This is a genomic window from Photobacterium sp. SKA34, assembly GCF_000153325.1.
Classification (GTDB): Bacteria; Pseudomonadota; Gammaproteobacteria; order Enterobacterales; family Vibrionaceae; genus Photobacterium.
In genome coordinates this window covers 780860-835166 of the sequence record NZ_CH724142.1, presented here as the reverse complement: position 1 = coordinate 835166, position 54307 = coordinate 780860, and the positions used below count along the sequence as shown (strand labels likewise).

At 39.9% G+C, this 54307-nt stretch carries 47 protein-coding genes and 1 pseudogene (1 of these 48 only partly in view); 28 read left to right on the top strand and 20 right to left on the bottom strand.

The window, feature by feature from the left end; genetic code table 11:
* Positions 1–71 precede the first annotated feature (71 nt).
* The gene (locus SKA34_RS12760) at positions 72–302 is read right to left on the bottom strand and encodes a hypothetical protein (protein ID WP_006645949.1); all 231 of its coding nucleotides are present in this window, start codon (positions 300–302) and stop codon (positions 72–74) included.
* Positions 303–421: 119 nt separating this feature from the next.
* On the opposite strand from SKA34_RS12760, the gene cmoM reads away from it, so the two are divergent.
* From cmoM to SKA34_RS12715, 9 genes are all read left to right on the top strand, one after another.
* Positions 422–1255 carry a tRNA uridine 5-oxyacetic acid(34) methyltransferase CmoM gene (gene cmoM / locus SKA34_RS12755; protein WP_006645948.1) on the top strand — a complete coding sequence of 278 codons (834 nt, stop codon included), beginning with the start codon at positions 422–424 and terminating at the stop codon, positions 1253–1255.
* Positions 1252–2574, top strand: a complete 1323-nt coding sequence (gene mukF / locus SKA34_RS12750) for a chromosome partition protein MukF (protein WP_006645946.1) — start codon at positions 1252–1254, stop codon at positions 2572–2574. The genes cmoM and mukF overlap by 4 nt, the downstream gene beginning before the upstream one ends.
* Positions 2555–3298: a chromosome partition protein MukE gene (gene mukE / locus SKA34_RS12745; RefSeq protein WP_006645945.1), complete on the top strand. Its 744-nt coding sequence runs from the start codon at positions 2555–2557 to the stop codon at positions 3296–3298. Before mukF ends, mukE begins: the two co-directional genes overlap by 20 nt.
* Entirely contained in the window at positions 3298–7761 is a 4464-nt protein-coding gene (gene mukB / locus SKA34_RS12740) for a chromosome partition protein MukB (RefSeq protein WP_006645944.1), read from the top strand. Before mukE ends, mukB begins: the two co-directional genes overlap by 1 nt.
* Positions 7762–7991: 230 nt before the next feature.
* Positions 7992–8162, top strand: a complete 171-nt coding sequence (locus SKA34_RS12735; protein WP_005367160.1) for a periplasmic nitrate reductase, NapE protein — start codon at positions 7992–7994, stop codon at positions 8160–8162.
* A gap of 39 nt (positions 8163–8201) precedes the next feature.
* Entirely contained in the window at positions 8202–9386 is a 1185-nt protein-coding gene (gene torC / locus SKA34_RS12730) for a pentaheme c-type cytochrome TorC (protein WP_006645943.1), read from the top strand.
* 71 nt (positions 9387–9457) lie between these two features.
* Entirely contained in the window at positions 9458–11938 is a 2481-nt protein-coding gene (gene torA, locus SKA34_RS12725; protein WP_006645942.1) for a trimethylamine-N-oxide reductase TorA, read from the top strand.
* Between the two features lie 133 nt (positions 11939–12071).
* The gene (locus SKA34_RS12720; RefSeq protein ID WP_006645941.1) at positions 12072–12524 is read left to right on the top strand and encodes a group II truncated hemoglobin; all 453 of its coding nucleotides are present in this window, start codon (positions 12072–12074) and stop codon (positions 12522–12524) included.
* A gap of 143 nt (positions 12525–12667) precedes the next feature.
* Positions 12668–13447, top strand: a complete 780-nt coding sequence (locus SKA34_RS12715) for a TSUP family transporter (RefSeq protein WP_006645940.1) — start codon at positions 12668–12670, stop codon at positions 13445–13447.
* A 204-nt stretch (positions 13448–13651) separates the two neighbouring features.
* On the opposite strand, the gene SKA34_RS22615 is transcribed toward SKA34_RS12715, so the two are convergent.
* From SKA34_RS22615 to SKA34_RS12700, 3 genes are read right to left on the bottom strand one after another with little or no spacing between them, the layout of a single operon-like run.
* Positions 13652–14449: an alpha/beta fold hydrolase gene (locus SKA34_RS22615; protein WP_006645939.1), complete on the bottom strand. Its 798-nt coding sequence runs from the start codon at positions 14447–14449 to the stop codon at positions 13652–13654.
* Between the two features lies 1 nt (position 14450).
* A complete protein-coding gene (locus tag SKA34_RS12705) occupies positions 14451–15284 on the bottom strand; it encodes a sugar phosphate isomerase/epimerase (RefSeq protein ID WP_006645938.1) in 834 nt (277 codons plus the stop codon).
* Positions 15281–16354 (bottom strand): Gfo/Idh/MocA family protein, encoded by a 1074-nt coding sequence (locus tag SKA34_RS12700; protein ID WP_006645937.1) that lies wholly within the window; start codon positions 16352–16354, stop codon positions 15281–15283. The genes SKA34_RS12705 and SKA34_RS12700 overlap by 4 nt, the downstream gene beginning before the upstream one ends.
* Positions 16355–16465: 111 nt before the next feature.
* On the opposite strand from SKA34_RS12700, the gene SKA34_RS12695 reads away from it, so the two are divergent.
* Positions 16466–18178 carry an SgrR family transcriptional regulator gene (locus SKA34_RS12695; protein ID WP_006645936.1) on the top strand — a complete coding sequence of 571 codons (1713 nt, stop codon included), beginning with the start codon at positions 16466–16468 and terminating at the stop codon, positions 18176–18178.
* A 66-nt stretch (positions 18179–18244) separates the two neighbouring features.
* Here SKA34_RS12695 and SKA34_RS12690 read toward each other — a convergent pair whose 3' ends face one another.
* Complete coding sequence (locus SKA34_RS12690; protein ID WP_006645935.1) at positions 18245–19081, bottom strand: LysR family transcriptional regulator; 837 nt, start codon at positions 19079–19081, stop codon at positions 18245–18247.
* A 243-nt stretch (positions 19082–19324) separates the two neighbouring features.
* Here SKA34_RS12690 and SKA34_RS12685 point away from each other — a divergent pair, with 243 nt between their 5' ends.
* Both SKA34_RS12685 and SKA34_RS12680 read left to right on the top strand, forming a co-directional pair.
* Positions 19325–20356: a nitronate monooxygenase family protein gene (locus tag SKA34_RS12685; RefSeq protein ID WP_006645934.1), complete on the top strand. Its 1032-nt coding sequence runs from the start codon at positions 19325–19327 to the stop codon at positions 20354–20356.
* Positions 20357–20780: 424 nt separating this feature from the next.
* Positions 20781–21146, top strand: coding sequence for a hypothetical protein (locus SKA34_RS12680; protein ID WP_006645933.1), 366 nt, complete (start codon positions 20781–20783; stop codon positions 21144–21146).
* Between the two features lie 87 nt (positions 21147–21233).
* Here the strand turns inward: SKA34_RS12680 and SKA34_RS12675 are convergent, their stop codons facing one another.
* From SKA34_RS12675 to cyoA, 8 genes are read right to left on the bottom strand one after another with little or no spacing between them, the layout of a single operon-like run.
* Positions 21234–21731 (bottom strand): hypothetical protein, encoded by a 498-nt coding sequence (locus SKA34_RS12675; protein WP_006645932.1) that lies wholly within the window; start codon positions 21729–21731, stop codon positions 21234–21236.
* A 14-nt stretch (positions 21732–21745) separates the two neighbouring features.
* On the bottom strand, positions 21746–22258 hold the full coding sequence (locus SKA34_RS12670) for a copper chaperone PCu(A)C (RefSeq protein WP_006645931.1): 513 nt from the start codon (positions 22256–22258) through the stop codon (positions 21746–21748).
* Between the two features lie 17 nt (positions 22259–22275).
* Positions 22276–22896, bottom strand: a complete 621-nt coding sequence (locus SKA34_RS12665) for an SCO family protein (RefSeq protein WP_006645930.1) — start codon at positions 22894–22896, stop codon at positions 22276–22278.
* Positions 22896–23813 (bottom strand): heme o synthase, encoded by a 918-nt coding sequence (cyoE, locus tag SKA34_RS12660; protein WP_006645929.1) that lies wholly within the window; start codon positions 23811–23813, stop codon positions 22896–22898. The genes SKA34_RS12665 and cyoE overlap by 1 nt, the downstream gene beginning before the upstream one ends.
* 12 nt (positions 23814–23825) lie before the next feature.
* The gene (gene cyoD / locus SKA34_RS12655) at positions 23826–24164 is read right to left on the bottom strand and encodes a cytochrome o ubiquinol oxidase subunit IV (protein WP_006645928.1); all 339 of its coding nucleotides are present in this window, start codon (positions 24162–24164) and stop codon (positions 23826–23828) included.
* Entirely contained in the window at positions 24164–24808 is a 645-nt protein-coding gene (gene cyoC, locus SKA34_RS12650) for a cytochrome o ubiquinol oxidase subunit III (RefSeq protein ID WP_006645927.1), read from the bottom strand. The genes cyoD and cyoC overlap by 1 nt, the downstream gene beginning before the upstream one ends.
* Before the next feature lie 15 nt (positions 24809–24823).
* Positions 24824–26875: a cytochrome o ubiquinol oxidase subunit I gene (gene cyoB / locus SKA34_RS12645; RefSeq protein ID WP_232284280.1), complete on the bottom strand. Its 2052-nt coding sequence runs from the start codon at positions 26873–26875 to the stop codon at positions 24824–24826.
* Positions 26876–26903: 28 nt separating this feature from the next.
* The gene (gene cyoA, locus SKA34_RS12640; protein WP_006645925.1) at positions 26904–27791 is read right to left on the bottom strand and encodes a ubiquinol oxidase subunit II; all 888 of its coding nucleotides are present in this window, start codon (positions 27789–27791) and stop codon (positions 26904–26906) included.
* A gap of 845 nt (positions 27792–28636) precedes the next feature.
* Between cyoA and SKA34_RS12635 the strand changes: the two genes are divergently transcribed.
* Complete coding sequence (locus tag SKA34_RS12635; RefSeq protein ID WP_006645924.1) at positions 28637–29677, top strand: DUF1214 domain-containing protein; 1041 nt, start codon at positions 28637–28639, stop codon at positions 29675–29677.
* Positions 29678–29745: 68 nt separating this feature from the next.
* Here SKA34_RS12635 and SKA34_RS12630 read toward each other — a convergent pair whose 3' ends face one another.
* Complete coding sequence (locus SKA34_RS12630) at positions 29746–30249, bottom strand: MarR family winged helix-turn-helix transcriptional regulator (RefSeq protein WP_006645923.1); 504 nt, start codon at positions 30247–30249, stop codon at positions 29746–29748.
* A 307-nt stretch (positions 30250–30556) separates the two neighbouring features.
* Between SKA34_RS12630 and SKA34_RS12625 the strand changes: the two genes are divergently transcribed.
* From SKA34_RS12625 to SKA34_RS12575, 11 genes are all read left to right on the top strand, one after another.
* Complete coding sequence (locus SKA34_RS12625) at positions 30557–31810, top strand: imelysin family protein (RefSeq protein WP_006645922.1); 1254 nt, start codon at positions 30557–30559, stop codon at positions 31808–31810.
* Positions 31811–31898: 88 nt separating this feature from the next.
* Positions 31899–33335, top strand: a complete 1437-nt coding sequence (locus SKA34_RS12620) for a di-heme oxidoredictase family protein (protein ID WP_006645921.1) — start codon at positions 31899–31901, stop codon at positions 33333–33335.
* A gap of 15 nt (positions 33336–33350) precedes the next feature.
* The gene (locus tag SKA34_RS12615) at positions 33351–34448 is read left to right on the top strand and encodes an imelysin family protein (RefSeq protein WP_006645920.1); all 1098 of its coding nucleotides are present in this window, start codon (positions 33351–33353) and stop codon (positions 34446–34448) included.
* Positions 34429–35550 (top strand): DUF1513 domain-containing protein, encoded by a 1122-nt coding sequence (locus SKA34_RS12610; RefSeq protein WP_006645919.1) that lies wholly within the window; start codon positions 34429–34431, stop codon positions 35548–35550. Before SKA34_RS12615 ends, SKA34_RS12610 begins: the two co-directional genes overlap by 20 nt.
* Positions 35551–35765: 215 nt before the next feature.
* Positions 35766–37505, top strand: coding sequence for a murein L,D-transpeptidase (locus tag SKA34_RS12605; protein ID WP_006645918.1), 1740 nt, complete (start codon positions 35766–35768; stop codon positions 37503–37505).
* Between the two features lie 169 nt (positions 37506–37674).
* Entirely contained in the window at positions 37675–38223 is a 549-nt protein-coding gene (locus SKA34_RS12600) for a YcbK family protein (protein WP_198138491.1), read from the top strand.
* An 86-nt stretch (positions 38224–38309) separates the two neighbouring features.
* The gene (locus SKA34_RS12595; protein ID WP_006645916.1) at positions 38310–38963 is read left to right on the top strand and encodes an MBL fold metallo-hydrolase; all 654 of its coding nucleotides are present in this window, start codon (positions 38310–38312) and stop codon (positions 38961–38963) included.
* Positions 38964–39309: 346 nt separating this feature from the next.
* Complete coding sequence (gene uhpT, locus SKA34_RS12590; protein WP_006645915.1) at positions 39310–40704, top strand: hexose-6-phosphate:phosphate antiporter; 1395 nt, start codon at positions 39310–39312, stop codon at positions 40702–40704.
* A gap of 171 nt (positions 40705–40875) precedes the next feature.
* The gene (gene uhpA, locus SKA34_RS12585; protein ID WP_006645914.1) at positions 40876–41484 is read left to right on the top strand and encodes a transcriptional regulator UhpA; all 609 of its coding nucleotides are present in this window, start codon (positions 40876–40878) and stop codon (positions 41482–41484) included.
* Complete coding sequence (gene uhpB / locus SKA34_RS12580) at positions 41484–43055, top strand: signal transduction histidine-protein kinase/phosphatase UhpB (protein WP_006645913.1); 1572 nt, start codon at positions 41484–41486, stop codon at positions 43053–43055. The genes uhpA and uhpB overlap by 1 nt, the downstream gene beginning before the upstream one ends.
* A gap of 30 nt (positions 43056–43085) precedes the next feature.
* Positions 43086–44378 (top strand): MFS transporter, encoded by a 1293-nt coding sequence (locus SKA34_RS12575; RefSeq protein ID WP_006645912.1) that lies wholly within the window; start codon positions 43086–43088, stop codon positions 44376–44378.
* Here SKA34_RS12575 and SKA34_RS12570 read toward each other — a convergent pair.
* Entirely contained in the window at positions 44368–45036 is a 669-nt protein-coding gene (locus SKA34_RS12570) for a DUF2982 domain-containing protein (protein WP_006645911.1), read from the bottom strand. The genes SKA34_RS12575 and SKA34_RS12570 overlap by 11 nt on opposite strands.
* Before the next feature lie 296 nt (positions 45037–45332).
* On the opposite strand from SKA34_RS12570, the gene SKA34_RS12565 reads away from it, so the two are divergent.
* Positions 45333–45719 (top strand): hypothetical protein, encoded by a 387-nt coding sequence (locus SKA34_RS12565; protein ID WP_006645910.1) that lies wholly within the window; start codon positions 45333–45335, stop codon positions 45717–45719.
* Between the two features lie 277 nt (positions 45720–45996).
* A pseudogene (locus SKA34_RS12560) lies at positions 45997–46301 on the top strand (hypothetical protein).
* 107 nt (positions 46302–46408) lie between these two features.
* Here SKA34_RS12560 and SKA34_RS12555 read toward each other — a convergent pair.
* The 3 genes from SKA34_RS12555 to SKA34_RS12545 all read right to left on the bottom strand — a co-directional run bounded on the left by SKA34_RS12555 (position 46409) and on the right by SKA34_RS12545 (position 49865).
* On the bottom strand, positions 46409–47599 hold the full coding sequence (locus tag SKA34_RS12555) for an amino acid aminotransferase (protein ID WP_006645907.1): 1191 nt from the start codon (positions 47597–47599) through the stop codon (positions 46409–46411).
* 106 nt (positions 47600–47705) lie between these two features.
* Positions 47706–48461 carry an enoyl-CoA hydratase/isomerase family protein gene (locus SKA34_RS12550; RefSeq protein ID WP_006645906.1) on the bottom strand — a complete coding sequence of 252 codons (756 nt, stop codon included), beginning with the start codon at positions 48459–48461 and terminating at the stop codon, positions 47706–47708.
* Positions 48462–48563: 102 nt separating this feature from the next.
* Positions 48564–49865, bottom strand: a complete 1302-nt coding sequence (locus SKA34_RS12545) for a GGDEF domain-containing protein (protein WP_006645905.1) — start codon at positions 49863–49865, stop codon at positions 48564–48566.
* Positions 49866–50032: 167 nt separating this feature from the next.
* Between SKA34_RS12545 and SKA34_RS12540 the strand changes: the two genes are divergently transcribed.
* Complete coding sequence (locus tag SKA34_RS12540; protein ID WP_006645904.1) at positions 50033–50236, top strand: hypothetical protein; 204 nt, start codon at positions 50033–50035, stop codon at positions 50234–50236.
* Positions 50237–50692: 456 nt separating this feature from the next.
* Here SKA34_RS12540 and asnS read toward each other — a convergent pair whose 3' ends face one another.
* Together asnS and queE are read right to left on the bottom strand one after the other, a co-directional pair.
* A complete protein-coding gene (asnS, locus tag SKA34_RS12530; RefSeq protein ID WP_006645903.1) occupies positions 50693–52093 on the bottom strand; it encodes an asparagine--tRNA ligase in 1401 nt (466 codons plus the stop codon).
* A gap of 275 nt (positions 52094–52368) precedes the next feature.
* The gene (gene queE, locus SKA34_RS12525) at positions 52369–53037 is read right to left on the bottom strand and encodes a 7-carboxy-7-deazaguanine synthase QueE (protein ID WP_006645902.1); all 669 of its coding nucleotides are present in this window, start codon (positions 53035–53037) and stop codon (positions 52369–52371) included.
* 272 nt (positions 53038–53309) lie between these two features.
* On the opposite strand from queE, the gene SKA34_RS12520 reads away from it, so the two are divergent.
* Positions 53310–54307, top strand: partial view of an ROK family protein gene (locus tag SKA34_RS12520; protein ID WP_006645901.1) — the 5' portion only. The gene runs 217 nt beyond the window's last position; 998 of the gene's 1215 nt are visible here — the first part of the coding sequence; its start codon is at positions 53310–53312; the stop codon falls past the right edge of the window.

The window sequence follows — 54307 nt, the reverse complement described above, 5'->3', positions numbered from 1 at the left end:
TTTCAGAGGTAATGGGAAACGTTTTATCGATCACATGGCTATTTCCGAGCACCATAACAAAATCGACAGGTTTAGATGAGCCCGACAAAAGCGGGGTACTGTTGCTCTAATGGACGCAATAAGCTCGTAGAGACGGGCTGAAAAGAGACGGCAAAAAGCCCCAAAAAAGAGAATGCAATAATTCCCGAAGCCAGTTTTTTCTTACGTGTAAACCATAGAACCAGTAATCCAATAACCCCAATGATCAGCAGTGCAGGGAGGGGCATAAGGAGTGTTGCGATTAATTTTTTTAATTCAAACATGAAATGTAGTCCGAAATTTCAGCAGTTGAGCTTGAAAAAGCATCACAAGCCTTTATTCCTTTACTGCTTGTGAGAAAATAAGCCACTTTTTAGATTCGCTATCATAACGTAAAGCAGCCGTGATCAAAGACCGAAATTTTGATGATTTAGCGCAAAAGTTCGCTGAAAACATATATGGCACAGCAAAAGGGCAAATTCGACAAACTGTCGTTTGGCAAGATATTGAACAAATTCTTACCTCGCTTAGCAGTGTATCACCTCTTACTGTATTAGATGCAGGGGGAGGTATTGGACAATTGTCACAAAAAATTGCATCGCTTGGACATCAAGTAACGTTATGTGATCTTTCTAGCGAAATGTTGACATTAGCTCAACAAGAAATTGCTAAAAACGGTTTGCTTGAGCAATATCGTTTAGTGCATTGTCCTGTGCAGGAAATTGGTGAGTTCATACCTGAACCTGTCGATTTAATTTTATTTCATGCAGTAATGGAATGGTTAGCTGAACCAATCGAGGTACTTACTGGTCTATTACACAATGTGAAACCTGGCGGTGCAATTTCCGTAATGTTTTATAACTACAACGGTCTACTGTTTAAAAACTTAATTTGTGGCAACTTGACTCATATTGAGCAAGGAATGCCACATCGCAAGCGCTTTAAATTGCAGCCGCAGCAAGGGATAAAACCAGAAGAGGTTTATCAGTGCCTAACCGATGCAGGGTTTGAAATCATAGGTAAAACAGGGGTTCGTACCTTCCATGATTATATTCAAACCCATATGGTTGGTGACTACAGTTTTGAACAGGTTCTTGAGATGGAGCAGAAGCTTTGCCGTCAAGAGCCGTTTTTGTCGTTGGGGCGTTATATTCATGTGTATGCCCGTAAGCCTTTTGCTGAAGAAACGCACATAACAACGACAAACTCTAATAACAGCAATAAGGACAAGGGATGAGTGAAGTTACCCAGACGGTTCCTGAGTTGGTTAACTGGGTAAAGCAAAATGATTTTGCTTTAAACCTACCAACAGAACGGCTGGCGTTCTTGTTAGCCATTGCCGTTTTAAGCGGTGATCGCTTTGATGAAGAATTAGGGGAAGGAGAACTGGTTGACGCATTTCGCATAGTAAGTGATATGTTCGGCCAATCCAAAGAAACCCTGGCATTTCGCGCCAACAACGCCATTAATGAATTGGTAAGACAGCGATTAATTTCACGCTTTACTAGTGAAGTAACTGATGGCGCTAGTATTTATCGTTTAAGCCCATTAGCGTTGGGCATTAGTGATTATTACGTTCGCCAACGAGAGTTTTCAACACTCAAGCTATCTATCCAGTTAGCAATGGTGGCAGATGAAATAAATAAAGCAGCAACGGCGGCACAAGAAGACGGTGATGAGAAACACTGGCGTCAAAATGTACATGCCGTATTGAAATACTCAGTAGCTGAAATATTCGATCGAATCGATTTAAACCAGCGCACCATGGATGAGCAACAACAGCAAGTCAAAGTCGATATTGCTGAATTGCTAAATCAAGATTGGCGCGCGGCAATCAGTAGTTGTGAGCAGTTACTTGATGAAACGTCAGCGACGCTAAAAGAGCTTCAAGATACACTACAAGCGGCAGGCGATCAGCTACAAACGCAGTTACTTACGATTCAAGAATCTACACAAGGTCGTGATGATTTAGATTATGTTGATGGGATGGTTTATATCCTACAAGCAAAACTGGATCGCATTATCAGTTGGGGTCAGCAAGCGATTGACTTATGGATTGGCTACGATCGCCATGTACATAAGTTTATTCGTACCGCGATAGATATGGACAAGAACCGTGCATTTAGTCAGCGTTTACGCCAGTCGGTTACTGATTATTTTGATGCGCCATGGTTATTGACCTATGCAGATGCTGAACGTTTATTAGACATGCGTGATGAAGCATTAGTGCTTCGTGACGATGAAGTAACAGGTATTGTTCCTGCTGAGATGGAATTTGAAGAGCTCGACTTAGTTAATGATATATTGGCAGAAAAAGTTGCAGCAATGCTAAAAGCGCATAAAGCGACAGGCGCACCCATCAACCTAAGCTCACTGCTCAAAGATTATTTGGCTCAACACCCATTTGCCCAGCATTTTGATTTGGCAAGAATCGTGATTGATCAAGCAGTAAGAATGGGATACTCAGAGGCTGACTTCAATGCAATTCAGCCGGATTGGGAAGCAATTAACGAATACGGAGCCAAGGTACAAGCTCATGTCATTGACAAATATTGAAGAATTCATGCCGGAAAATTTAGCAAAAGCAATTGCTAATCCACTTTTCCCAGCACTGGATAACGCGCTCCGTTCAGGTCGCCATATTTCTAGTGAAGATTTAGATAACCATGCCTTTTTGATCGAATTTGAACAAGAACTTGGCATGTTTTACAAGCGTTATAATGCAGAATTAGTCCGTGCGGCAGAAGGCTTTTTATACCTTCGTCCACGTTCAACTTCATTGATTGGTCGTTCTGTATTATCAGAAATCGACATGCTGGTAGGTAAAGTGTTGTGTTTCCTTTACCTAAGCCCAGAGCGTTTAGCGCACGAAGGTATTTTTACCAACCAAGAGTTGTTTGACGAGTTAGTGACATTAGCAGATGAACAAAAGCTAATGAAATTAGTGACTAACCGCGCAACAGGTTCAGATCTTGATCGTGAAAAACTGTTCGATAAAGTGAAAACATCATTGCGTCGTTTACGTCGTATAGGGATGCTAATTCCAATTGGTGATCACGGTAAATTCCGTATTAGTGAAGCGGTATTCCGTTTTGGTGCCGATGTACGAACGGGTGATGATATGCGTGAAGCGCAGCTACGCTTGATCCGTGACGGTGAAGCTGTCGTGCATCATCAAGAACCAAGCCAATCAAGTTTGCTCGACGATATCGAACAAGACAGTCAAGAATCACTTGAAAATGCAGATGCACAACAAGTGGAACAGGAGAGTAGTATTTAATGGAACGCGGTAAGTATCAATCGCTCACCATGGTCAACTGGAACGGCTTCTTTGCGCGTACATTTGACATTGATAATTTGGTGACAACGCTTTCAGGTGGTAACGGTGCGGGTAAGTCAACAACCATGGCTGCTTTCATTACCACACTCATTCCTGATCAAAGCCTACTTCACTTCCGAAATACGACGGAAGCGGGAAGCTCAAATGCCTCACGCGATAAAGGCCTTCACGGTAAATTGAAGCCGGGTGCCTGTTATGCTGCGCTTGATGTGGTTAACTCGAAGAAGCAACGCATTATCTTTGCTGTAAAATTACAGCAAGTCGCGGGTCGTGATAAGAAAGTCGATATTAAACCTTTCTTAATTCAAGGCTTGCCTTCGGGCATTAAACCGACTGATGTGTTAATTGAAACGCTATCTGAAAACCAAGCTCGTGTTCGGCAGCTTAATGATGTAAAAGACATTGTTTCACAATATGAAGGCGTCCAATTTAAAACATTTAACTCGGTAACTGATTACCACGTTCAAATGTTTGAAATGGGTGTGTTACCGAAGAAATTACGTAACAGCCAAGATCGTTCTAAGTTCTACCGCTTAATTGAAGCATCGCTATACGGTGGTATTTCAAGTGCAATCACACGTTCATTACGTGATTACCTATTACCGCACAACACCGGTGTTAAAAAAGCCTTCCAAGATATGGAAGCGGCACTGCGTGAAAACCGTTCGACATTAGAAGCGATTAAACTGACTCAGCGTGACCGTGACTTGTTTAAGCATTTGATCTCAGAAGCAACGAACTATGTTGCTGCCGATTATATGCGTCATGCTAACGAGCGTCAGAAGAAGCTAGAGCAAACATTGAGCTTACGTGGTGAGCTAATGGGCTCACGCCAAACCTTAATCGATCAGCAGTCTACGTTTAATAATATGACTGCAGAGCTGGATGAATTGACCGAGCAAGAAGGCGCGTTAGAGCAAGATCATCAAGCAGCATCTGATCACCTACAGCTAGTACAAACAGCAGTACGTCAAGCTGAGAAAATCGAGCGTTATAAAGAAGATCTTGAAGAGCTAACAGAGCGTCTTGAAGAGCAGGTAATGGTGGTTGAAGAAGCGGCAGAGCAACTTGCGATAGCCGAAGAACAATCACAGCTAACGGAAGAAGAAGTTGATAGCTTAAAAACCCAGTTAGCGGATTATCAGCAAGCATTAGATATGCAGCAAACCCGTGCATTGCAGTATCAACAAGCGGTACAAGCATTAGAAAAAGCACGTGATTTGTCTGGTGATCATCAAATGCTGCCAGATCAAGCGCCTCCATACCTTACTCAACTTAAGCAGCAACAAGATACCCAAACAACAGCATTATTAGCCCTTAAACACAAACTGGATATGTCGTCAGCGGCGGCGCAACAGTTTGATAAAGGCTTAGCAATCATTACCACCATTGCAGGTGCCGTTGATCGCGCAAATGCAAGTAACAAAGCCCGTGAATTGATTGATCATGGTCGTCAACTACGTGCGATTTCAGATCGTGGTGAGCAGCTAAAAGCGCAATACCGTGATTTAGAGCGTAGTGTTCGTAGCCAACGCCAAGCGCTTGAGTTAGCGGAAGCATATACAAAGAAATTCGCTACCACATTAGATAGCGAATTAGCGTTAGTTGAAGAACAAGCGCGCCATGAAGCAACGCTTGAGAGCTTAGATCAAGATCAAGCAACGCTGGTTGAACAACGTAACGACATGCGCCATGACGAGCAACGTTTAGTTTCTCGTATTGCTACATTAGAATCTCAAGCTCCAACATGGATTGCAGCTTCTGATGCGCTAGAGAAATTATCAGAGCAAGCGAATGCCGAGCTTTCAAGTAGCCAAGCGGTAATGGATGCAATGCAACTAACGTTGGATAACGAGCGTGAAGCTTCGCGTCTACGTGATGAATTAGCCGCTCGTAAAAAGCAACTTGATACTGATATTGAGCGTTTAGCACAGCCAGGTGGTAGTGATGATTCACGTTTACGTGGGTTAGCCGATACCCTTGGCGGTACGCTATTATCTGAAGTTTATGACGATATTACTATTGATGATGCGCCATATTTCAGTGCGATGTACGGTCCAGCGCGTCACGCGATTATTGTCCCTGATCTTAACGGTATTAAAGAAAAATTAGTTTCGCTAGATGATTGCCCAGATGATCTTTACATCATTGAAGGTGATGCTGATTCATTTGATGACAGTGGCTTTGATGTTAATGAACTAGAAGATGCGGTTTGCGTTCACTTAAACGATCGTCAACTGCGTTATTCTCGTTTCCCAGAAATGCCATTATTTGGTCGTGCAGCGCGTGAACAACGTTTAGAGTTCTTACGTGATGAGAAAGATCAAGTTGTAGAAGATCTCGCTAAAGCATCGTTTGATTCACAAAAACTTCAGCGTTTATATCAGAGCTTTAATAGCTTTGTTGCAACGCATATGTCTGTAGCATTTAACCCAGATCCTGAAGCAGAATTAAAGCAAGCCCGTGATCAACGTAACCAGATCGCACGTCAGCTATCTGAATCACAAGCGCAAGAACAACAGCAGCGTAGCCAGTTAGTAGCCGCTCGTGAAGGCCTTGCATTACTGGGTAAATTAAACCCAGTGGTAACATTGCTTGAAGATGATACGCTAAGCGCTCGTTTTGAAGAAGTTGAACAACAACTTTCACAAATGGATGAAGCACGTAACTACCTTGACCGTCATGGAAAAGCGTTAGCCGAACTTGAAATGTTAGTGTCTGCACTGGATGCTGATCCAGAGCAATTCGATGCACTACAAGCTAATTACGAAGCGGCGGATCAGAAGCTACAAGAGCTGAAGACTCTGATCTTCGCCGTGGCTGATTTAGCTGAACGTCGTCATTATTTTAGCTATGCCGATGCGGTAGAGTTACTAAGTAAGAGTTCAGAGTTAAACGAGCAGCTTAAAGCGAAACTCGCAACCGCAGAACAAGCTCGTGGTCTTAGCCGTGAAAGCTTAAAGCAAGCACGCGCACAAGCGAACCAGTACAACCAGTTAATGGCGTCACTGAAGAGTTCACACCAAGCAAAGATGGAAACGGTTCAAGAGTTTGAACGTGAACTGCAAGAGCTAGGAGTGCGTGCGGATGTTGAAGCAGAAGAACGTGCGCGTATTCGTCGTGATGAACTCAATGATCGTTTACACAGTTCTCGTAGCCGTCGTAGCCAGTTAGAAAAATCAACCACTTCTATCGAACTTGAAATGAAGTCGTTAGTGAAGCGTTTGCGTAAAGTGGGTAAAGAATATCAAGATTTCCGTAAGTTAGTGGTTAACGCTAAAGCGGGTTGGTGTGCAGTATTACGTTTAGCGCGTGAAAGCGATGTTGAACGCCGTTTACATCGCCGTGAAATGGCGTATATGTCGGCTGATGAACTACGATCACTATCGGATAAAGCATTAGGTTCACTGCGTCTGGCGGTTGCTGATAACGAAGACTTACGTGATGCATTACGTGCGTCAGAAGATGTGACTCGTCCAGAACGTAAAGTTCTCTTCTACATCGCGGTATACCAGCATCTACGTGAGCGTATTCGTCACGATATTATTCGTACCGACGATCCGGTTGAAGCTATCGAAGAAATGGAAGCAGAGCTCGGTCGCTTAACTGAAGAGCTAACAGCTCGTGAACAACGTTTAGCGATCAGCTCTGATTCTGTAGCGAACATTATTCGTAAAACAATCCAGCGTGAGCAAAACCGTATTCGTATGTTAAACCAAGGCTTACAAAGTATTGGTTTTGGTCAGGTTCATGGGGTGCGTCTAAACGTTAAAGTACGTGATACGCACGAATCATTACTTGCAGGACTGGTTGAGAATAAAGATCAACATAACGATCTATTCGGTAATAACCGTTTATCATTCTCTGAAGCAATTGCGAAGTTGTTCCAACGTTTGAATCCACATATCGATATGGGTCAACGTTCGCCGCAGATCTTGGGCGAAGAATTGTTAGATTACCGTAATTACCTTGAGTTAAGCATTGAAGTTAACCGTGGTACGGACGGTTGGCTACAAGCGGAATCTGGCGCGCTATCAACGGGTGAAGCGATTGGTACAGGTCAGGCAATTCTGTTGATGGTTGTTCAGAGTTGGGAAGAAGAATCTCGCCGCTTACGTGGTAAAGATATTATCCCTTGTCGACTCTTGTTCTTGGATGAAGCGGCACGACTTGATGGTAAATCAATCGCAACATTGTTTGAGTTATGTGAACGCTTAGACATGCAGTTACTGATTGCGGCACCTGAAAATATCAGTCCTGAAAAGGGTACAACCTACAAACTGGTACGTAAGATTTTCAAAGATCGTGAACACGTACACGTGGTGGGTTTACGTGGCTTTGGTAATACACCAAAGATGGCAGATCCAATCCAAACAGTATTAGATATTGACACGGTAGAGTAATTCTCCGTTAAATATTGTAAAAAAGGCCAGCAGAGATGCTGGCCTTTTTTTATAAATAAAGTAATGGGTTAGAGCAAAACTCAGGAATTATTAGTTAAGCAAAAATGTGATCCCAGTGGTTTTTTAATAACCTTATTAATTAAAGGTATAACTATTGTCTATAATTCACCTACAGCACTGGAAAGTCTTATTAGGAATAACAAGGCTTACTAATAAGTGAGAGAGAAATAATGTTAAGTGAAGAAATGGATGATAAAGAGAAAGGTCGTTATGAATGGCGAACATTTCTATTCATCGTTGTTTTACTGTTTCCTATTTTATCTGTCATGTTTGTTAGCGGATATGGTTTTTTTATTTGGGCGCTGCAAGTGTTCTTCCTTGGCCCCCCAGGCCATGGTTAAGCACTCGTCAACATTAAATAAAAAACGGGTAGGTAAATAATGAAGTCGTCCTTAAAAAAAGTTTGGATAACACTGTGGCGGCCTGCAACCAAAATAAGCCTTGGCGTACTCGCATTAGGTGGTTTTATTGCAGGGGTTATATTTTGGGGGGGATTTAATACCGCCCTTGAAATGACCAACACAGAAAAATTTTGTATCAGTTGCCACTCCATGAGTGACACCGTTTATCCTGAGCTGCAAGAAACCGTGCACTGGTCAAATCACTCAGGTGTCCGCGCTACTTGCCCTGATTGTCATGTTCCCCATAATTGGACGGATAAAATTGCTCGAAAAATGCAGGCGAGTAAAGAAGTCTTTGGAGCTATTGCTGGCACCATTGATACTCCTGCAAAGTTTGAAGCAAAAAGGCTGGAATTAGCCCAGCATGAATGGAAACGCTTTGCTGCGAATGGATCGTTGGAATGTAAAAGTTGCCACAATTATGACAGCATGAAATGGGATGAAATGTCACCACGTGCGCAGGTACAAATGAAACAGGCCGCAGCGAAAGACCAAAGCTGTCTTGATTGCCACAAAGGTATTGCTCACCATCTTCCTGCTGATATGGCCTCATCTGGTGGGATTGTGTCTGAATTGTCCGCCGCATCCCATAGTACTGATTATTCAAAAGATGACACATACTACAGCGTACAGTTTTTACCCCTTTATGAAGATGAAGCTAAAACTAAAGACGGGGGTTCTTTAGAGCCTGCATCTGCGGTTAAAGTGGTGGCGATTAAAAACGACATGCTGCAAATTGAACTAAGCGGTTGGCGTAAAGTAAAAGGCTTTGGTCGGGTTATTAATCAAGATTTCGGGATGAATATACCAACAGCTGCACTAAGTAAAAATGCCGCGCAAAGCGCTGATATTGTAAAAGGTTTCGAGCAAAAAGAAGATGACGTCACAGGGCTAAAATGGCAACAAGTAACCGCAACACTGTGGGTTGAGAAAAAGAACTTTGTTAGTGATATCAGTACTGTTTGGACTGCCGCAAAATCGGCATACAACACCAACTGTAGCGTATGTCATACCCAGCCAGCAGAAAACCATTTTGACGCAAATACTTGGCCTGGCATGTTTAACGGTATGCTTGCATTTGTGAATTTTGATACTGATAGCGAAGCTATTGTATTGAAATATTTACAAAACCATTCGTCAGATTTTTCTAAAGCTGAACATTAATCAAACTAAAGGTTGCTAAACATACATCATGTTCAGCAACCTTTTTACGTTTTAATCGTGAGGAATTTTTTATGTCACTGAGTAGACGTAAATTTTTGCAAGGTTTAGCAACTACGAGTGCCGCTTCTGTTATTGGTCCTGGATTGTTGATGCAAGCGGCTAAGGCTGCTGAAGAAGTCACAAAATCAACAGAGCCACCGGGTATTTGGAAAGTGACAGGTTCACATTGGGGAGCATTTAGAGCGCGTATTTATAATGGTCAAGTCGCAGAAATTAAGCCCTTTGAATTAGATAAGCACCCAACAGATATGTTAAACGGAATTAAAGGGATAATTTATAGCCCTTCAAGAATTCGTTATCCTATGGTGCGGTTAGACTGGCTTAAGAAAAACAAATACAGTGGCGAAACACGAGGTAACAATCGCTTTGTTCGAGTAACGTGGGATGAAGCGCTAGATCTCTTCTATCAAGAATTACAACGTATCCAAAAAGATTATGGCCCTTGGGCACTTCATGCGGGACAAACAGGCTGGCGTGAAACAGGGCAGTTCCAAAGTTGTACATCACACATGCAACGTGCAGTGGGTATGCATGGTAATTTTATTAAAAAAGTGGGAGATTACTCAACGGGAGCTGGACAAACTATCTTACCTTATGTACTTGGCTCTACCGAGGTATATGCTCAAGCAACGACATGGACAACTATATTAAAAGAGACCAAAACCTTAATCTGGTGGTCTAACGATCCGATTAAAAATAGCCAAGTTGGTTGGCAGTGTGAAACGCACGACTCTTATGGATATTATGCCCAGTTAAAAGACAAAGTCGCAAAGGGCGAGATCACCATGATATCAGTCGATCCTGTGGTGTCGAAAAGCCAAAAATATTTCGGCTGTGAACACCAATACGTTAATCCCCAAACCGATGTTCCTTTCATGTTAGGTATTGCTCATACCTTGTACAAAGAAAACCTATACGATAAACAATTTTTAGAAATTTATACCTTAGGATTTGATGAATTTTTGCCGTATTTACTTGGCACAGGTCAAGATAAAATCGAGAAAACCCCTGAATGGGCAGAAAAGATTTGTGGCGTTAAAGCCGATGATATTCGTAAATTTGCTCGTCGCTTAGTAAAAGATCGCACCATGATAATGTTTGGCTGGGCTGTACAGCGCCAGCAACATGGTGAACAGCCGTATTGGATGGGAGCGGTATTGGCATCCATGCTTGGGCAAATTGGTTTACCTGGAGGTGGGGTGTCTTATTCTCATTTCTATAGTGGCGTTGGGTTACCATTTAGTACCGCAGCGGGGCCGGGTGGTTTTCCACGAAATGTCGATGAAGGGCAAGAGCCCATCTGGAATAATAATGACTTCAAAGGCTATAGCGCAGTAATTCCAGTTGCTCGGTGGATTGATTCGATTATGGAGCCGGGGAAAAAGATAAAATATAACGGCAGTAATGTAGTATTACCCGATATTAAAATGATGGTATTTAGTGGTTGTAACCCATGGAATCACCATCAACAACGTAACCGAATGAAAGAAGCGTTCAGAAAGCTACAAACAGTTGTGAATATTGATTATACATGGACACCAACCTGTCGTTTCTCCGATATCGTATTACCGGCATGTACACAGTTTGAACGTAATGATCTTGACCAATACGGTACATACTCAACTGCTGGTGTGTTGGCGATGCATAAATTGGTTGATCCCTTATACCAATCAAAAACAGATTTTCAAATTTTCACCGAACTTACCGAACGATTTGGTAAAAGTAAGCAATATACTCGTGGCATGACAGAAATGCAGTGGATACAAGATCTCTATAATGATTGTCGTGATGCAAATAAAGATAAAAACCCGATGCCAGAATTTAATGAGTTTTGGAAAAATGGCATCGTCGAATTTAAAACCGACCAGACCTATGTGAGCCACGAAGCGTTCCGAAATGATCCTGAAATCAATTCACTGGGTACACCGTCAGGGTTTATTGAAATTTATAGCCGAAAAATAGCACGCTATAACTATGAACATTGCCAAGGCCACCCAATGTGGTTTGAAAAAGAAGAGCGCTCTCATGGTGGACCGAAATCGGAGCAATTTCCATTCTGGCTGCAATCTTGCCATCCAAATAAACGCTTACACTCACAAATGTGTGATTCTGAAAAGTACCGTAATACCTATGCTGTAAAAGATCATGAACCCGTTTATATCAACCCTGAAGATGCTAAGAAAAAAGGTATTAAAGACGGTGATATTGTTCGAGTCTTTAACGATCGCGGCCAGTTATTAGCAGGGGCGGTATTATCGGAGGATTACCCAACAGGCGTAATAAGGATTTACGAAGGAGCATGGTTTGGGCCGTTGAATAACGACATTGGTGCGATTGATACTTATGGCGATCCTAATACGGTCACCATTGATATTCCATCCTCAGAGCTAGCGCAAGCAACAAGTGCCAATACCGTTGTTGTCGATATTGAAAAATTCACTGGCAAAGTACCGCCTGTGACTTCATTTAGTGGGCCAATTTATGTGAGTTAAGCCGCTATAACTGCAGCAGTAAATCAACGATTGTTGTGACATCCAGCAAACAATAAAGAGTCAGTAACATGGCTCTTTATTGTTTTTAGATATAATAAAATAAACAAAAGCAGTAAAAGACAGTGAGTCGAGATTGGATAGTTCAGAATACCCAGAGCAAGATGATTTTTCAGGTGTAAAGAAAGCAAAAGCGCCAGTATATGGGGTGGGAGATAGCACCTTACAAGCGGCTGGTGGTGAGCTGGGGGTAAAACAATTAGTGGATGCCTTTTATTACTACATGGATACCTTACCCGTTGCTGCCAAAGTACGTGCTATGCATAGTCCTGACTTAACGGAATCTAAAGCTAAACTAACTACATTTTTAGTCGGCTGGATGGGTGGCCCTTCTCGATACGCAGAAATGTATGGCTCAATCAATATACCGGGTGCGCACCGTCATTTAGATATTGGTTTAGCAGAAAAAGATGCATGGCTATTGTGTATGCAAAAAGCGTTAGATGATCAGCCGTATGAGGAAACCTTTAAACGCTATATGATGGTGCAGCTTTCTTTTCCCGCAGAAATGTGTAGAAACCGTAAATAACCTAAAGGTTTCCAATTTTAAATACATATCACAAGCAACCTATTCCAATGTGGAATAGGTTATTATCTTGTTTTTCGCTATTGCATTTTTATTCATAACGTTATTATCAAGTTACTTAATAAAAGGTAACGATGAGACGGGAAATGGAATTAACGTTAGAGATATTTGTAATATTGTTTTTTGTTGCTGGATTAGCTGGTTTTATAGATGCCATCGCAGGGGGCGGGGGGCTATTAACCGTACCGGCACTACTTTCAGTAGGTATCCCACCGGCGCAAGTATTGGCTACCAACAAATTACAAAGTTCATTTGGTAGTTTTTCAGCATCTTTGTACTTTGTCCGTAATGGATTAGTAAAACTTAAAGACATGCGTTTAGCCATTGCCTGTACCTTTACAGGCTCAGCGATTGGCGCGTTGTTGGTTCAACATATTGATGCAGGTATATTAACCAGTCTTATTCCTCTTTTATTAATATTTGTATCACTGTATTTTCTTTTTAGCCCTAATATTGGTAAACCGCAGGGCGATCCAAAACTATCAGAAGCGATGTTTGCTTTTGCCGTGGGTACATCTATTGGCTTTTATGATGGTTTTTTTGGCCCAGGAACTGGATCATTATTTACCATTTGTTTTATTGCGATTGCCAAGTTTGGCCTAGTTGAGGCAACAGCGAGAACCAAAATATTAAACTTCACTTCTAATATCGCTGCGCTTACATTTTTTATTATCGCGGGGCTGCCTATTTGGAAACTGGGTTTAATTATGGCAATAGGTGGCTTTATCGGTGCGCGCTTAGGGGCACACATTGTTATTAATAAAGGACAAAAGTTTATTCGCCCTATGGTTATTATCATGTCGATGATAATGGCGATCAAATTGCTTTGGGAACAACACCCACAATGGTTTCAATTTGCTTTATAACAACTGAATATTAAAAATTTTGGCGATAAATGATATTAAAAGGACACGTTAGTTTGGCTAGGTCTGCATTCAAAACAACATTTATCGCCAATTCCTCTTTTATAATTCAAATAACAGTAAAGTTCTTTTAAGTTAGTGATACTCTGTTACATCTTTCCCTGTTTAGAGACTAAATACCTAACATTGCTAGAGTAAGTACCGAGATTACTTTTCTACGATATTTAAAAACACTCTTTTGCAATCATTAATATATTGTTGCTTATCTTTTGATTTATTGCATATTTGAATTACTTCACATCGCTCAAAATGTTGTGACATTGATTTCGCTTTATCAATAGGGTGTAAATAATCATTTTCTGTAAATAGTGACGTCACATTTATTTTATTTAAATTAATTATTGAGGGAGTAGCATTAGGCTCACAAGTTGTAATTTTCCGTAGTATAGAAATTAAGTTTGAAGCGGGTTGATCAAACAAGTTTCTTAGAGAATTAGCATTATCAGAAGATTGTAATAATACTTTTTGATAAGCTTCAGAATTGAGATAATGCTCTAGACCTTTTTGACAACCATAAACTTCAACAAAGTCGGCCACAGCTTTAAATGGTTCTAAGTTTATAGGGCTTGCTTTAAGTTCCCATGCTGGACGAATAAGAATAAGCTCTTTGACCATTTTAGGGTAACGTGAAGCAAATTGAAGCGCGATCGCTGCCCCCATTGAAATACCAGAAAAATAAGCGATATTTATATCAAGGTGCCTCATTAACGCCTTTAAATCGCTAGTAAATGTGGTGATTGACAATTCATTTATCGGACCAATATCTGAGTGCCCATGATCGCGACATTCTAAGGTAATACAGCGTTGATCAATGTTTGGAAAAATCTCCTTAGTTTGAAAATAGTCGCCAGTTAATCCATGTTGGACAATTAGAGGAACCCCCTTACCACCACTATCAAAATAAGAAAGTTGTACTCCATTGTGAATAAATGTTTTACGCTCCATGCTATTGTCCTGCCTGTATTACTTTTTCTCGGAGGAAGTCATAAACAAACTGGCCATCTTGCTCACTGAACCCATGAGCAATCAGCTCTCCTTGAAAGCCAGAATTAATAAGCATCCGAATGTAAAAATCATAATCTAATATGCCTTTACCTGTTACTCCAAAGCTACCATCAGCGTTACGATCTTTCGCATGAGCTTGAATTATATAAGGCTCGAGTAAATTGAAGCTTTCTTCAATAATATGATGTTGCTCTGCTAAGGTTACTTGTTCAAATAAATTAGCAGGATCAAAAATTATACGGATACGATCACTTTCTAATTGTTCGATTAATCGTTTAGCCTTAGTTGCTGAATTAATTACATTTGATAATTCAGGCTCTATACCTAGATATATGTCGTATTTCTCAGCTATCTGAATAGCTTTTCGCATTTCAGAAACTAATTCGTCCCAAGCCTGTTGTGAATTATTGTCGGGATGGCCATGCCATTGGTTTGTTTGACAACGGGTTCCTGTACACAATGTGATCAGGTTACACCCAATTAAATTAGCTACTCTGGCTAAATTAAGCAGTGATGTTAATCCATTATCTTTAACCTGTTTTGATTGATGAATCATATTATAAGTGGCAGATAAAGAGCTTATCTCTACCTTTGTAGCCAAAGAACTTATCATTAATTCTTCTATAACATTATCTGTTACTTCAAGGGGGAGAGATGAAAGTTTTGAGCAAACCATATTATAAGCAACTGATTCGTAGCCTGCTTTATGAACTTTTAATAAAACTTCTGTAGGGCTTATACCTGAATATGTTTTCGCAAATACACCAATTTTCATGATTCCAGTCCACCTTTCATATCTGCCAGGTAAACTTTTTCACCTGTCTCAACCGATTTAGCGATTGCTACCATGCCACGAATAGATTCTAGGCCGTCATCAATTGTTGCTCCGAGCATTGGAGCACCATTTAAAATTGTGTCTGCAAACGCTTCTACTTGGCGTCTATAAAAGTGACCATCAGCCCCTAGAGGACGATAAGTTGTAGCAGTGGCTTCATCAAAAATATCGACTTCCGATGTTTGGAAGTACCATGGATTTTGAGTTTTCGCTTGGATACTGCCATTCTCTCCATATACATGAAATCCTTCATGCCAGTCCATTCGAACTGAAACCGTTAAATCTAAATGTCCGAGTGTACCATTGGCAAATTCTGTTTCGACAAACCAACAACGCAAACCAGCATCGTCTTTGTAACGTGCGCGGACAGAAATTATATCGCCTGCTAAAAATCGAGCCGTATCGATTAAGTGGGAGCCATGAGCCAACATGTAATAAGTTTGCAAGTTAGCCTTAGGGTTACCTTCCGGTCTTAAAGATTCACCGCTAAACACTATTTTGGGTTGTACTGCATCTGTTACGGTATAACGATGAGTTGAATCGCAATACCAAGCTTTGAGTGCGGTTAATTTGCCCATTTTTTCATTAATGAATTTACGCGCTTGTTGAATTCCAATATCAAAGCGTTTCATGTGAGCGACTTGTACCAGTTTACCGCTTTTTTCCTCTGCCTCTTTTAACGCTAACCCTTCTTCAATTGTTACACCTAAGGGCTTTTCGCAGAGCACATGTTTACCCGCTTCCAAAGCTTTAATTGATGCGGGTACATGAAACGCATCTGATGTCGCAATAATCACGGCATCTAGTTCAGGATCTGCCAACATATCATCGTAGTTTGCGTACGCTTTTTTCGCGCCATGTGTCACCGCCATGCGTTCTCGTAGTTCATCTACAACATCACATATTGCGTATAGTTCAGCATTTTTTGCTTTTGTACAGCTCTCAAAATGGGCAGCTTGTGCGATAGCACCACAACCTAAAACACCGATATTTAGTGTCTTCTTACTCATTTCTTGCTCCCTAAAAATGTAGATAAATAGATAAGTTGGTTTGCGAGGACAGAATGCGTTAGAAAATAATGATATAAAATTGTTTTATTTCATTATTTTGTTTCATCTTTTATGTCTACTCAAAACCTTGAAAATAAGTATTTATCGTTAGTAAGCGTGTTAGGCGTGCATACTCAATCCATTACATTACAAGAAGTTGCAGATATCCTATATTGTTCAAAGCGGCATGCGCGAAATATTGTTTTACAAATGCAGGAGCAAGGTTGGATATGCTGGGAATCAAGTGCAGGAAGAAGCAAACGTTCTCAACTGCGATTATTAATGGATCATGATGAATTTAATGAAGAATGTTTAAAAAGACTAGTAGATAAAGGGCAGATCCAAGAAGCTATCTCCTTAGTTAAAGATGATGAAATTAAACTGCAGTCGTTCTTTTCTCGCCGCTTTGGACATAGCGTAGAAAAAGATCAACATATACTCCGAGTGCCATATTATCGAACCTTACCCAACCTTTACCCAGGAACAGCCTTAAGGCGTTCTGAAGTACATTTAATCCATCAAATATTTAATGGATTAACTCGATATAATGAGGAAAAAGAGGAAGTGGAAGGCGACATTTCCTTTTATTGGAAACAAAAAGATTCTTTAACATGGCAATTTTATTTACGCCAGTCAGTATATTTTCATAACGGCAAACTGCTCGATTCAATGGATGTGGTTAATTCATTATTACGATGCATACGACGCCAACCTGCATTTTCAAATATCAAATCAGTCAAAGCGGTTGATGACCGCTCTATTATTATTCAGTTGTACAAGCCGTGTTTAAATTTACCACTTTTATTGGCAGATCCTAGCGCTATGATTCTGCCAAGAAATCATCAAGCAATGAAAGATTTTTATAAATACCCTGTAGGAACAGGTGCCTACAAAGTGGCTGTTAATGATCATCATCGATTACATTTAATTGCCTATGAGCGGTATTTTGGTTATCGAGCGCTGTTAGATGAAATTGAAATTATTACTCTTCCAGCTAAGCGTGAAGATAAACCAAATATAGTGATGGATTACTTTGAACTTACAGCAAACACTGAGCAAACGGCTTGGGTTGATAACGATGTAAGAAGCCCTAGAGATGAGCAGTTAGTCGAAAATGTAGTAGAGCAAGGCGCATATTTTATCTTGTTTGATCATCGAAATAGTTCGTTTAAAGATCAGTCTGTAAGGGCTTGGTTTGAACAGCAATTACAACCGTGCAATTTATTATTGGGTTTACCCATTGAAGAGCGGAAGTATTGGATGATTGCACAGAGCTTCCTGCCTAAATATTGGCACACTGTTGTGTATAACGAAATTACTCCACCGCCAGAGCAATATTTTAAACTTGGTTATCCCAAGAATAATCATGAGCATTATCAGTTTGCTCTTACTATCAAAGACATTCTTGCTGTACAGGGAGTGATAATTGAATTAGTAGCACTTGATTATGATGAGTGGGAATCGGGAACGGTTGAAATTGATATATGGCTTGGCTCTGTGATGTTTACGGAACCGAAGGCGTGGAACTGTATTAAATGGTTATTAAATACTCCTGTCATACGTGCTTCAATAATGGGCAATGATATTGAAAAGTTGAAAGCACTCGAGGACTCTTGGCATAGCTCTTCATATCAATCGAACGACCTTATTGCTCAAGTATTGAAAGAGATGTGGATTCGACCTTTATTTCATCATTGGTTGAGGTTGCGTTGTTCGCCAAGTGCACAAGGTGTCAAGTTAAACAGTTTAGGCTGGTTTGATTTTAAATCGATATGGCTTGGCTAAAATGTATGACTAAAATAGATCGATGAACTGAGTAAAAATTTATATTCGTAAACCAACAATAATAATTTAGGTAAAGAGATCTGCGATTGTATCGACAAGGTTTTTTACTCGAGTTAACTTATAACTATTTTGACGATAAATCAGAGAAATAGGGCGGATAAGTTCTGTAAGTTCCTTAAACTGAAAACAGAACTTTTCCTCAATCTTTAGTGTTTTTATAATGGAGTCAGGTACAAGGGCAGGAGCAACACCAGCCAAGCCTAGCTGTGCTGCTGCGGTATAAGAATCCATTTCCATTAACGGTATAATGCCTAATTTTTGTAATACTGCGGCTTGAGAAATATTCGCAGGGTTTTTTAAATCATTCACCAAAATGGCTTTTGGTAAGGTCGTTAGTGGTTGGTTAAAAACTAATTTGAAGGGTTCGTCCATTAAGTGTTGAGCAATGAAACTGTATTGTGAAGGTAAATGCCCCGCACAAAAGCCAATGGATGCCTTACCGGATTGTACGTTTTCGACAATCACAGGGGTATGGTGAGTGGTAATTGAAATGTATTTATCGTGCTGGAAATATTGCCCCATCGCTTGTGATAAATAACCCGCGACTAAGGTTTCAGAGCAATCAATCGTAATAATGCTTTGATCGTCTTGGTTCTGATGTTCAAAAATCAACCCTCGAATTTCATTAAAACTCGGCCCTACATTGTTAATCAGCGCATGGGCGTCAGGGGTTAGCTTAATTAACCGTCCCGCAGGTATGATCAGCTTAGTGCCTAATGTCGCTTCTAGCTTGGCAATCCGTTTGCTCACGGCTGACTGGCTGATATATAAACGGCTTCCCGTACGGCTCATGGTGCCTTCTTCTGCTAGCACTAATAAGGTTTCAATACCTTCGAGTAACATAGTTCATTCCATTGATGAAAAAGAGGAATTAATCATACGTGATTATAGGAGAAGAGGCGAGATGCTTACTCGTTGCCGCTAACTCATGATTGCCCCGAAGTTTGCTAGAGTCCTCACATACTCCTATCACGATTACTAATGGTTGGCCGTTCAAAGTAGCTTAGTTCACATATTGTTAAACTTTTCGTTTGCAACTGTTAACATTGATGCTACTAAGCTCATATTGGAAAGCAAGGATCAATAATGACCTCTAAGTTAAACCAGTTACTCGGAACTAAGCTAAACATCATTCAAGCGCCAATGGCAGGTGTACAAAACTGGGAGTTAGCTGTCGCAGTTTCCGAAGCTGGTGGACTCGGTTCTATTCCATGTGGAATGCTAACTCCTGAGAAAGTAGTGGAAGAAATTGAGCAATTTAAAGCACATAGTGATAAACGTTATAACCTAAACTTTTTTTGCCACGAAATGGAGCCAATAGATCAAGATTCACTAAAAAATTGGCAATCGCTATTACAGGGCTACTACAGGGACTTAGAAGTTGAAAGTCCTAATGGTTTACAGGGTTTGCGTTACCCTTTTGATTCCAAAATGGCTGATTGTATAGAGCCATTTAAACCACCAGTTCTAAGTTTTCATTTCGGCTTGCCCTCACAGGAACTTATCGAACGAATCAAGTCTTGGGGTACTGTGATACTTTCGTCTGCTACTACGCTAGAAGAGGCGATCTGGTTAGAGAAGCATGGTGCAGATATCATCATTGCACAAGGTGTAGAAGCTGGCGGTCATAGAGCAATGTTTTTAACCAATGACTTGAATAGTCAAATGCCTACAGTAGAACTGTTACTTGCTTTGCAATCACATGTATCTGTACCTATTGTTGCCGCAGGAGGTATTGGGTCTAAGGATGACATACGAAAGTTAGTTGAACTTGGAAGTAGTGGTGTTCAAGTAGGTACAGCCTTTTTGCTTTGCAATGAAGTTAAGACGACTAAAGTACATAGGGCTTCGCTCAAATCTAACAAACAAATTACCGCAATCACTAACGTATTCTCTGGTCGACCAGCAAGAGGAATACGCAACAAAGTAATGATCGAACTCGATTATATTTCAAAAGAAGCTCCGAAATTCCCATATGCTTCAATAGCGATGGCACCACTAAGAGCAAAGGCTGAATCACAATTGTCTTGTGATTTTACCCCCTTATGGTCTGGTACAAACAGGAATGCATGTGAAGAAGTCTCTGCATCGGATTTAATGAAAACGTTAACCAGTTAGCATCGTAATGTGTAGTGGCTAAGTAAATTTGGCCGCTACAGTAGAAGCTTTGCTATACCTCAAGTAATCCGTTATATACTAATTTAGCGATCCATATAACACGAAACTATCCATAAATAAGTTAACTCTAGCTTCAATAAAAAACCAAACAATCGATCGGTTTTTTATTAATTTGATGCTGCTAAGCTGCGTAGCAATGAGCTTTAGTGTCTTATTCTTAAATGCATTTTGCTGATTATTGTTAAATGAAACCGCCATGAAGATGGATATTGAATGTTTATAAATGATGAATTTAGATATTCGTCGAATAACATTGTGTATCTTGTTTCATTCCAAGGTATTACGTTGCGAGTAAAAATAGACCTATATAGTATTTTCATCATTATTTGATCGGATGAATAACTGAAAAATTTAGGAGTATTACATGTCAGAGATGCAAGAAGAGGTGGTGGTTAATCCAACCATGACAGCAAAAGATGAAGCCGCAAAAACAAACGCATTAATTGCCTATGGCTTGATGATTCTTGGCTTATTTACTGGGATTTTCTGGTTCGTTGGTGCAGTTTGGGCAATGGTGAAAAAGAGTGATGCAAAAGGGACTATCTTTGCCGATCACTACAGCAATATTACAACAACGTTCTGGTGGGGGTTAGGCTTATCTATTATTTGCGGCGTACTAACATTAGTTGTTGTAGGCTATTTCTTCGCTATTGCAGTCTGGATTTGGTCTATATTCCGCGTGGTGAAAGGTTTAGCGAAACTGACCTCTAATAAAGGGTATAACGGCTAACGTTAATACTTAGTTGCGTGACGAATAAAAAATGCCCTGTACTTGATAAATCAAGAAATAGGGCATTGATATTGATTATGTTTATGGTTAGTTACTAATCACTTGACGTGTCGTTACTAAGCAAAAGTTCGAGAACTGCTCTGTAAGAAACGCTTCTTTACCTTTGATTTTTTTACTCTTTAGCACATAAGTATGTTCATTCAGTTTTCCTTCGAAATCCCATTTGCTAAAAGCTTCATGGCGAGCGTCAGCACAAGAAGTTTGCAAAATATAGCTTTCAGTAACTGAAGTATCACATCCACCTTCGATATTTTTCACACCATGAAAAGTTACATGGCTTTGACGATCACGATAGGTGGTTACAGCCAGTGCATTGAAAAGATGCACATCATCAGACTTACTCACGTAAGGCAGCATTCTATGAGGATTCTCTTTTAACGTGGCTGTTGCCAAATCCCTTAGTTCAGAAGAGCAGGGGATAGCTTGGCTCTCAAGAATACTGTCCATTGATGTTTTCGCTTGAGCGATATTAAACAAGCTTGGTAAAGCGATCAGCGAACCTAGCACACAAGCAAATAACTTCATATTTATACCCCGAATCAATACTTGGTCATCGGCATAACAGTGAGTTGCACGTCAAAACTTTCACCGTTGTCGGCAACTAAAGTCACTTTGATTTCTTGTCCCGGCTCAAATGCTTCTTTAACACCCATAAACATTAGGTGGTAATCTTTTGGCTTTAGTTCAACAGAACCATTTGCAGGGATCTCAAGGGAATCAACTTTACGCATTGCCATCTGACTATCACGCATAAACATACGGTGGATCTCTGTGTGTTTTGCTATAGATGATTTTGCCTCTACAAGACGAATAGGCTTATCGGTATCGTTGGTGATCTTCATATAACCAGCGCTAACCTTTACCCCGGGAATGGTTGCTTTAGCACGAGCATTTTCAATCGTCAGTACGTCATTAATGTTTTGTACTTCATGGTATGTTTTCGTGTCAGCGGCAGTTGCATCATGGCCACTGTGATCGTGTGTAATGTGGTCATTAGCAGAAGCTTGGAATGCAGCTAGTACTAATGCAATTGATAATACGGTCTTTTTCATAAAATTCCCTATAAATTTTAGTTATTAGCAAGGGTGTTGCTATGAGCACGGTCAATACCTGCAGCTAGCTCAATAGGTGTTGTTGTATGGCTCATTGCATCAACCAACTTTCCTTCTGGATTAATAATATAGAAACGAGAAGCGTGGTCTACGGTGTAGCTAAGTTCAGAAGATTCCATATCAACTAAATCAAAGTAAACACCATACTGTTCTGTTAAGGCGTCTATTTCTTGTTTTGTCCCTGTTAAACCTTTGATGCGTTTATCAAAATGCTTAGCAAACTTGTCAAGAGAGTCAAGGTTATCTCGACCAGGATCAACACTAATAAAAATACCTTGTACGTTTGCATATTCTTCAGGTGGTAACATTGAAAAAGCTGTCGACATTACGCCCATAGAAGAAGGGCAGACTTCAGCGCAGTTTAAGAATCCAAAATAAAGAACGACAGTTTGACCTTTAAATTGGTCAAGGCTGACGGTGCCATCAAGGCTATTTAGTTGAAATTCACCGCCAAGATCTTTAAGCGCTTTTTGTTTTTCTCCAATCGGGGTTGTGCTGTTATTTATGTAAAGCGCGAAAATGCCAGTGAGGGCAAGTGCTCCAAGAAGGAGCACAATTTTTACAGGGTTTTTCGTCATTAACTTCGCTCCAGCAGAGTAGAAACTACTGTATTACTAGCTTGATAATTTTTTGATAGGTCTCCCGCCGAAAAGTCGAGAGAAATAAGTAAACAAAACACCATGATGTTAGCGATTGAGCAAAGTAACATTTGTTTGCCCCATTGCGCATCTGGCACTTTTTGGTAGCCCACTTTGGCAATATACAACCAGTGAAGACTGACTAAACCAACACCTAGTGCATACCAGCTACCCGCATAACCTAGGTAGTTAAGTGCTAAAGCAGCAACAGCAAACGCAATGATGTAAGCAATGATGTGTAAACGAGCACGTGCTATTCCCACTTCTACAGGTAGAACTGGAATGGATGCTGCTTTGTAATCATCAAATCGGTAAATAGCAATGGCATAGGAATGAGGAAGCTGCCAGATACAGAAAGTAATGAATAAGATCGCAGCGCCAGCATCAAAGTGACCTGTTACTGCGCAATAACCGATAACCGGAGGACATGCACCAGAAAGTCCGCCTATCAGTGTGCCGTAAACGGATTTACGCTTGTAGTAAAGACTATATAAACCGACATAGACAACGAATCCAAGCACACCAAATTGCAATGCAATCGTTGTTGTAAATTGGCTAAGTAGGTAGAAGCCAGACAAACCTAATACCGTGGCCCAGATAAGTGCGTGAGATACAGGTATAACATTTTTAACGAGTTCTCTTTCGCAGGTACGTTTCATTAAGCGATCGATATCTTTATCGATCACGTTGTTGAAAACGCAGCCTGATGCAACGATTAGGCTAGTACCCATACACACAGCAAGGAGTAATAGCCAATCGATATTGCCTTGAGAAGCGAGAAGCACACCACCGATGGCGGCAACTAAGTTGCCGCCGATAATACCGGGTTTGGTGATTTTTAGATAAGGTCTATACATCCTGAAACCCTATTAGTGACCCATCAGCATGTTGTGATTTAGGTGTTCCATAATCCACAACGAACCAATGAGGATAATTGCGACAATTACCACAACAAAAACGGCGGAAGAGGTATTCCACATCTGCTTTGATGAGGCATTCATATGTAAAAAGTAAACAAGTTGAACAAAAATTTGCGCGACTGCGAAAACCATGATTACGCCGATAATTAGCGGCTTAGAGCCGATTCCAGCCATCACCATAGCAAAAGGCACTACAGTTAGAATGATGGATAGAATCAAGCCATTTAAATACTCTTTTACGCTACCGTGAGCCTGTCCACCTTGGCCGTGCTCAGATGAATTAGCCATTACAATACCCCCATCAAGTAAACAACGCTGAATACACAGATCCAAATAACATCTAGGAAGTGCCAGAATAAGCTCAGACAAGCTAGACGAGTTTTATTATCTTCAGAAAAACCATCACGCTTGAAATGGACGAATAGAACAGTCATCCAAATCAGGCCAGCAAATACGTGAAGTCCGTGCGTTGCAACAAGTGCATAGAAAGATGACCAGTATGCACTGCTGTGGAAAGTGGCACCTTCATTACTGAAATGCCAGAACTCATAAAGCTCCATTACTAAGAAAGACAGACCGAGTGCAAAGGTAATGCCCAACCATTTGAGCATGCCCTTCATGTTTTCATTGTTCGCCTTAAGCATCGCCATGCCAAAAGTGAAACTACTTAGGAGAAGTAGGGCAGTTTCACCAGCAACGAAAGTTAAATTGAACAGTTCAGTTGGCTCAATTTGTCCAGCAAAGCTGTTTGAGAAAACGGCAAACACTGCGAAAAGCGTACCGAATAATAAACAGTCACTAAGGATATAAATCCAGAAACCAAAGATCGTATCGCCTGCGTAATCATGATGGTCATGATCATCGTGATCATGACCGTCATGTGACTGAACAGCGACGTTTGGTTCAAATGTATGTTTAACTTCTGTAGTCATAATTGCTGTCAGTCCCTATGCCGTAACAGGTTTTAGGTCAGACGAATCATCTTCATCCTGATCTTCGTCTTTATTTTCTTCGCTAGTCGAACCTTGTTCGCCATAAACACGTGCTAGATGTGCACGCTCAATTGCTTCAACTTCAGCAACTTCAACGTAGTAGTCTTTGTTGCGCTCAAAACTGTATGCAATCCATGAGGCCAAAATACCAACACCGCTAGCGATTACCATCCACCAGATATGCCATATAAAAGCGAAACCGAGTGTTAATGCAAATGCGCTGATCACAACACCTGCCCACGTATTCTTAGGCATATGAATGCGCTTGTAACGTTCAGGTGCTTTGTACGCTAATCCGTTCTCTTTCGCATAGTGGTGCTCATCACGGTCGTGAATTTTAGGTAGCGTCGCGAAGTTGTAGAACGCTGGTGGCGAAGATGTTGCCCACTCAAGCGTACGTCCATCCCAAGGGTCACCGGTAAGATCAAGGTTCTTCTTACGGTCACGAATACTTACGTAAACTTGGTAGAATTGAGTCGCAATACCCGATGCAATGATAAATACGCCAAATGCAGAGATCCAAAGTAGTGGTGCCCACTCAGGGTTATCTGCAACATTCAGACGACGTGTCATACCACTGAAACCAAGAACGTAAATTGGCATGAAGGTTACGAAGAACCCGACAGTCCAAAGAACACAAGAAAGTTTGCCTAGTTTTTCGTCTAGCTTGAAACCCGTAGCTTTAGGGAACCAGTAAGTGAAACCTGCAAAGTAACCGAATAGCGCACCACCGATAATCACGTTATGGAAGTGAGCGATAACGAATAAGCTGTTGTGAAGTACGAAGTTTGCTGCTGGAACTGCAAGCATAACACCCGTCATACCACCAATTGTAAAGGTAATTAGGAATGCAATTGTCCACCACATGCTCGCTGAAAACTCAACGCGGCCTTTGTACATAGTAAATAGCCAGTTGAATATCTTAACCCCAGTTGGAATAGAGATAATCATCGTAGCAATACCAAAGAAAGCGTTAACACTTGCACCTGCACCCATGGTGAAGAAGTGGTGTAGCCATACAACGAATGACAGAATCATGATAACGGCTGTTGCCCACACAAGTGATACATAGCCGAATAGACGCTTACGTGAGAATGTCGCTGTGATTTCTGAGAATATACCAAAAGCAGGTAAAATCAGAATGTATACTTCAGGGTGACCCCATGCCCAGATAAGGTTAACGTACATCATTACGTTACCGCCCATATCTGTTGTGAAGAAATGGGTGCCAATGTAACGGTCAAGTGTTAATAGCGTTAACGTTACTGTCAGAATCGGGAAAGCCAGAACAATCAGTGCGTTTGCACATAGCGATGTCCATGTAAACACAGGCATTTGCATCAGTTTCATACCTGGTGCGCGCATGCGAATGATGGTCACAACGAAGTTAACACCGGTCAGTAGGGTACCGATACCAGAGATCTGTAGCGCCCAAAGCCAGTAGTCGACACCCACCCAAGGACTGTATTCCATACCTGATAGTGGCGGGTAAGCAAGCCAACCTGTTGAAGCAAACTCACCGATAAACAGTGACATGTTAATCAGAATTGCACCAACTACAAAGAGCCAGAAGCTCAAAGAGTTTAAGAATGGGAAGGCTACGTCACGTGCACCAATTTGCAGTGGAACGATGATGTTCATCAGACCTACCACGAATGGCATGGCAACGAAGAAAATCATGATTACACCATGGGCACTGAAAATTTGGTCGTAGTGCTCTGGGGGGAGATAACCAGTCCCATTGATGGTTGCTGCAGCTTGTTGAGTTCGCATCATGAAGGCGTCAGCAAAACCACGGAAAAGCATCACTGCCGCGACAATGATGTACATGATGCCGATTTTCTTATGGTCGACGGAAGTAAACCATTGTTCCCACAAATGCTTCCACTTACCGTAGTAAGTAATTGCAGCTACAAGTGCTAATCCACCAAGAAGGGCACCTAGCATAACAGGTAATATGACTGGGTCTGTAAATGGAATCACATCCCAATTTAGTTTGCCGAAGATAGGATCCGGATCGGCGTAGACATCGCCTTTATAAGCCATTTTGGACTCCCGCGTGTTTTTCAATAATATCTTTGAATCGAAGAGGATCGACAGAAGCAAAGTAAGTCACAGGGTGGGCTGTTTTAATTTGCTCTTTAGCATTGGCTGTCAGCACAGCGTAGCTGCTGTCGTTCAATACTTTGTCGGATGCTTTAACTTTTTGAACCCATTGTTCAAAGTCGGCATTGTCTACTGCGTGTGCTTTAAACTTCATGTTGGTAAAACCAAAGCCGCTGTAGTTTGCAGAAATACCACGGTAAACGCCTTTCTCTTCTGCCATAAGGTGAAGTCTATTTTCCATCCCAGCCATTGCGTACACCTGGCTACCAAGTTGTGGGATGAAGAATGAATTCATCGTGGTGTCTGATGTAACTAAGAATCTAACTGGTCGATTTACAGGTAATGCAATCTCATTAACTGTTGCTATCTGCTGTTCAGGATAAATAAATAGCCACTTCCAGTTCATTGCAACAACTTGGATAGTCAACGGTTTTTCTTCAGATGCAATCTCTTTACGCGGGTCGAGAGAATATGAGGTTTGATAAGTGATCCAACCTAGCGCAAGAATGATTAAGCAAGGAACTGCCCACACAATCACTTCGATTTTTGTGGAATGCTCCCAGTTTGGTTTGTACTCAGCATCTTTATTGCTGTGGCGGTATTTGTAAGGGAAATACACGGACATCAGCAAAACAGGGACTATAATTATTGCCATCAAAAGTACTGATGTAATGATCAGTGAAGACTGGGCTTGACCAATCGAGCCTTTTGAATCAAATAGAACCATATTACTGCTAGTAAATATGAACGTTAAAAGTGCTACTGATAATGTTGCAAGGATCGTTATCCCAACTTTCCTGCTGCGTGTTATCTTCATTTTTCCTCCCTGACCTTGTACTACTTTCACTTTATCCAGTAATGAAAATCAGAAGACTGCTTTAAAAGGATTGTCAAATATATATTATTGATTTGTAATTATTTAACGTTGTAAACAAAATTTAGAAATTTGTTATTCGTTATTGATATTAACCGTGTCTGATTTCCTTCTTTTGTTCATAAAGTTTATGAGTGCAATTTAATGGCAAAAGTAAGCAATGTAAAACACATGTTTCATTTTGTTGCAAAATGATGATGTACGTTGCAAATATTGCTGAATTTATAAGTCACATTGATTAATTTTTCCCATTTTATAACTTATTCTTCCTAGCTTTCATCCTTGTTGATCACTAATTTTTACATTGCTTGACGATTCGAGTGACGAATATATGTGATTTTGTGCAATTCAAGAATTTATCTCACATTCTATTTAGTTATGATTTCATTAATAATTTATGTTTTAAAACACCATATAGATCACTTTTATGAAGCAATTTATCCCCGATGTTTTATTATTTTGTAATACAAAATCACGGGGTGATTTAGGTCTCATTTTTTCATTGCTAAATTATTTTTTGTTACCTAATTGCAACATTGTGTGTAGCGCTGGTTCGCCTTGATTCTCTGTTTTCGTTACTCTCTATTCTCATTCTTGATGAATGGCTCATTGCATTCTTTAGCTATAAAAGGGTTATGACTATTAATGGCAATGGAATTGAGATCACATGACGAGGCTGCAAAAAACTTTATCTTTGATTCTGACTTCATTTCTATCAGCCCAAACAAGAAACATTAGATGGCAATTGGATGCTGCCAACATCAATACCCTCTAAAAAGTGAGTGCAGATGATGAGAATTAAAATCACTTGGATATTATTTGCTTCAATGTTGTTTGGGGGCGGGTCTTGCCAAGTAAAGGCAAAGGAAAAAACTAGTTATGATCCTGTTACGCTACAAACACTTCCGAGTGTAGAGTTTATAAATCAAGCACAAAGATTACTGGCACTTACTGGCGGGCTAAATCAATTCTATAGTTTCAAAGAGCCAACCCCTATTAATAACCAGCCTGTTATAAGAATGAATCGTGACACACTTTATATGACGGGTGTTTTTGATGTGAGTGCTGGGGTAAAAATTACCATTCCAGATATGGAGGATCGGTATGTTTCGCTAATGACGGTTAATGAGCAAGGTTATACCACATTTGTTAAAACGGGCGCTGGTCAGTACGAGTTAAACAGCGAAAATGTAGGTAGTGATTATGCTGCTTTCATTGTTCGGATTTTAGTCAATGCATCATCTAAAAAGGATATTTCGCAAGTACAAAATTTGCAGAAATTGATTTCAGATAATGTGAAAGCCAACGCAAAAACGCTTTATCAGCCAGCGAAATATGATTCTGAAAGTTATAAAAAACTTTATGACAAAATGTTAGAAAAAGGGAGAACTTTACCAAGCCTAAAAGGAGCTTTTGGTCGTCCTGATGAAGTGAATCCAGCCGTGTTTCCTATCGGTACTATAATGGGGTGGGGCGCTTTACCCGATAAGAATGCATTTTATGGTAATGTTGATCCAAAACTGCCTGTGGATACTTACCAGATTAATGTAAAAGATGTTCCGGTTAACGCGTTTTGGTCAATAAGCTTGTATGACGCTGATGGTTATTTCAAAGAAAATAAGTTAGGTAAATACAATGTGAATAGCGTGATGGGAAGGCCGAATCTGGATGGTTCTTATACAATTCATTTTGGTGGCTGTGAGGATAATCGCGTTAACTGTCTACCTATTATGGAAGGTTGGAATTACATTGTGCGGATGTATCAACCTAGCCAAGATATTATAGATGGTACGTGGATGTTTCCAAAACCCGTAAAGATATCTAAATAACTTAAACTAAAAAACCGATCAAATGATCGGTTCTTTATTCTCTCAATATTTACGAACGTGTGTGACGCTTATTCTTCTAATTCGCTTTTGGTTTTTTCTTGCTGAGTAATGCTACCTACTTCAAGTAGGGGAGCAACATCAAGATGTTCGGCATTCATCATGGTTGAAATACGCTGTACTGATGACAGTAGCAGTGATTGTTCCCAATCGTCCAACTCTTGATATTGAGAAATAAAGCTGTCTTGCAGCGGTAATGGCGCTTTTTCAAGGAGTGTTAAGCCATCTTCGGTAAGGTGAGCATGCACTTTACGCTTATCTAATTGGCTACGTTGACGTACGACTAAACCGCGCTTTTCTAGTCGATCAAGAATGGTCGTAGCCGTTGCTTGACTCATATTAGTGTTATTAGAAAGCTGACGAATAGTCACTTCTTCACCTGATGCTTTAATCGCTCGCATCAAAACTAATTGAGGCCCTGTCAATCCTGCGTTTTTGTTCAATTTTCTTGAATGCAGGTCGATAGCGCGAATAATTTGTCGAAGAGCAATCAGAACTTCTTCGTGCTTGTCCATGTAAATCTCCAAATCTTACAGCGGCATATTACGTATTGATATTTATCACTGTGGTAATAAATCTCAGTAGTGCAATATGTATCATTACGCTAGCTATAGCAAAGATTATACGTGAATTACATCGAGATAATCGTTATATCTGCTCTAGTTATGGTTTTTTTAAAATTAAATGCAAATTATTATCATTAATTGTGGTTGATGTGTTTCAAAATGTTACCAATCTGATATATTGCCTGAATAATAACAATTATCAGTTAGATTTGCATTCTAGTTGTATCAAGAAACGCTCAACAAGGAAGAACCTTTAATGAATAAAATATTTACTCATACTCTGATTGCGGCTGCGATATTCACGTTGCCGACAGTGACACAAGCGGCAACTAAACAAGAAGTGGTGACGCATTATGCTGATCTTGCACACAATGTTTATAGTGATGCATTAACTACTGCGAAAGATTTAGATAAAGCGATTGCTGCACTTGTTGCTAATCCTTCTGAAAAAACACTTTCAGCAGCACGTATCGCATGGAAAGCTTCTCGCGTTCCTTATCAACAATCTGAAGTATTCCGTTTTGGTAATGGTATTGTTGATGATTGGGAAGGGCAATTAAATGCGTGGCCGTTAGATGAAGGTTTAATTGATTACGTAGCGAATGATTACCAACACGAGCTTGGTAATGAAGGCGCAAAAGCGAATATCGTAGCAAGTAATACTCTGAATGTCGGTAATAAAGAGATTGATGTTACTAAGATCACGCCTGAATTGATTGCTGGTTTAAATGAATTAGGCGGTTCTGAAGCAAACGTGGCTTCTGGTTATCATGCAATTGAGTTTCTATTATGGGGACAAGACCTTAACGGTACTAAGAGTGGTGCTGGCGATCGTAAATTTACAGACTTTGTAAAGGGCGAAGCGTGTACTAATGGTAACTGTGATCGTCGTGCTGAGTATTTAACGGCTTCTTCTCAACTGCTGATTAACGATCTGCAATGGATGGAAAAGCAGTGGTCAGCAACCGAAGCGAAGAACTACCGTAGTGAATTACTAGCGGAATCAGCAGATAACGGCTTACGTAAAATGCTGTTTGGTATGGGGTCTCTTTCATTAGGTGAGCTTGCTGGTGAGCGCATGAAGGTGGCGTTAGAAGCCAATTCAACGGAAGACGAGCATGATTGTTTTTCAGATAACACCCATAACTCGCATTACTACAATGAGCAAGGTATCTATAACGTTTACACCGGTACTTACACCCGTACTAATGGTGAAGTGTTAACAGGCCCAAGTATTAATGACTTAGTGGCAGCTCAAGATAAAAAAGCCGCTGCTGAAATTAAAGCAGAATTTGATAAAACTCGCGCTCAACTACAAACACTTGTTGATTCAGCTGAAAAAGATAACCAACACTTTGATCAGCTTATTGCTACAGATAATAAAGCCGGCCATGCGTTGGTGAATAAATCTATTATGGCTTTAGTGCAGCAAACTGCTGAGATTGAAAAAGCGGCAAGTATTATTGGTGTGAGTAATTTAAACCCAGATACTGCAGATCATCAGTTCTAAGTGACTTATCGCTCTACAAAAATATAAAAATAAGTCGCCAGCAATTAGGGCGACTTTATTCGTATTTTAATAATAAGAATCTATGAGTATGAAGTATTTAGCAACGATGATGATGTCACTAGGGGTACTGCCTGTTATTGCGTCTGCAGAATCCACTATTCCTGAAAAACAAAAGCCAAAGTATACCCAAGAGCAACTGGCAAAAATCAAATCTGGCGGTGATACTACAACGCCAAAAACAGGTGCCAACGCCTTTTCTTTGCCTTCGAGTAATTTGCCGATGTCTAAGCGATTAGATTTCAGTGTTGGTAACAGTTTTTTTCGTAATCCTTGGGTACAAGCCCCTGCAACAACTGATGCTCGTGATGGTTTAGGGCCGTTATTTAATACTAATGGTTGTCAGAATTGCCACATAAAGGATGGGCGCGGTCATCCACCTGAGAAAGGCGATATTAATGCTGTTTCTATGCTGGTACGTTTAAGTATTCCTGCACTAACAAATGAGCAGAAAAAACAGTTAATTAAAAATGGCTCAATTCCAGAGCCGGCTTATGGCGGCCAATTACAAGATTTTGCCTTGCCTGAAGCCAAACCAGAAGGGCAAATATCATTAACCTACAGTGATTTACCAGTGACGTTTGCTGACGGTGAGGTGATAACCCTACGTAAGCCTAATTTAACTATCAAGGATCTCAATTATGGCCCAATGGCGGAAGATGTAATGCTATCTGCACGTATTGCGCCAACAATGATCGGATTGGGTTTGTTGGAGCATATCCCTGAGGCGACATTGCAGTCTTTTGTTACTGCACAAGCCGATGAAGGCAGAGGCGTAAGCGGAAAGTTAAACCAAGTATGGGACGTGCAAGCGAATAAAACGGTGATTGGACGCTTTGGTTGGAAAGCGGGGCAACCGACTTTAATGCAGCAAAATGCTGCTGCGTTTAGTGGTGATTTAGGCTTAACCAGTGCGTTATTTGAACAAGAAAACTGTAGTAATAAACAGTCAATTTGCCAAGAGCTGCCTAATGGCGGCAAACATGAAGTTACGGAAAAAGTACTTAATTTTGTCGAATTTTATTCGCAGCATTTAGCGGTTCCTGCGCGTCGAAATATTACAGAACCTCAAGTCATGACTGGTGAAAAGCTGTTTTCTGATATTGGCTGTGAAAGTTGTCACCGTAAGAATATTAAGACAGCCAACGTACCTAATCGTCCAGCGTTATCTGAACAAACTATCAACCCTTATACTGATTTGTTATTACACGATATGGGTGAAGGGTTAGCAGATAATCGTCCTGAGTTTTTAGCTAATGGTCAAGAATGGCGTACACCGCCGTTATGGGGATTAGGTTATACCGAGGAAGTGAACGGACACACTAACTTTTTACATGATGGACGTGCACGAACGGTTATGGAAGCAGTGTTATGGCATGGCGGTGAAGCACAAATGAGCCGCGATAAAGTGTTGCAACTGCCTTTATCTGATCGCCAAGCATTAGTCGCGTTTTTAAATTCACTGTAAAGAGGAGGTATTGTAATGAAGAAGTATGCAAGCCAATCTCAGATTACTCTTGCTATTTGTACATTGGCGTTAAGTATTATTACCACAGGTTGTAGTGACGACAGTATTGACGTTTCACAATCAGAGCCCAAACCAACGCCACCGATTGAAAGTGTAAAACCTAAGGAGGCGCTAGGTTTTAATCTTACGCCCGTTTATGAACTGTCACTGGATGCCGCAACAAAGTATCAGCAATCGACACGTTTATTGCATGAGAGCGTTAATCATCTTTGTAGCCAGTACAGTGATGCTTCTATAAAAGCGGCGCAAGATGCATGGCTATCAACAATGCAAAGCTGGATGGCATTACAAGGCCGCGAAAAAGGCAGTGAAGAAGCATTAGCTTTAAGCTGGCAAGTGCAATTTTGGCCTGATAAAAAGAACACCACAGGTAGAAAGCTTAAACAGTTGTTACAGTCAGATAAAACATTTACCAGCCAAGGCATTGCTGATCAAAGTGTGGTAGTGCAGGGTTTAGGTGCTGCTGAATGGTTTTTATTTAAAGAGCAAAAGCAGTTATCTCAGGCTAATTATTGTCAGTTAGCCGTTGCAATAACAGGGCATATGGTACAAACCGCCACAGATTTAGTCTCAGAGTGGAAGCATAACCCATGGCAAACATTACCGACGCCATTAGCCTTAGGTGAATATTTAGGTGCGCTCAATAACCAGCTTGATTACACCCTTAAAAAACTGACTCGTCCAATGGGGAAGCCAGGTAATCCTAAACCATATCAAGCGGAAGCATGGCGTTCACAAACATCAATGGTGAGTTTAAAAGCGAGTGTGGAAGCATTACATCAGTTGTATCTTGCTAATGGCAAGGGTCTGAATGCCTTATTGATTAAAGAAGGGCATGAGATCACCGCAAATCGTATTAATCAGCGTTTTGAACTGTTGTTAGCCGATTGGCCTCAAGAAAAAAGCATGGGGTCGTTACTAAAAACAAAAGCTGGATACCGTGAATTAATTAATGTGTTCAATGGGCTGGAATATATTCAGTTAGCGTTACACGATGATGTAGCTGCAGAGCTAGGTATTGTAATGGGGTTTAATGCAACCGATGGCGACTAACTTATCGAGGCGTAAATTATTACGTTATGCGCTTTCATCTGCCAGTGCTTTACCGTTTATGTCGGTAACTGGCTGTGATGTTAGCGCGAGACATGGTGTTTCAGCACAATCACATAGCCAGCCCAAATTGATTGGTTGTAGTCGAACCGCAGCGGGGAAATTTGCAGCTGTTGTGGCTGATTTATCAGGAAATCCACTGCTGAAAATTATGTTACCTACACGAGGGCATGGTATATCGTTACAACGTAATGGTGTGTTGGCTGCGGTATTTTCTCGCCGTCCTGGACAATATGTTCAAGTGTTTGATCACAAATCAGGTAAAGAATGGGGCTTACGAGCAGCAGATCCTAATCGTTACTTTTACGGTCATGGTGTTTTTTCTGACGATGGTCAGTATTTGTATACAACGGAGGGAGAGTCAGCAACCAGTCGTGGTATTATTGGGGTTTATGAGGTCAAGCAAGGTTTACCCAAAGTGGCTGAGTTTAGCGATTTTGGTATTGGCCCTCATGAAGTGATTTGGGCTGATAATAATACCTTAGCTGTGGGTGTTGGTGGGGTGCATACCCAAGGGCGAACACCGTTAAATCTTGATTCAATGCAACCTGCATTAGTGTATTTAGATAAGAGCCGAGGTGAGATTGTTGATCAAGCAGAACTTGCTGATAAGCGACTAAGTATTCGTCATCTTAGCTTAATGGATAATGGGGATATCGCTTGCGGTCAACAGTATCGTGGTAAGCCTGAACATGTCGCACCGCTGGTGGCTACGCATCAACGTGGACAAGCATTACACTCATTATTGGCTGAAGATGAAGAATGGTTGAGGTTTAATCATTACATTGCCAGTATCGGTACGATTGATGGCTATTTATTAGCAACGTCACCTAGGGGTAATTGTTACGGCATTTGGGAGCAATCAACACGAGAGTTAGTTGAGGTGAAGCCTTTAGTCGATGCTTCTGGCGTTGCGATGCTAGATAACCATTGGATTGTTGGCTCTGGCGCAGGGAAAATACTCAGTATTGATACCCATTTTAAAAAGACGTCAGAACAAAGTGCGATTATGTGGGATAACCATTGGGCACTGTTTGCTGTCTAATAACGTTATTTACTACTGTTGTTGATACAAATGCTGTTTCTTCTTAGTAATAAGAAACAGCACTATTTTTTGTAATCTGCGAACGTTACTGCTAATAATTTTCTGTTTCCTTTCTATTCTTATAGATATATTTCACTTTAATCAAATTGCGTCTACATTTAATGCTCTAAATACTACTATTATTAGTAATGGCGGGGTAGTGCTTGGGGACTTCTATGAGTATTTGTAAGTATTGGTATTTCACCTCTGTATTATGTTTATTTTCTATTAATCTTACAGCTTCAACTGATTTGCCATCTTATTCTGCAACTGAAAATAATATGATAGTGATAAATGATAAGAAAATTATCACGTCTAAATTAATGAATTCATTGGATGAAGAAATATTAAGCAATAATCATACCGTTAGCCAGCAGTATCAAATCGCAAAAGATTGGGTCAAAGATATTGCTAATAATGTACAAGGTATTCAATATATTGATAAATTAGCTGAATTGTATTTAACCATTGGCTATGGCCAAGTTTGGCAAGATCAAATTGCCATGTCTGAGTTTGAAGAACAACTTTATTTATTATCGCTATCTAGAATCTCGCCTGATTTAACCCGTAGATATCATAATTTAAAACGTTATAGAAATAATAGTGATTGGCGTGATTACGATGTGTTAGCAACTGATACATTATTTGCATATATGGGATTTATTGAAGCAATAGAAAAAAAAGGCAACTTATGGTTATTTGGTGATATACCTCCCACGATACTGCCATTACCTTCTGATAGATTTATAGAAGAATTATTAACAAGCCATGAACAACAACGCTTGCGTTTCTTTATTGCTAGGTTAAAGCCATTAGATAATGAATATACTGAGCTTGTTACTGCGTTAAATAAGCTTAATGAGATAAGAGATACACGATGGCCTGTCTTTTTATTTAAGGGCATCATTCAACCGGGAAAGTATGTTAAAAATATTGAGGGCGTAGTGACTGTTCTTGAAACATTAGGAGATATGACTACATTAGAAGCAGAAAATGTAAGATCCCAAAAAATACAATATTTATCAGGCTCTGTTCTGATTGCAGTAAAGCGTTTTCAAGAACGACATGGTTTAAAGAATGATGGTGTAATAGGGACGCAAACCCAGCAATGGCTTGCACTCAACATTAAAGAGCGTATTCGACTATTGGCACTAAATGCACAACGTATGCGATTATGGTCGGTTAAACCAGATACCGGTATTGTGGTTAATATTCCCAGTTTTTATATGAATTTATGGCTTGAAGGTGAAAAGGTACTAGGTAGTAAAGTAATTGTTGGACGCCCTTCAAGACATACGCCTATGATTGATTCTGATATTCAATCGGTTGTTTTTAACCCTTATTGGAATGTCCCTAATTCTATAATGAAAAAAGATATTATGCCGAAGGTACGAAGAAATCGAAATTATTTGGCTAACCATAATTATGAAGTGATAAAAGGATGGGATAACGCGCAAAAAATAGCTATCAATTCAATTCCATATCATTTGTTATCACCGAATCGTTTTCCTTATCGTTTAAGACAAAAACCAGGAAAGCGAAATGCATTAGGATTATATAAATTTAATTTCCCTAATAACCAAGCTATTTATTTACATGATACTGCTTCGCGATCTTTATTTAAAAAGAATGAACGTGCGTTAAGTTCTGGTTGTATTCGAGTTGAACAAGCAAAAAGTTTAGCAAGGGTACTATTAGAATATTCAGGGAGTAGTGAGCAGCGTTTTGATAGTTTATCCAGAAGTAGAAAAACGCGAACAATAGTATTGGGTGATAATAAAAGTGTACCTGTGGATCTTATTTATCAGACAGCATGGGTAGATGATTCTGGTTTGGTGCATTATCGCAGTGATATATATCAGTATGATCGTGATCAAAGAAAAAATAGTTCATTAATTTCTGCTTACAATTACTGATCTAGATAACCCCATGAAAATAAATAGTAGTTTTTTGCCATGAAAAATTTGTGATATGAGTCTTTGACTACTTAATCAGTGATGGATACCGTGCTAGAAAAGTGGGTGGTATACGCTTTGCATTATTACAATAAATAGCACTTTTTTATCATGAGTTAGTATGTCAGAAATTAATATTAATCGCCGTAAATTCCTTGCTCTCGGCGGAGCGGTTGTCGGTTCTTGTTTATTACCTAACATAGCAATTGCTAGCCGATTTAAAGCATCGGATCCTCGTAATTTATTGATTCGTAATCTTCATACAAGTGAAGAATTAGAAACAAAGTATTTTAATGGTAAAACTTATGTCGGCTCTGCGGTAAGACAAATTGATCATCTGTGCCGTGACTTTAGACAAAATGAAGTCGCGCGCATTGATCGTCGTTTATATGATGCAATCTCACAAATTCAGGCATACTTAGGGCATGAAGGCTATGCTCAACTTTTTTCGGGCTATCGTTCGCCAAAGACCAACAAAATGTTAGCAAAACGCAGTGGTGGAGTTGCGAAAAAGAGTTATCACATGAAGGCGCAAGCTATCGATTTTAACCTTGAAGGTGTTCCATTATCAAAAATTCGTCAAGCGGCAATGGATCTGAAAATTGGTGGTGTGGGTTATTACCCAGGGAGCCAGTTTGTACATATTGATACTGGCCCTGTTCGTAACTGGCGTGGTTAATGAGATAGCGTAAATCGGCGCTATATTTTTATAAATAATCGTGGCATTCTTTCGGCTTATGTTTATGGCTAGGATGTTAAGCGAGTATGAGTCTTAAGTATCAAATTGTTCCTGTTACACCTTTTCAGCAAAATTGCTCAATTATTTGGTGTGATGAAACAAACCAAGCGGCTATTGTCGATCCTGGTGGTGACATTGAACAATTAACCAAAGTGGTTGACGAGTTAGGGTTAACCGTTACTCAACTTATTTTAACCCATGGTCACCTTGATCATGTTGGAGGTACAGCGCCGTTATCTCAGTCTTTAAATGTACCGGTTATTGGCCCACATAAAGATGATGAGTTTTGGCTACAAGGTCTACCGCGTCAAAGCGAAATGTTTGGCTTTCCGATGACGGAAGCATTTGAGCCAACGCAATGGTTAAACGATGGCGATAAAATCAATGTTGGTAACCAAACTTTGCAAGTGCTCCATACCCCAGGACATACACCTGGTCATGTGATTTTATTTAGCAGTGACGCTAATGTTGCATTTGTTGGTGATGTATTATTCAAAGGGGGAATTGGTCGAACTGATTTTCCTCGTGGAGATCATCCAACGTTGATCAACGCGATTAAAACTAAGCTATGGCCATTAGGCGATGATGTTACTTTTGTACCGGGTCATGGTCCATTATCGACATTCGGTCATGAGCGTGCAACAAACCCATTTGTTGCTGATGAAATGCCATTATATTAATGCGATTTTCTATTCTATAAAGTGAGGTTCTAGCCTCACTTTATTATACTTGTCATATATCTTCAGTTTGCGCTTCGTCACATTTTCACTCTAATTTCACCTAAACTAGGAATTATTCTTAGCCATTTTAGGTCGGCTTCTCATGCCCTAACGGTTGGGTATCGATAAAATCCTCGACATTGATCATCTATCCATTTTATTGGTTTATCCCAATTTAATCACACGTTTTGAATGATGGTGATCCCTGCACTGTGAATGTTAATGGTAATAACAGTACTCCGACTGGGCGTATTGATCATAAAACATCCATAGCATCGATTTTTCAGTGACTATCTGAGGATTTCACATGTTAAAACTGCTTACACAGGTAAGAAAACCAACGCTTGATTTACCTTTGGCTGTTCGTAAGAAAATGTGGCTTGCGCCATTCTTGCGTTCATACCTCGTAGTATTTGTTAGCTACATGGTAATGTATTTCATCCGTAAGAATTTCAATATTGCGCAAAACGACCTGATCTCTGATTACGGTATGAGTATGACGCAACTAGGTACCATTGGTCTCGGTTTCTCAATTACTTATGGCATCGGTAAAACAGCATTAAACTACTGGTGTGATGGTAAAAACTCTAAAAATATTTTGCCATTGGGTCTATTGCTGTCTGGTTTATGTATGCTGGGTTTTGGTTTAGTCATGGGGCCATCAATGGGCTCGTTTTACATGATGATTGGCCTGTATGCACTATCGGGTTTATTCCAAAGTGTAGGTGGCTCTAACTCGTACTCTACTATTTCAAAGTGGACCAGTAAAAAGAACCGCGGCACGTTCCTTGGTATGTGGAATATTTCCCATAACATTGGTGGTGCGGGCGCTGCTGGTATTGCGCTGTTTGGTGCAAATTACTTCTTTGATGGAAATGTCGCGGGCATGTTTATTGTGCCGTCAATCATTGCAATTGTTGTTGCGCTAATTGGTTTTACCATGGGTAACGATAGCCCTGAATCTTATGGTTTAGGTACAGCAGAAGAGCTATTTGAAGAGCCTATTTCAGAAGAAGATAAAGCGGTTAACGAGAACCAGATGAGCAAGCTGGAAATCTTCAAAACCTATGTATTGTACAACAAGGTTATTTGGCTATTATGTTTTGCTAACGTGTTTCTTTACGTGGTACGTATTGGTATCGACCAATGGTCAACCGTATACGGTTACGAAATACTTGGCTTTGATAAAGAAACGGCTATTTCTGGTTTCACCATGTTTGAAACGGGTGCATTGATCGGTACATGTTTATGGGGTTTCTTCTCTGACTTAATCAATGGTCGTCGTGGCTTAGTCGCGTGTATTGCGCTTATTGGTGTGATTGCAACATTAGGTTTCTACCAACATGCGGATACAATTTTTGCTTACAGGGCCTCATTATTTGCACTTGGTTTCTTAGTCTTTGGTCCACAGCTTCTTATTGGTGTTGCGGCTGTTGGTTTTGTTCCTAAGCAAGGTATTGCCGTTGCCGATGGTATTAAAGGTACGTTTGCTTACCTAATCGGTGATAGCTTTGCGAAATTAGGCCTTGGTATGATCGCTGACGGTACTCCTATTTTCGGTCAAACGGGTTGGGCGGGGACATTCGTTGCGCTTGATACGGCTGCAGTCATTTGTTGTGTGATCATGGCAATTGTTGCTGTTCTTGAAGAACGTAAGATTTACCGTGAGAAGAGAGAAAAACAGCAATTAGCAACTAACTAATTAGCTTGTAACGATTTGAGAAAGCGCTTTGGGTAACCTAAGCGCTTTTTTTATATCGATGCTAAAAGAGAATAAAATGTTAGCTAAGCGCTTGCTCGCTTTAACCCTAAGAGGTAGTTTATGGAGGCTTTTTCACTATAGATTTTTAGGTTAATAGTAGGTATTCAGGTAATGATTAAAATTGCTTTGGTTGATGACCACGTTATTGTGCGTTCTGGCTTTGCTCAGCTATTAGCGTTAGAGCCTGATATGGAGGTTGTTGGACAGTTCAGCTCTGCTGGAGAAGCTCGAGTAGGTTTACCTAGTTTAGATGCTACGGTATGTATTTTAGATATTTCGATGCCTAACGAAAGTGGTTTAATGTTACTTGAAGATCTTCCATCAGGCATTGCAAGTATTATGCTGAGTGTTCATGACTCTGCAACGGTTGTAGAAAAAGCATTAAGCTTAGGCGCAAAAGGTTTTTTAAGTAAACGTTGTAGCCCTGATGAATTAGTTCAAGCGGTAAGAACAGCGGCGCAAGGTGGTTGTTATTTAACTCCTGATATCGCGATTAATTTAGTTTCACCTAATTGTAATAAGCAGGCATTAGGAAAATTGACTAAACGTGAGCATCAAATTAGTGAATTACTATCAACAGGGCTAGATGTTAAAACGGTCGCGGTAAAATTGGGTTTGAGCCATAAAACGGTTCATGTTCATCGTGCGAATGCAATGGATAAATTGGACGTAAAAAATAACGTTGAGCTTGCTAAGTTCTTTTGTGGGGAAGTTATCTAATGCGTAGCTTTAGCCTAACAACACTTTGTATTTGGTTATTTGTTTGTTGTAGTTGGTTCTGTTTATGGGGTATTTCATACTACTTCATTATGGATCCTATTCTCGCAACGGTGTTTTTTCCTTTTGCACTTAGGCTTGGTTTAATTCTTCACAGCTTGAAGAAATATTGGCTTGCGATTTATAGCGCGGAATGGAGCGGGTTACTGTTATTAGCTTTATCTTTACCGCAATATAGTTGGCTTGCTTTATTTATTGCCAGTGTCGTATCTATGCCTGTTACCTTACTTGCTCGGCGTTACTATAAAGGTGTGCAGTGGCGTTTACTTACTGTTATGGCGATTGCGATAACAACACTAGCACTGATCAATATGCTGGTATTGAATGGGGTGCACTTCTTTGATCTTTTCAATACGCGCCGACTCGGTTTTATTTTCCTTATTAGTATCACTAGCGGCTTAATGTTGGTACCTAGCTGTTATTTGATTTGGAATTATTTATTTCAAAAGGCGTGGGTACCATTAACTGTCGATGTGGTTTCTCGTTCTGTTGAATTTCGTAGTCAGCATCTGTTTTTCTTCTGTCTATTATTCATTGCAAACATCTTATTGCAGGTGCATTTACCTGAGCAATTGAGTTTGTTTGCGCCATTTTGTTTGGCAATTCCGATTATAGTATTAGCGTTTCGTTATGGTTGGGAAGGGGCATTACTGGGCACCTTACTTAACAGTATTGCTTTAATTGCTGTTCGTAGTGAAGTGAGTTCAATTGAAACCGTTGATTTGTTGTTATCTTTATCAGCACAAAGTATTACGGGGATTTTGTTAGGGATTGGGATCCAACATCAGCGTGATTTAAATACAAAACTGTCGAAACAATTAAAACGCAATTATTCCTTATCACGTCAGTTGGTTACGGCTGAAGAGTCTGTAAGACAAAATATCGCGCGAGAATTACATGACGAAATTGGACAAAATATTACCGCAATACGCACTCAAGCCAGTATTTTAAAACGTGTCGAAACATCACAGGCTGGCGAATCTTGTTCCTCTTCGATAGAGCAATTATCGCTAAATATTTATGACACAACAAAAGGCTTATTGTCGCAATTACGTCCAAAAACACTGGATGATTTAGGCTTAAAAGCAGCGTTCGAACAAGTGATCAGAGATTTAAACTTTGAAGCACAAGATATTGATGTCGCAATGTCTTATCCGAAAAATATCGATGATGTGATGTCAGATATGCTGCAAATCACGCTGTTTCGTGTCGCACAGGAAGCGCTAAATAACATCGCAAAATACGCAAAGGCAACGGAAGTGCTGATCACACTGTCGGTTGATGACAATATCACAATGGAAATAGAAGATAACGGCGTGGGTTTTAAAAACAGTGATACATTGAAAGGCTTTGGTTTACGTGGGATGAAAGAGCGTATCGAAGCGTTAGGTGGTCAGTGTGTTATTACCAGCCATACTCAGCCTAAATCTGAGTTACAGATGTACTATTACCATCCGCCTTTAGCAGGGACTAACATTCGTGTTGTATTACCACAGCTTAGCTCGCTCTCATAGGTTTAGAACCTTTAGACGATAATAAAGATTATGAATATAGACGCTACTCAAGAAACGGCACAACGCTATCGTTATTGGCGTATTCACATTATGGTGAGTATGTATATTGGTTACGCTGCCTTTTATTTAACCCGTAAAAACTTCAGTTATGCCATGCCTGCAATCATTACTGATTTGGGTTGGGATAAGGCCGATATTGGCCTAATGGGTACATTATTTTATCTTACTTACGGCTGCTCGAAATTCATCTCTGGTATTGTCAGTGATCGTTCTAACCCTCGCTACTTTATGGGTATTGGGTTGATTGCGACCGGTATAATTAATATTTTATTCGGCTTATCTAGTTCCATTGTAGCGCTCAGCATATTATGGATATTAAATGCCTGGTTTCAGGGCTGGGGATGGCCTGCCTGTTCTAAGTTATTAACTACGTGGTATTCGCGCTCTGAGCGTGGCAGATGGTGGTCTATTTGGAATACTGCACACAATGTGGGTGGCGCAATGATCCCCATTATTGTTGGCTTCACTGTGCTCCATTTTGGCTGGCGTTACAGTTTCTATATTCCTGGCATCATTGCAGTGGTTATCGGTTTATTTCTGTGTTGGCGTTTACGCGATAAACCGACGTCAATGGGATTACCCAGCATTGGACACTGGCGCAAAGATTACTTAGAAATCGCCCATGAAAATACAGGCATGGGCTTATCACAAAAGCAGATCCTGTTTCGTTATGTACTAAATAATAAATATATTTGGCTATTAAGCCTCAGCTATATTCTGGTGTATATCGTTCGGACAGCAATTAACGACTGGGGTAATTTGTACCTTACTGAACAATACGGTTATAGCTTGATTACGGCTAATAGCGCGCTGTCATTGTTTGAAATTGGTGGTTTTTTAGGTTCGCTGGTGGCTGGGTGGGGATCGGATAAAATATTTTCAGGCAATCGCGGGCCGATGATCTTATTGTTTTCAATCGGTATCTTTTTGTCTGTCGCCGCGCTGTGGTTAATTCCAATCTCGAGCTTTGTATTACAGGCGGTATGTTTATTTACGATTGGTTTTTTTGTGTTTGGCCCCCAAATGCTTATAGGTATGGCGGCTGCTGAGTGCTCACATAAAAACTCTGTTGGCGCAGCCACCGGATTTGTAGGGCTATTTGCCTATATGGGCGCAGCGCTTGCGGGTTACCCATTAGCGATAATTATGCAGCATTACCATTGGATGGGATTTTTTGTTGTTGTTTCTGTTGCGGCTGCTGCAATAGGGTTATTGTTATTACCATTTTTAAAAGCGCAACACGGCGACGCTATTAGCGTATAGCGGCTGCTTTATAACGCCTTAGTAGGCCAATAAAATCATTAATTGGCCTATCTAACGTGTCTTCAGATATGAAAAAATCAAAGCCTAAGAACTCTCGATTATATTTCATACGGTGTGCTAGCATCGCTCTTAAGCCTTTAAAGACATAACCATTAGGCGTTTGGTAAGGTTCATCATCAAATAACACATCTTCTATCGTGTAATTATCAACGTCGCTGTTTTTAATCGCCATGACTAACAAAATACGCTGCTCAATAATAATGCGAGCTGCCAAACGGGGGCTGATATTTTTAATAAAATCATCATAATCATTGAGTTTAATACCGATCCAAGGGAGAGGTTGTTGCCAGCCTTGGTGGTTTATTTCGGCTTTACCTAATTGAGATATATTATACCAAGGCGTTGACCAACCACCGTAACGGCTATGATATTGGCAATGCATGAATGTAAGTGTGAACAGATATTTTGAGTCACAGATGTAACGAATAACGATAACGGCAGTACTCCCAGTAATAATGGTGGTAATAAGGACTGCCATCAGTGTCATATTAGGAATAAAAAACGTAAGGCAGCTAGCACTAATCGACGCTGTAAAACAAAAAACAAACAGCATTACATAAGGGGTAATAGGGGCTGACTTCACATGGTAAGTTTCCATTGCTTTACTCCAAATCACATCATCTATTCATCCTACGTTATGGAAATGCGTAGCGATCGTATTGACTACTCAAAATATTTCAGATCAACAGCGTGTTCTTAATAGATGCCTACATCTTTTGTACTTATTAAGTATATATGAAGAATATAGAAGGGAATTTTTGCTTAAAATCATATTTATCGGTTGATATATCGCCGTTTGCTGGTATTTCTCTGACATACTTGATATAAAACGCGCTTACTTTTTCCCGCTGGCATAGTGGTGACTGAAAGTAGTGCAACGGAGTAGGAAATTTAATGAGAATCTCTCACAAACGTAAAGTACAGCTAAAACTTCAAAAACAGACGCCTGTTTTTGCTGAATTAGCGACAAAAAAAGCACCAAATGTTGAAACAGTGAAGTCTGCATCAGTGGCAAAAGCTGTAGAAACAAAAAAAGAAGTTAAAGTGGCACCCGCTAAGGCTACATCAGCAGTGTCATTAACTCCTAAGCAGCAACAAGTTTTAGATATTGTTGTTAAAAATGCTGAAGGTTTAAATCCTAAGGGCATTGGCTTAGAAGCTGGTCAGGAAGATGCGAAAGCGGCTTCTTGGGCTACAGGTGCGTTAAAAAAACTGACTGAAGAAGGGTTAGTTGAGCGCATTCAATTGGCTGGCAACAAAGTTTTATACAAAGCACTTTAATCAGCCAATCCCGCTTCTTTTTAAGAAGCGGGGGTTTTTATTCTCATTTATATTCCTTCTAAATTATTTTCTTCTGCTAAAATTAAGTTCTACTTTATTATTTATGCATCGTTCCGATTATTTTTAATAATAACTATTTTAATGCTATAAATATAATAACGAATTAATATCCAAAATTTTATTAGATTACATTTAAACATTTACTAGATTACGTTTTAGATAGCGTTTATTTGGATATTAATTTCAAGGATCTCGAAGCATTTGGAGTTAATGATCTATGACAATGATAAGTGCGAGAGAATTTTCAGATTGGTTAGTCGATCGTTTTGCTGAAGATAATCAAGGCGTTTCTTTAACGCGGGAAGATATAAATATATTAACGGGTAGGCAAAGTTTCTCGTTAGGATTTGTTCATGATATCCACTATGAAGTGATGCGCCATGACATGGCTTTTGTTACTGATACTACACGCGAAATGTTCTATCTTGTGCCTATTGCAAAAAGACCTTGGAAGGAACAGCTGAAAAGAAACTACGAGCGGAATTATATTGCAATGTATTACCATTAAATAAATCCGGCTGATTTTGTGTTGTCTTAATTAGTTAAATCTGCATAAAAAAGATATTTAGCCTCCATGATTAAAAATAAAAAGAGGACAATATGCCCTCTTTTATTGCTCATCCTTTATATTATAAGACGGCAGCAATACCTTTACATAAAGGCATCATATTATCTTTTGTCATACCCGCAACACTAATACGGCCTGAACCAACAATATAAATCGCAAAATCATTTTTAAGTTGTGTTACTTGCTCTTTAGATAAACCAGAGAACGAGAACATACCGTTTTGACGTTCAATAAAGCTAAAGTCGTTAGTTACACCCAGCTCTTTTAATGTGTTTACAAATAGCGTACGCATTTCTTGGATACGATCACGCATATCAGCAACTTCTTGTTCCCATTCTGCACGAAGCTCAGCGTTATTTAGGATTGTTGTAACAATCGCAGCACCGTGAGCGGGTGGGTTAGAATAAATAACACGTGCGATAGATTTCACTTGGCTAAATGCCGTTGCTGCTTGCTCTGCTGTTTTACCTACAAGTGTAAATGCGCCTACACGCTCATTGTATAAACCAAAGTTCTTAGAGAAAGAGCTCGCTACCAGTAATTCTGGCAGTTGATCTGCAAAGATGCGTAAACCTTGCGCATCATCTTCTACGCCGCGTGCAAAACCTTGATAAGCAAAATCAAACATTGGTAGTAGCTTTTTTTCAATGCAAAGTTTTGCTAGTGTTTGCCATTGCTCTGTTGTTGGGTCAATACCTGTTGGGTTATGGCAGCAACCATGCAGAAGAACAATATCACCTTGGCTAGCTTGGCTTAAATCAGTAATTGCTGCGTCAAAGTCAATATCACTTGTTTCAGCGTTATAGTAAGAGTATGGCTGTGTTTCAAGACCAGCTGCACCAAAGACGCCGTGGTGGTTAGCCCAAGTAGGATTACTGATCCATACTTTTACATCGCCTAATTGTCGCTTAATAAATTCTGCAGCAACACGTAACGCACCAGTACCACCTGGTGCTTGAGCTGTTTGTGCGCGTTTTTCAGTGATGATTGTTGCATCGTTACCAAAAAGCAGCTCTTGAACGGCTAGGCCGTATTCTGGCGTACCTGGAATGCTTAAGTATGATTTTGTTTTTTCTTTTTCAAGCAAAATAGCTTCTGCTTTTTTTACAGTAGCAAGAACAGGCGTATTACCTGTTTCATCTTTATAAATACCAACGCCTAGATTAATCTTTGTTGCGCGTGTATCTGCTTTGAATTCTTCTGTTAAACCTAAAATTGGATCAGCAGGAGCTGCCGTAATTTTCTCAAACATAGTTGGTCATCCGTGGCGTTAATAAATGGTGATGCCTATTTATACCCTTTGTCATAGAACCTTTACAAGATAATGCAACAAATTAGTCATAATTTTTATTCATGAATTAAGTATGACTTTTTTTTCCTTTAAATTGAGATAATGCACTGGTTGCTTCTGAGCGTTTAATAAGCTTAAAAATAAGGTCATTTTCTTTGTAAATACAATCAATAAGCTGTTGGCGTGCTCTGTCAGATAGTAGTTTTTTAGTGTGCTGCAAGGCTTCTTTAGGTAATGCGACAAGTGTATTAGCACAGTGTGCAGCACGTTGCTCAGGTTGAACGGTTATTTGATTGATAAAACCAAGAGATAACGCTTCCTCTACTGTCATTTCCTCGCCAAGCAGTAACATTGCTTTAGCTTTTCGTTCGCCGACCAATTGCGGTAATAATAAACTTGAACCAAATTCAGGACATAATCCGAGTTTTACAAAGGGGAGAGTGAAGATTGAATTAGGGGTGGCATAAATAAAATCACAGTGTTGTAGCAGTGTCATACCTATTCCAATGGCTGCACCAGACACGGCGGCAATAATAGGCACAGGACAGTCAATCATTGCGAGCATAAAGCGTTCAATAATCTCTCGGTTTATTTGTGCTTGATCCTTATCTGCTTGTGCCAATTGAATAAAATCTTCAATATCATTACCACTGCAAAAAATATCCGAATTACCGGTAATGATAACGACGTATATATCATCATTTTTTGCACGCTCTAACTCTTGAGCAAGCTCTTGGTACATATCAAGGTTAAGTGCATTTTTCGCGGTAGGGCGGTCAATAGTGAGCGTAAGAATATGATTTGATAAAGATGAAGTGATCATGTTGCCATCCTTGAACGATAAGTAATCTATCAAGGATGGCATATAATGGTAATTTTTTGCTAATTTAGTATCAAAAGTAAGCTGTCATCGGCAATAATGCCATTAAATAATCGTCGCTTGATTACGGCCGTTATGTTTTGATTGATATAACGCATCATCACTAACTTTATATGTTTCAGTAAATGACAACGTGTCCGACACAGTACCACCAATTGAAATTGTTACATTAATCCCATTGATAGGGTATACCTGAATAATATGCCGGATTTCTTCTGCTTTTAGCTCTAATTGTTCTCTTGTCATTACTGGGAAGCTTAAAATAAATTCTTCTCCTCCCCAACGTATAGCGATATCACTTTGGCGGATACATTGATTAATTCTTTCCGCGACAGTACGTATTACCTCATCGCCCACTTCATGACCATAAGTGTCATTGATAGACTTAAAGTTATCTATATCAATGATGAGTAAACAGAAACTTTTTTGAGAAAGAAGCTTTTTCTCATAGTAATCACGTCGATAGAAATGCGTCATGAGATCGCGTTGTAACGAAAATCTTCTCTTTTTCAATCGTGAACTTAATAGCTGAATAAAGAAAGTCAAAAGTAAGGCAGGTGCAAGCGATATTTTTAAAATAGCCAATAAGTTTACACCAACATAAAAAGGATCTTGGCTGGCGCAAGGTAATAATTTTTTTATGTAATAACCGTGTTTTGATGGGTTATCATAAAGCACAGTTTTGAATTCACGATTGTAATTTTTAAGTGATTCTTGAAGTAAGTCATTTTTGATATCAATAACCAGTAACGCATCTAACTTACGATTATTGTAGATCGGGTAATATAAAGATCTGATCTTTTGGTTAGTACTTTCTTCTATATACCTTTCAGTCAGTTTTAAATTACAGCCATAAAAATAGCGATAAGTTTCACCTAGCCCCTCGCGTTTAATAATTCGGTTTATTATATCGCTGTCATGATTATTTTTATAAAGTTCTAAATAGAGTGGTCTAGCGGGATCAAAATGGACATAGTCTGCAGGGTTTTCAAAAACAGCAATCGTCCAGATGTTATTATCTGTAATCTCATCTAGTTGAGAACGAAGACGATTTATTCCTGTCGATAATAATTTTACATCTGAGGTTTTTTTTACCCAAACGTCGACGCCATTGTAATCGTGCATACCTTTTGGGATAAAGGTGGTTCCAGTATTGTTGTAATAGGAACTAAAGCGTCGACTAACAGAGTAAATCGAATTCATTTTTTCAAAATATTGGTCATGAAACTCGTCTAAATGATAGGCATTGTAAGTAAAATATCCACTTGATATTACTGTGAATAACAATGAGAAAAGTTTAAGGCTAGTGATTAAACTTTTGTTTTTACTTGTTAACTTACCAAACATTTGAAATATCAATACAGGAGATGAGGGATGGGATTTTATATCCTGAAGATATAAATTCAATCATATTTGCCATATCTTTAATGAGAATATTTTATCAACACGACATGTAAATTTTATTGAATTGTTTTTATTCATTTTAAGTATAATTAAAACAAGGTTGTAGGTTCTTGGGTAAGATAGTAGCGGTATTTTTAAATCTTATTGTTAAAATAGTATCTGATTGTAGTCAATTAGCTAAAATGCAATTAAGAAAGTTAGAATATGATAGTTATGATATCCGTTATATTGGTGTAAAGTTAGGTACTGATAAATTATGCGCTTCGAACGGACTTATTGATTTTTCCATTATTGAAGCACAACAGCCACCTTAAATTTGCTATATCTCCAATCAGAAAGTAAAAATAAACAGCGGTCTAAATGAGTATTTATCTTTTTATTATTAATTTTATTAAAATGATAAATTTTTAATCCTAAAACCTGGTTCGTAATGTTTTCTTATTTAGGCTTCCTCAATGGGGCTGTTGTCGTTGATAAATATTTACAAGAAAAAAATCAGAGAAATATTTATTATGATGGCGAAACGATTAGGCATTGATATTGTGGCTGAGGGATTGAAACCCAACAGCAAGTTGATTTCTTACGTTTACATAAAATTGATTATATTCAAGGCTATTATTACTCATAACCTGTGCTGTTTAACGAGCTAGACTTTAATAATTAACGTCTTTCAATTTCATTGTTAATTAAACCTGTTGAAAAATAGATGATAAAAGAAAGGCTGCCAATAGGGCAGCCTTTTTGCGTTTTGAAACTCTAAGCTTAATCGATTAGAAGTTTGCAGAGCGAGGAGTACGTGGGAATGGGATCACGTCACGTACGTTACCCATGCCTGTTACGTAAGAAACTAAACGCTCAAAGCCAAGGCCGAAACCTGCGTGAGGAACACTACCGTAACGACGAAGATCGCGGTACCAACTCATGTGCTCAGGATCTATACCCATTTCAATCATACGTGCATCTAGAATGTCTAGACGTTCTTCACGCTGAGAGCCACCGATGATTTCACCAATACCTGGTGCTAGTACGTCCATTGCCGCAACAGTTTTACCGTCGTCATTCAAGCGCATATAGAATGATTTGATATCTTTCGGGTAGTTCTTAACAATGACGGGTGCTTTAAAGTGCTCTTCTGCAAGGAAACGCTCGTGCTCAGAAGACATATCAATACCCCACTCAACATCAAATTCAAACTTACGACCTGAATCTTGAAGGATTTGAATTGCGTCAGTGTAATCAACTTGTGCGAAATCAGATGTTACAAATTGCTCTAAACGAGTAATTGCTTCTTTGTCGATTCGAGAAGCAAAGAACTCAAGATCATCACGGCGCTCTTCTAGTACCGCTTTGAACACGTATTTAAGCATGTCTTCAGCAAGTTTTGCTGCATCGTCAAGATCGGCGAATGCAACTTCAGGCTCAACCATCCAGAACTCTGCAAGATGGCGGCTGGTGTTTGAGTTTTCAGCACGGAAAGTAGGACCGAAAGTATAAACTTTGCTTAGTGCACAAGCGTAAGCTTCAGCGTTAAGCTGGCCAGATACGGTTAGGAAAGTCTCTTTACCAAAGAAATCTTTGTCAAAGTCAACTTCACCTTTGTCTGTCATTGGCAGATTAGCCATGTCTAGGGTAGAAACACGGAACATTTCACCAGCGCCTTCACAGTCAGACGCTGTGATAAGTGGTGCAGACATCCAGATGAAGCCTTGTTCATGATAGAAACGGTGAATAGCTTGAGAAAGGCTGTTACGAACACGTGCAACGGCACCAATGACGTTAGTGCGTGGACGAAGGTGTGCGACTTCACGTAAGTACTCGATTGAGTGACGAGTCTTTGCCATTGGGTAAGAATCAGCATCTTCAACCCAACCAACCACTTTCACGTTTGTTGCTGCTAGTTCGAAATCTTGACCTTTAGCAGGTGAAGCAACAATAGTACCGGTAACTTCAACAGAGCAACCAGTTGTTAGCTTAAGCACTTCTTCCTGGTAATTATTTAACTCATTTGGGACCACGGCCTGAATCGGGTCGAAACAAGAGCCGTCATAAATGGCAAGAAAAGAAATCCCAGCTTTGGAATCACGACGCGAGCGAATCCAACCGCGAACAGTAACTTCACTGTCTACCGCTAGTTTACCGCTTAATACGTCTGTTACAGGCGCGTAAGTCATGTTTAAATCATTCTCCGTTTAGGCACTGACTTTGGAATTAAAGTATCTCGTGCTTAAAGATATTTATGTATTAGCAATATTACCTTTCTTACGACAAGCATCAAGTATTGATATCAATCAAATGATAAATTGATGAAGGAAATAGGCAATTTGAGGTGATAGTTGGTTAATTATCGGTCATTTGCAAGAAACCACTTCGCTTTAGTGTTGTAAAACATTAAAGCGAAGCGGTTTTTTTGAAAAGTTTTTTATAAATCAAGCAAATTACAGAGCGATTAAGCGATTGCTAGATATTTGTGTGTTTGAATCGATAAACGCCAGTTACGCTGAATACAAGTTTCAATACATAGCTCTGTTGCACGTGGTTTTTGACTGATAGGTTGAAGTGCAATCGTGACATCAGGTTTTAGCGTAACGCCATCAATGAGTGCATCAAGTTGTTCAATGTCTTTGCTAGTGCCGACAGGGTGTTTGATCTCGTTAGCACGTGCGAGGGAAGAAACTAAAACGGGCAACTTTGCTTTCATGTTGATTTTAGGCGATACCGTTACCCAAGTGTTTTCACTGGTTTGAATGTCAGACGTGCCACTGGTTTCGATCTGACAGTTAAAGCCTGCATCTTCTAGTGCTTGAGTTAAAGGTCGCAGATCGTAAATACAAGGTTCACCGCCTGTAATAACAACATGTTTAGCCGTATATTTCTGATCTTGTAATAATTGCACTACACCATTAGCGTCAAGATTAGTCCAAAGTGGTGAGTCCCCAGTTTTAGCCATGATCTGGTCTAAGTTAGCTAAATCTTGTGGCTCTGCAGTCCAAGTTTGTTTGGTATCACACCATGAGCAGCCAACAGGGCAGACTTGTAATCGAACAAAAATTGCAGGTACGCCAGTAAATACACCTTCACCCTGAATTGTTTCGAATACTTCGTTTATTTTGTACACGTTGAACCTCTTATTTTCGCAGCTATAACCTATTTTTTAATGAAATATCATCATTATTAGAAAAGTTACTGCGCGAAATAAATCCGCTAATTAAAAAAAATAGTAGGCAAAAAAGCCTTTTTTTCATTATCGCAGAAGCGAAACTCAATGTCTTTAGTCATTCATAGTGATACTTGTCACGTACTGACGATAAGAGGCTTCACAATTACTTCGCAAAGTAAAAAAATTAGCTTCCGAAGGTTTTTCAGCTGATTTTACTCAGGAGTATCGACATGTACGTCGCTCAGCCAGGCCATATCGATCATATAAAAAGAAATAATGCCGGCAGCGTATATAAACTAATTGATTTGTATGGGCCGATCTCACGCATTGAATTGTCTAAACGCAGTCAACTTGCTCCCGCAAGTATTACTAAGATCACCCGTGAATTAATTGATGCGCATTTAATTAAAGAAACTCAATTTCAAGAACCTAGCAGCCGTGGTCGACCTGCGATTGGGCTAGTTCCAGCCAATGAAGGGTGGCAATTTTTATCTATTCGTTTAGGTCGTGGTTACCTTACTATTGCTTTACATGAACTTGGCGGCGAAATTCTAGTGGAAGAACGTCAAGATATTGAACAACTTCATCAAGAAGATGTGGTTAAAAAGTTATTAGCTGAAATTAATATTTTCTTTGCCAATCATGTTAGTGAACTAGATAGAATGACAGCGATTGCAGTGTCGTTACCGGGATTAGTCAATTCCAGTGAAGGTACGGTATTGCAGATGCCACATTATGATGTCTCTAATTTACCACTGGGTGAGATAATTCATAAAGAAACGGGACTACCTGTTTTCATCGGTAACGATACGCGTTCATGGGCATTAGCTGAAAAGTTGTTTGGCAATTCTCGTGGTATTGCCAATTCTATTTTGATTTCTATTCATCATGGTGTGGGGGCGGGGATCGTACTTGATGATAAAGTGCTGCAAGGGAAAACGGGTAATGTGGGGGAGCTTGGGCATATTCAAATTAAGCCGTATGGTAAACGTTGTTTCTGCGGTAATCATGGCTGTTTAGAAACCGTTGCGAGTTTACAGGCTATTTTAGAACAAGTGAAAACGCAGCTTGAAGCAGGGCATGAATCTATGCTTAGTCATATGCCTTTAACGATTGAGTCAGTTTGTGATGCAGCAGTAGAAGGTGACAGTTTAGCGCGACAAATTATTGTGGAGTTAGGTCATAATTTAGGGCAGGCCATTGCGATAATGGTTAATCTATTTAACCC

What these genes read in the sequence shown, in the direction of transcription:
- SKA34_RS12760 (WP_006645949.1), bottom strand. Translation starts at nt 302, where the DNA reads ATGTTTGAATTAAAAAAATTAATCGCAACACTCCTTATGCCCCTCCCT.
- mukF (WP_006645946.1), top strand. Translation starts at nt 1,252, where the DNA reads ATGAGTGAAGTTACCCAGACGGTTCCTGAGTTGGTTAACTGGGTAAAG.
- mukE (WP_006645945.1), top strand. Translation starts at nt 2,555, where the DNA reads ATGTCATTGACAAATATTGAAGAATTCATGCCGGAAAATTTAGCAAAA.
- mukB (WP_006645944.1), top strand. Translation starts at nt 3,298, where the DNA reads ATGGAACGCGGTAAGTATCAATCGCTCACCATGGTCAACTGGAACGGC.
- SKA34_RS12735 (WP_005367160.1), top strand. Translation starts at nt 7,992, where the DNA reads ATGTTAAGTGAAGAAATGGATGATAAAGAGAAAGGTCGTTATGAATGG.
- torC (WP_006645943.1), top strand. Translation starts at nt 8,202, where the DNA reads ATGAAGTCGTCCTTAAAAAAAGTTTGGATAACACTGTGGCGGCCTGCA.
- torA (WP_006645942.1), top strand. Translation starts at nt 9,458, where the DNA reads ATGTCACTGAGTAGACGTAAATTTTTGCAAGGTTTAGCAACTACGAGT.
- SKA34_RS12715 (WP_006645940.1), top strand. Translation starts at nt 12,668, where the DNA reads ATGGAATTAACGTTAGAGATATTTGTAATATTGTTTTTTGTTGCTGGA.
- SKA34_RS22615 (WP_006645939.1), bottom strand. Translation starts at nt 14,449, where the DNA reads ATGGAGCGTAAAACATTTATTCACAATGGAGTACAACTTTCTTATTTT.
- SKA34_RS12705 (WP_006645938.1), bottom strand. Translation starts at nt 15,284, where the DNA reads ATGAAAATTGGTGTATTTGCGAAAACATATTCAGGTATAAGCCCTACA.
- SKA34_RS12700 (WP_006645937.1), bottom strand. Translation starts at nt 16,354, where the DNA reads ATGAGTAAGAAGACACTAAATATCGGTGTTTTAGGTTGTGGTGCTATC.
- SKA34_RS12695 (WP_006645936.1), top strand. Translation starts at nt 16,466, where the DNA reads ATGTCTACTCAAAACCTTGAAAATAAGTATTTATCGTTAGTAAGCGTG.
- SKA34_RS12690 (WP_006645935.1), bottom strand. Translation starts at nt 19,081, where the DNA reads ATGTTACTCGAAGGTATTGAAACCTTATTAGTGCTAGCAGAAGAAGGC.
- SKA34_RS12685 (WP_006645934.1), top strand. Translation starts at nt 19,325, where the DNA reads ATGACCTCTAAGTTAAACCAGTTACTCGGAACTAAGCTAAACATCATT.
- SKA34_RS12680 (WP_006645933.1), top strand. Translation starts at nt 20,781, where the DNA reads ATGTCAGAGATGCAAGAAGAGGTGGTGGTTAATCCAACCATGACAGCA.
- SKA34_RS12675 (WP_006645932.1), bottom strand. Translation starts at nt 21,731, where the DNA reads ATGAAGTTATTTGCTTGTGTGCTAGGTTCGCTGATCGCTTTACCAAGC.
- SKA34_RS12670 (WP_006645931.1), bottom strand. Translation starts at nt 22,258, where the DNA reads ATGAAAAAGACCGTATTATCAATTGCATTAGTACTAGCTGCATTCCAA.
- SKA34_RS12665 (WP_006645930.1), bottom strand. Translation starts at nt 22,896, where the DNA reads ATGACGAAAAACCCTGTAAAAATTGTGCTCCTTCTTGGAGCACTTGCC.
- cyoE (WP_006645929.1), bottom strand. Translation starts at nt 23,813, where the DNA reads ATGTATAGACCTTATCTAAAAATCACCAAACCCGGTATTATCGGCGGC.
- cyoD (WP_006645928.1), bottom strand. Translation starts at nt 24,164, where the DNA reads ATGGCTAATTCATCTGAGCACGGCCAAGGTGGACAGGCTCACGGTAGC.
- cyoC (WP_006645927.1), bottom strand. Translation starts at nt 24,808, where the DNA reads ATGACTACAGAAGTTAAACATACATTTGAACCAAACGTCGCTGTTCAG.
- cyoA (WP_006645925.1), bottom strand. Translation starts at nt 27,791, where the DNA reads ATGAAGATAACACGCAGCAGGAAAGTTGGGATAACGATCCTTGCAACA.
- SKA34_RS12635 (WP_006645924.1), top strand. Translation starts at nt 28,637, where the DNA reads ATGATGAGAATTAAAATCACTTGGATATTATTTGCTTCAATGTTGTTT.
- SKA34_RS12630 (WP_006645923.1), bottom strand. Translation starts at nt 30,249, where the DNA reads ATGGACAAGCACGAAGAAGTTCTGATTGCTCTTCGACAAATTATTCGC.
- SKA34_RS12625 (WP_006645922.1), top strand. Translation starts at nt 30,557, where the DNA reads ATGAATAAAATATTTACTCATACTCTGATTGCGGCTGCGATATTCACG.
- SKA34_RS12620 (WP_006645921.1), top strand. Translation starts at nt 31,899, where the DNA reads ATGAAGTATTTAGCAACGATGATGATGTCACTAGGGGTACTGCCTGTT.
- SKA34_RS12615 (WP_006645920.1), top strand. Translation starts at nt 33,351, where the DNA reads ATGAAGAAGTATGCAAGCCAATCTCAGATTACTCTTGCTATTTGTACA.
- SKA34_RS12610 (WP_006645919.1), top strand. Translation starts at nt 34,429, where the DNA reads ATGCAACCGATGGCGACTAACTTATCGAGGCGTAAATTATTACGTTAT.
- SKA34_RS12605 (WP_006645918.1), top strand. Translation starts at nt 35,766, where the DNA reads ATGAGTATTTGTAAGTATTGGTATTTCACCTCTGTATTATGTTTATTT.
- SKA34_RS12595 (WP_006645916.1), top strand. Translation starts at nt 38,310, where the DNA reads ATGAGTCTTAAGTATCAAATTGTTCCTGTTACACCTTTTCAGCAAAAT.
- uhpT (WP_006645915.1), top strand. Translation starts at nt 39,310, where the DNA reads ATGTTAAAACTGCTTACACAGGTAAGAAAACCAACGCTTGATTTACCT.
- uhpA (WP_006645914.1), top strand. Translation starts at nt 40,876, where the DNA reads ATGATTAAAATTGCTTTGGTTGATGACCACGTTATTGTGCGTTCTGGC.
- uhpB (WP_006645913.1), top strand. Translation starts at nt 41,484, where the DNA reads ATGCGTAGCTTTAGCCTAACAACACTTTGTATTTGGTTATTTGTTTGT.
- SKA34_RS12575 (WP_006645912.1), top strand. Translation starts at nt 43,086, where the DNA reads ATGAATATAGACGCTACTCAAGAAACGGCACAACGCTATCGTTATTGG.
- SKA34_RS12570 (WP_006645911.1), bottom strand. Translation starts at nt 45,036, where the DNA reads ATGGAAACTTACCATGTGAAGTCAGCCCCTATTACCCCTTATGTAATG.
- SKA34_RS12565 (WP_006645910.1), top strand. Translation starts at nt 45,333, where the DNA reads ATGAGAATCTCTCACAAACGTAAAGTACAGCTAAAACTTCAAAAACAG.
- SKA34_RS12555 (WP_006645907.1), bottom strand. Translation starts at nt 47,599, where the DNA reads ATGTTTGAGAAAATTACGGCAGCTCCTGCTGATCCAATTTTAGGTTTA.
- SKA34_RS12550 (WP_006645906.1), bottom strand. Translation starts at nt 48,461, where the DNA reads ATGATCACTTCATCTTTATCAAATCATATTCTTACGCTCACTATTGAC.
- SKA34_RS12545 (WP_006645905.1), bottom strand. Translation starts at nt 49,865, where the DNA reads ATGTTTGGTAAGTTAACAAGTAAAAACAAAAGTTTAATCACTAGCCTT.
- asnS (WP_006645903.1), bottom strand. Translation starts at nt 52,093, where the DNA reads ATGACTTACGCGCCTGTAACAGACGTATTAAGCGGTAAACTAGCGGTA.